Raw genomic sequence first — 51,725 nt, 5'->3', positions numbered from 1 at the left:
TTCTTTGGGTTATCTTATCGGTCTCCATCCACGGCATCAAAAAGTGTTAACCATGTCTCTTAACACCTGTTAACCATGTATCTTGACCAGACACGGCGGGCCCGCCCTACCTTTTACATGGAGAGGGGTTGGAAGAGTTCGCTGATCATGCCATCGGAGTCGCCGAAGGACTCGATTGGGACTCCGACCTTGTCGAGCAGGGTGAGGTGGAGGTTGGCGAGCGGGGTCGGCTTGTCGTAGGTGATGTGTCGATTGCCTTGCATGCCACCTGCGGCGCCGCCGGCGACGATGGTTGGAAGATTGGTATGGTCGTGGTTGTTGGGGTTGCCCATGCCGGATCCGTAGAGGATGAGAACGTTGTCGAGCAGGCTGCCTGAGCCTTCAGGAGTGGCAGCGAGCTTTTCGAGGTATTCGGCGAAGAGGGAGACGTGGAAGGCGTTGATCTTGGCCATCTGAGCGATTTTTTCCGCGTTTCCTCCGTGGTGGGAAAGAGGATGGTGCGGAGTGGCGACTCCGACTTCTGGATACGAACGGTTACTCGTTTCGCGAGCGAGTTGGAATGTGGAGATGCGAGTGATGTCACCCTGGTAGGCGAGCAGCTGCAGGTCGAACATGAGTCGAGCGTGGTCAGCGTAGGCTGCAGGGACTCCGGTCGGACGATCGAGATCTGGAAGTGGATTGTCTTTGGTGTCGGACTCCGCCTTTTGGATACGACGTTCGACTTCGCGGATGGAATCGAGGTACTCGGTGAGCTTTTCGCGGTCGTTGGCACCGAGTTCTCGTTTGAGGCGTCGCATGTCCTCGGTCACTGAATCGAGCAGGCTGGCCCGTTTGCGAAGGGCGGCTTGGCGTTGCGCAGGCGTGCCACCTTCGCCGAATAGATTTTCGAATACGAGTCGCGGATGGGCTTCGGCGGGAAGGGGAGTTGTTGGGGAAGACCAGGACAGGTTGTTTTGATAAACGCAGGCGTAGCCGTTGTCGCATTGGCCGACGGTCTGGAGCAAGTCCATGGCGAGCTCTAGAGAGGGGAGCTGAGTTTGTTGACCGATGTGTTGGGCAGCGACTTGGTCGGCGGTGGTGCCGAGATAGTAGTCGGTACTTTCGGTTACTTTGGCTCGAGCAGCACTGAGAAAGGCTGAGTTGGAAGTAGCATGCGAGCCCGGGTAGGCGGGCTTGAGCTCCATATTGGTCAGGATGCTGATCTTGTCCTTAACCGGGGAAAGCGAGTCGAGAATGGGCGAGAGGGTATCGAGGTTTTTCTCGCTGCCTGGAGTCCAGCGAGTGATGTCGCAGCCCATCGGCATGTAGACGTACCCGAGACGCTTGACCGGGTTGGCGGCGGTCTTGGTCATGGCGGTGGCCGCTGGGATCATGGCCTCAAGCAGGGGAAGGCTGAGACTGGCACCGACGCCTTTGAGAAACGTTCTACGCGGGATGGATTTCTTGGTGATGAATTTCATAGGGGCGTTTGTTTTTGCCCACGAAGGGCACGAAGGATTTTCGGGGTGCTAGTGAAAGTTGTAACGTAGTGGGATTGGGATGTGTGATGGTGGGCTGTGCGGCGTGCCCGGCGGTCACGCCCTACCTTTGGGACAGGTAGTGGGATTCGGTGGCTCGGTTTTGGAAGGGGGTGCTGTTGACGATGCCGATGATGAGACTTGAGAAACGATAGTCGTCTTTGGCGGCATCGCGAACGATTTGGCGGATTGCGGGGGCGTCGAAGGGCTCGACGCCACGGCCAATGCCGAAGGTGAGAAGCTTCTCGCTGAGAGTGCGGGCGAAGAGTTCTGGCTTCGCGAGCAGGCCGTTTTCGAGTTCACCGATGCCGTCTGCTAGGTGGCCATCCGGGAGACCGCCGGTGGAGTCGATGGGGTGCCCGTGTTCGAAGTCGCGCCAGCGGCCCACAGCGTCATAGTTTTCAAGTACGAAGCCGACGGGGTCCATAACGTCGTGGCAGCTTGCGCATTGCGGGTTGGCTCGGTGCTCGGCGAGGCGTTCGCGCATGGGTAGGCTGAAGTCGACTTCGTTGTCCTCGAGATCGGGCACGTCCGGTGGTGGTGGGGGAGGTGGGGTGCCGATTATGTTCTCAAGGATCCAATTGCCGCGGATAGTGGGAGAGGTGCGGGTGGCGTAGGAGGTGACGGTGAGCACGCTGCCATGACGGAGGATGCCGCCGCGGTGGTGGTGGGGCTCAAGCTCGACGCGGCGGAAGCGGCTGCCGAGTACGCCGGGAATTTCATAGTGACGTGCGAGGCGCTCGTTGAGGTAGGTGTAATCGGATTGGAGGAGGTCGGTGACGGGGCGATCTTCGCGGAAAACGGAGTCTACAAAGAGTTCGGTTTCGGTGCGGAAGGCTTGGCGAAGATTGTCATCGAAATCCGGATACTCGCGTAGGTCGGGAGTCGTGGACTCGAGATTGCGGAGGTAGAGCCATTGGCTGGCGAAGTTGTTGGTCAGGCTCTTGGATCGCGGATCGGCGAGCATGCGGCGTATTTGATGTTCAAGTACGTCTGGTTCACGGAGGTTGCCGGCGATTGCATGGTCGAGCAGTTCGCCGTCCGGAATACTGCTCCATAGAAAGAAAGAGATTCGGGAGGCGAGCTCGAGGTCGCTGATGGCGTAGTAACCATCTTTGGGGAGGCGTTTGGGATCTCGTTCGATGCGGAAGAGAAATTCTGGGCTGACGAGGATGGCGTTGAGGGCCATCTCGATGCCGGCTTCGAACCCTGCGTCCACGGCTGCTTCGTGGTAGAAGCGCATGGGCTTCTTGAGGTCCTGCTTTGTCACGGGGCGGCGATAGGCTCTCTTCATGAAGCTGGAGAGGATTCCGCGAGCGGTTGCAACTTCGTCGTTCGGTCCGCTTGGGTAGCGGGAGAAAATCTTCTGGCGACTAGGAGTGTCGCTGGCGCCTTGGCCATTGTAAGGCCCGGTTATGGATACTTGGTAGACAGCGGGTGAGAGGCGCGGGTGGCGGTGGAGATTGAAGTGGGAATTGTGCGGTTTGCGTTTGTTTTCGAGAAGGGAGTAGGACTGTTGCACGAAGGTGACTCCGAGTTCGCGCGGGCCGGCTTTGATATGGGTGCGGAGGCGGAGGTGTTCGTCCACAAGAGCGTGGTCTTCGCGGCCATCGTCGAGACGCTTGATGATGAAGCGTTCGAGTAGTTCGCGGTCGAGCAGAATGTCCATCTCGTGCTCGCCACGGAGTCCCTCGACGTGCTCGTTGCGGTCGCGGGTGAGGCGGACCTTGATCTCGTATTCTCCGTCTTGCGGGAAGTTGTAAGAAATGAGAGTGCCTCCCCGGGTACCGAGGGGAAGCCCGTCCACGTGTTTTTCCTGGGTTTGGTCGGCGGGGACGCGGAAGACATCGCCTTGTACGCTGTCGCTTGGGGTGCCAATCGCGAGGCGCGTTATTTTCTGGGCGGCTGTGATGTAGCGGTCGAGCAGGGTTGGCGAGAGATTGCCGACGGTGATGTTGTCGAAGCCGTGGCTGGATTCGTCTTTCGGAAGGAGAGCGGCGGCATCGATCTCCACTCCGAGTAGGTCGCGGATCGCGTTTTGGTACTCGGTGCGATTGAGACGACGGAAGGTGTCGGTGCGGCCCGGTTGGGGGTGGGCGGCGGCGTGGGCGTCCAGGGTGTCGACGAGCTGGTCGACTACGCGTAGGTAGGTGGCTTCGTCAGGACGCTTGCGATCGGCGGGTGGCATCTGACGGGCGTCGAGGCGGCGAACCACTTTTTCGAAGATTTCAGGAGCGGCGAGCGGGTCGTCTATATTGAGCCCTTCCAGGTTGAGATCTGCTTCGTGGTCCTCGGCGTTGTGACAATTGAGGCAGTTTTGCCCGATGAAGTCGGATTGGTTGGCCGATGGAGCGGAAGCGTCTTGCGCTGCGAATAGGGGCTGCAGAGCGGAGTCGAGATAGGTCGCAAGGGTGTCGTAGTCTGACTCTGAGGGACGAGGGAGCTTGGGTTCGCCCGGCTCATCTTCGGGCGGCATTTCGCGGTCTTCGATCATCCACTGGACTTCTTCCCACACTTCGAGGTGTTGCGCAGGATCCTGATCGAGAAGGGTTTGCAGGTCGAATTTGCCCTTCTTCTTGTCGGGATTGTGGCAGTCGACGCAGTAGGTGGCGGCGAACTCACGGAAGGATTCGTCAACAAGTGGAGTGGCCTCCGTCGTTGGAACGGAAGATGCGGCGATGACAGCGCTGGTGGCAGCTGCGAAAGCGAGCGGTCTGCTGGGCATTTGTGGGGTAAACGAGTTTGGACAGGGCGTCAGGAATGGGTAAGCCTAACTTATAGGATCCATAACGGAGCTTTGGTAGCAAGAGATCAATGAACTGTTGAGTTACACTTTTAAGTTGGAAGCTAGATGCCATCTAAAGCGGCAGGGTGGCCTATTTTAGTAAATCAGGGTCGAATATTTCGTCGCTTGCAAATTGCTCCTGCAGTGCGTGTGGCCGCTGGGGACAGCGGCCGCTACCTGTCGGGGCACTGTGTTTCAGAAATCTGGGTCGGCTTCTTCGGGTAACATCGCGGTAACACGCGGCTGCTAGATTCTGCATCATGAAAACGATGCTTAGAATCCTACTTGTTTTATCTGTCGCGTTAACAACCAGTCTATCCGCAGCTCTGCCGGAGGCGGGTTTGTGGAAGGGAAAAATCAATATTCCCGGAAGTGGCTTACCGATTGAAGTGACTTTGTCCGAGAGTGAATCCGGCGAATGGTCCGGGACGATTGATATTCCCGCTCAGAATTTGAGGGGCTTCACCTTGTCGGAAGTGAAGGTGAGCGATGAGGGAGTCGGATTCGCGATGCAAGGAGTGCCGGGGAAGCCTACTTTCTTTGGGAAGCTGGATGCTACGGGTAACTCTATTGAGGGAGACTTCAGTCAAGGGGGGCAAAAATTAACGTTTTCGCTGGCGAAAGCTGTAGAAGGCGAAACCGCAGCGATTCAAGCTGTACCCGAAAAAGGGATACCTGGAGAGGGTGTGACAGGCGATTGGTTAGGAGTACTTTCAGTACCTCCTGTTAGCTTACGGCTTGCGGTGCAGGTTTCCGGAAGTGCCTCGGAAGGATTTAGTGGTTCTTTGGTGAGCCTCGATCAGGGATCAACAAAACTGGACATGGACTCTGTGGCTGACTCCGATGGAGTATTCACTTTTACGATCAATCGCGTGGGCGGCAGCTTTACCGGCGAGCTATCTTCCGATGGTAGCGAAATCGTTGGGGAGTGGACTCAAGGAGGTCACACCCGTCCGTTGACGTTTTTGCGAGTTGCTGAACAGGTGACGTTGAAGCGCCCACAAGAACCCAAAGGTCCCTTTCCCTACGACGAGCGCGAAGTCGCTTTTCGCAACGAGGTCGCCGACATCTCGCTTGGCGGAACCTTTGTAATCCCTGAGGGGGATGGGCCCTTTCGTACTGTGATTTTCTTCACTGGCTCTGGCGCTCAGGATCGCGACGAGAGTTTGATGGAGCATCGTCCTTTCGCCGTTTTAGCCGATGCCTTGGCGCGTCGCGGAATCGCGTCATTGAGATTTGACGACCGAGGGGTTGGCAAATCGGAGGGAAATTTGATGGAAGCTTCAGTTGAGGATTTGGCGTACGACGCTATCGCGGCGGTGCGTTTTCTGGAGGGGCAACGCGAGGTCGATCAGGACGCGATCGGGATGATCGGTCATAGTGAAGGAGGCCTTGTGGGGCCGGTTGCCTCGACCCTCGAGGAGCAGTTGGACTTTCTTGTTCTCTTGGCTCCACCTGCGGAAGCGCTGGATAAGCTGCTGACGCGTCAGGGCAGCGCGGCTTTGCGTTTGAAAGGGGTTAGCGAGGAGATCATAGCTCGAGTGGAAGTTGCAAGCGCTCTGGATATGACGCTAATCAAGGATCGGTCTCTTGATCGTGAGGCGCTGCTTGCGGTTTTGGAGGATCGCAAGAACGATTTTCTGGAGGATTTTTCTGAAACGGAATTGGCGGCGATCGGTTATACTCACGAGCTCTACGAGCAGAATATCAAAGTGGTGACGACTCGTTGGTTTCGTGAGTTGATGCGGGTCGATCCAGCGGCCTATCTAGAGAAATTGAAAGTCCCTACCTTTGCCTTGTTTGCGGAAAAGGACTTTCAGGTAGATGCGCAGGTGAATGCTGAGATTATGCGTACTTCGCTTGAGAAAGCAGGATTGATTGAGGCGAAGGTGCTTGTTCGCTCGGGCTTGAATCACTTGTTCCAGAACTGTGAGACGGGGGTACTGGAGGAATATGGATTGATCGAGGAGACCTTTGATCCAGCGACGATTGTAATGATTGGGGACTGGGTTTTGGAGCGTTGAGAGATTGTGGTATTGCGGTGCGTTGCGAGCGACGACCCGATAGGATTGAACTCTTGCTTATGACTTGATTTCTCCTTGCGGAGGGGACGGGGAGAGAGGAGAACGGTGGCACGCTTATGTGCCGCCGTTTTTTTATGCGTTTACCCCTCTTTTGTTTCGTTTTGTGTCTTGCTTCGAGTTCCTCGGTGTACGGGGAAATTGTGGATAGCGTTGATCTTAGATCCGTCGAGTCCTCTGAATCGGCTGGGCCCCTGTTTCGTACGATTTCAGCGAAGGAATCAGGATTGGTGAGTGTGAACGAGTACAGCCATCCGGAGGCTTGGGGGAAGTATTGGCACCAGTACTACAATGGAAGCATTGGAACGAGTGCCATCGTTGGCGATGTTGATGGTGATGATTTGCCAGATGTTTTTCTAGTGAACAAAGATTCTCCGAACGCTCTGTATTTGAATACTGGCGACTTCAGGTTCGAGGAGGTGACCGACCAGGCTGGTGTTGCAGGCAAAACAGGGTTCGGTTCGGGAGCGAGTTTCGTGGATGTCGATAATGACGGAGACCTCGATTTGTATGTGGGTTATGTGGGTTCTGAGAACGAGTTGTTTATCAATGATGGCAATGGTGTCTTCAGCGAAGAAGGGGAAGCGTGGGGGCTGAACATAAATACGGGGACCAACGCACCTTCGTTTGCGGATATGGATCGTGACGGGGATCTTGATCTTTACTTGCAGTGCAACTTTCTTGAGGCGGCTGAGAAGCCGGAGGGAATGCCGGATTTGCTTTTTGAAAATCGGGGCGATTATTTCGTCGAAATCACGGCAGAGGCGGGAATCAAAGGGCGCGGTCAGGGACATGCCGCGATCTGGTGGGACTACAATGAAGATGGCTGGCCGGATATCTATGTGGCGAACGATTTTGCTCCAACGGATAAGCTGTATCTAAACAACAAGGACAATACCTTTAAGGATGTGATCAAGGAGACTCTGGTGGCTGCTCCTTATTTCGGGATGGGAGCGGATCTCGGGGACATCAACAACGATGGGCATGTCGATTTCATGGTCGCTGATATGGCGTCGCCGGATCATGTGAAGCATCATGTCTCGGTTGGTACGCAAGGCTCGTACTTGCTGGATATCTCCAAGTCGAAGGTGAGCCAATACATGTACAATATGGTGTCGCTCAAGATTGGGCCGAATCAGTTTGCGGAAGTGGGGCATTTGACGGGGTTGGAGGCGACCGGATGGACTTGGGCGGTTCGCTTAGTGGACATGGACAACGATGGCTGGCTGGATGCGTATTTCACCAATGGGATGATTCGGGAATTTCACAATAGCGACTTGGCGATGCGTATGGGAAGGGCTCGGAGCGTGATGCATCGTATAAAAGGGTATGAGAATAGTCCGGCGTTGAACGAAGCAAATCTGGTGTTTCGGAATGAGGGAGGTCTTTCGTTTCGGGATCTGAGCAAGGAGTGGGGCTTGGATGATGTTGGGATTAGTTTCGCGGCGAGCTATGCGGATTTAGATCAGGACGGGGATTTGGACTTGTTGATCAATAATCTGAATACGCCGCCGACCTTGTACGAAAACACGAGCGTGGATGGAAGGCGCGTTATTCTTCGATTGGAAGGGGTGGAGAGTAATCGCTTCGGCTATGGCGCGAAGGTGACGGCTCGAGTAGGTGAAACGGTACAGGTTCGGGAGTTGAGCTCGACCCGTGGATATATGTCGCAAGATGAACCGGTGGTTCACTTCGCGTTCGCTGAAGCGGAGGCGATTGACGAGTTGAGGATCGAATGGCCAAGCGGGAAGGTGCAGCGTTTGGAGAGTGTGCAACTTGGGAAACGTTACCGTATACGGGAAGAGGATACGGTTGGGAGTAAGGTCAGGGAGGAAACCGAGACATTGTTTGTTCGCTCCGAAATAGAGGTGTCGGATGATACGGAGAGCGAAGAGGAGTTTTACGACCCGTTTAGTCGCCAACCTCTGCTGCCTTTTGACGAGACGTGGAGTGGTCCGCTGGTTCGGGTGGGCGATCTAGATGGCGATGGTTGGAGCGATGTCGTGATGGGCGGGGCGACTGGCTTGGAGACACGGGTTTTTAGGAACGAAGAGGGTGAGGCTCTCGAGTTGGTGGAGTCGGATGTCTTTTTTGACGACTATGACTCGGAGGACTCCGGTTTGGCTTTGTTCGACTTCGACGGAGATGCTGACTTGGACTTGTTGGCGCTTGCGGGAAGCATGGAACTCGATGGGGGCAGCGAGTTTTATCAGGACCGCATCTACCTAAACGTGGGCGATCTCGAGTTTGAGCGTCTCGATGGTAAGTCCTTCGATGCGCCTGCCACTGCATCTCGCGGACGGGCTTTGATCGATTTGGATGCGGATGGAGATTTTGATGTGGTTATTGGAGGAGCGACTAAGAAGGATCAGTATCCGTTTACTGAGGACAATCAGGTTTGGGTACGGGATGGAGAGCGTTTTGTGCGGAATGTTGAGAGCTCTTTCGCGGTAGCCTTCGGAAAAAGCGGTAAGGTGATGGAGCTGCTTGCGGTTGATTTAGATGCGGATGGCAGGACCGACTTGTTGCAAGCGACTGAATGGGGCGAAGCTGTGTTTTGGCGAATGACGGACTCAGGGCTGGTGCGTGATGGTGGCGGCTTTTCTGCGGAAGCCGGGAGTGGTCTTTGGCGTTCTGTGGAGGTGGGAGATTTTAATGGAGATGGGTTGAGGGATGTTTTTCTGGGGAACGTGGGGGGCAACTCGCGGTACCGGCCGAGTGTGGATGCTCCGGTGGCTTTGTTCTCGCAGATACGCGACGGGGTGGGCGCTCATTTGCAGGCTCGGACGGTGGACGGGAAGTTGTTGCTTACGGAAACGCGAAACATCGCGAGCAAGCAGTTTAGTCGGGAGATTTCGGCTACCACGAGGACTTACGAGGAGTATGCCACGACGCCGGTGGAGGTTGTGTTCCCCGATTTGGGGACCGCGTTTCGGCGTGACGAGATCACGGAGAGTCGCACTGTCATACTGTTGCAAGAAAAGTCGGGCGGCTTTCGTAAGGTGGCGCTTCCAGCTCTGGCTCAGACGGGGATGGCGATCGATGCGGTGGTGCTGGATTGTGATGGAGATGGCCTGGACGATCTGGTGCTCAGCTTGGAGCCGGTCCCACCGAACTCATGGGCGGGGCGTCGTTTGAAGGGGCATCTCGTGGTGATCGAAGGATCTGGCGATGAGCGGTTCGAGGCGTTGATGCCTTGGCGATCTGGGCTGGAAGTGAATGGATATCCGAAGCATTTGGCGACGGCCGATTTGGATCGGGATGGGAAATCGGAGGTTTTGGTCGGCTTAAATGAAGGGCCCCTGCTGGTTTTCGAGTTGAACTAGATAAACCGCGAGCGAGCGCTTGCCTCATGCTGAGGGTTCGCTGCAGACTTTCGAAATCGTGAAATCTCCCTTTTTGCCTCAATTCTCTCTGCTCCTGAAAACCTGTTTCTGCCTCGGCGCGTTTACTTTTGTCGCCAGTGGATACTCGCAGGAATCGGACGGTGGTTTGGAGGCCGAACTGGCTTTGCTCGAAAGCGAAGGGGAGAGTTTGGAGCGACTGGTTTCGATTGCCCGATTGCACCAGGAAGCGGGAGATCTGGAGTCTGCGGCACGCTACTGGCATCTTGCGAGCAAGCGGGACGACGCGACGCCGGAGACGGTGGGAGGGCTGGTTGCGATCTATCTGATGGCGGGAAAAGCGGAGGGGGCGGCCTTGATCGTCAAGGAATCCCTGGGGCGTTTTCCAGATTCGGCGGAGCTCCTGTACGTGCAGGCGAGCGTCTACGTGGCTCAGAAGAAGGTGCCGGCCGCGACTTACGCTTTGCAGAAGGCGATCAAGCTCGAGCCAGAGAATCCAAAATACAACTACAAGCTGGCTGAGATGATGTTTCTTCGTGGGAACGTCGATCGTGCGGAGCTGATCTTGGAGCCGTTCCTGGAAGCGGACGAGGTGATGGACGACATGGTGTTTCTGAACGCTCAGATTCTGTTCGTGACGGAGAGGGAGCGGCAAGGGATGCGTCAGATCGAGAAGATTCTGAAGAAGGATCCGGACAACCTTAAGGCGAAGGAGGCGCTGCTGGCGATGTTGTTGCAGCATTCCATGAAGGAAGCGAAGGCGGGACGTGTGAGTCGAGCCGTGAGAATGCTGGAGGATGCCGACGAGATCGTGCCTGGGGAAAAGAAGATTTTGATGGGGCTGGCCCTGCTTGAGGACGAGCAAGGAAATGGGGCGGAAGCGATGGCCTATTGCGAGCGGATTTTGGAGGCTGATCCCGAGGATATTAAGACCCTGCTCTTGCTAGGGCGTATGCAGCGAAAGGAAGGCCTGGCCGACGAGGCGGAGGTGACGTTTCGCGAGGGGCTGGCTTTGGCGGAGGAGAAGGGGGATCGAGAGTTGGTCGCCGCCTTCGAGAAGTCGCTCAATCCTTTCGAGTAGAGAACGGAGTCTTTTCCTTGATGCGGAGATCGCGTATTTTTTAGGGAATTAAATACCTTTTACTAATAGATACTTATCGGCTTTAGCGCGTGGGCTTATACTTGGGTCCGCAAAGTAAAGGCGTTGGGGAGGGGGCCGATGAAACTAGGTAAACCCCCGTATTTCAAAACGGCCAACCCTAAGAGCATCACATGGCCAACATACTTTTAGTAGACTCAGACGAAGTGGCGAAGCTTGCATTGCGAGGCATCGTGAGCCGCGGCGATCACCGTTTTTGCGCGGTGGATTCGGTGGCGGAAGCGTGGAAGCTGATCCGTGACAGCGTGAAGGTGGATTTGGTGTTCTTGGAGCTGAAGCTCAAGGGAGAGGGCGGTTTGATGCTGATTCAGCAGCTGAAGGCGGACTGTATTTTGAGATCGATCCCAGTGGTGGTCTACACCGGGCACCCGGATCGTGACAGCGTACGGAAGGTTTTGGAGCTGAAGGTGCAGAACTTTTTGGTGAAGCCTTATCGGGAGGATGCGATTTTCGCGGAGATTTCCAAGGCGTGTTCCGAGCCTTGGCGGGAGCATTATTTCGAGGAAGGCAACCCGGAGTGGGAGCCGGAGCGTTTGAACGCGATGCTCGAGAAACTGGAGAAAGCGCTGGCTGGCGGACAGGAGTCGCTGGCGTGTCGCAAGGCTCAGGAGGGCCAGCCGCAGAAGCCGATCGTGGATTGGCTGAAGCAAGTTTCTTTAGTCGCAGGCAAGGGGGGCGCGGAGGGGGTGGTCCGCTGTCTGGACGAGTTGGTTTTTAAGGCGGGCGAAGGGAGTTGGCCTAACGGAGACGTGAACAACGATCCGCTTGGGTTGGCCTCGCGGTTGATTCACGCGTATCTGCATTGTGACGAAATTCCCGAAGTGTTCATGACCGAAGAGGAGATCAATTCGGAGGCAGAGGCGCGTGACCGGAAGTTCTGGCTGGACGCCAACTTGGAAAACCGCTGCCCAGTGATCAGCATCGATCAGATCAAGCGGGAGTTCGACAAGCTCACTTCCTGCCCGATCGTGGAGTCGATTTCCGCTTCTTATCAAATGGCTGCGACAGGGCGTCCGACTTCGCTGGCGCCTTTGCTTGATTTGGTGCACAAAGACCCCGGCTTGTCCGCGGAGGTGTTGATCGCCGCCAACCGGTTGAAGAAGGACAAGGAGGACAAGGCGTCGGCCATTGAGGAGACGCGCATGGCGGTCGGCTACTTGGGCGAGAATCGTCTGGCTTCGATCGGCACGGCTTTGGATGCGGTGCCGGAGCGTATGTTTGAGGCGGGGCCGCAATCGAACTGGTCGTCCTTCCGCATGTTTCAGGTGGCGACGGGACGTATGGCTCAGTTTGTGTGCGAGTATCTGGAGATGCCCAGCTTGGCTCCCGTGGCGTACACGGCGGGTTTGATGCATGATTTGGGCAAGGTCCTGCTGACGCGGCTTCACCCGTTTGCCCTTCCTGCAATTCAGAAGTATGCCCTCGACACTGGTATCGGGCTGGCGGCGGCGGAGCGGCATTTCATTGGCTGTACGACGCATGAGATCGCGGAAGCGTACGCGGAGAAGCAGGGGATGCCATTGCGGTTTGTGAGCGTTTTTCGCTGGATCAACGACCCGGAGAACGCTTCGCGTGATCGGGATCTGGTAGCGGCGGTGTCGTTGGCTCGCGATTTGTGCCGCCATAATCACGTTGGCTGTAATGGCGATACGCCTATGGACGATCCCGCCTCCTTGGAGGCGACTCCGGAGTGGCAAGTCTTGAAGCAGCGCGTGTATTTGGGCTTCGATTTGGCGAAGTTCGAGCGATTGGCCAACGGGGAATGTCGGGCGTTGAAGCTTGAGCTCGCGGGTGCTTTGCCTCGTCGGGAGGTGGCGTAAGGGGAATCTTGAGCGTATTGCTGGTAAGGCATGAGTTTTGCTAACGGTAGACATGCCGATTTTTCGCCTTTTCAAGATCTGTTTGTTCGCGTGTTGCGTATCGAATGTTTGCCACGGGCAGGACGCATCGTCCGAATTTGTGCTCGACTACATGCCGCCTAAGGATGCGGAGCGGGTCGCCGAAATCTTGCCGGATGCTCGCTTGCTTAAGGGGGGTATTCGCTTCGTGGAGACGAAGGCTGGAAGCGGGCCGAAGTTTAAGAAGGGGGATACGGTGACGGCTCTCTATGTCGGCAAGTTTTTGGATGGGCGGATCTTTAACCAGAAGCAGAGTCGCTATCACAATTTCAGATTCGAGGTGGGCGCCGATCCGCGTGAGATCATCGAGGGCTGGGAGATCGCGATGCCTTTGATGCAAAATGGCGGGGAGTACACGGTGGCGGTTCCGTCCCAGTTCGCCTACAAGGACAAGGGGCGTGCCGGGCAAGTGCCGCCGTACACGACGGTGATGTTCGATATCCAGATCATCGACTGGGAGGCGGCCCGCTGAGAGCTGCTGCGTCTAGGCATGTGTCGTAGCGCGGCGCTTTAGCCCGCGTGACCTAGGAATTGATCCTGCAAGGACGACGCGGGCTGAAGCACCGCGCTACGGAGCGTTATTCGGGGTCGACCTCGGCGGCGGAGGCGCTCAAGTTGGGAGAATGTTGTTTCGCCCCATTGTTTCCCTCGTTTTATCAATCGTATTCGTTTCCGGATTACTGGCGAATGCGAACAAGGTGCTTTTTATCGCTGGCGAGCCGAGCCACGGCTGGAACAAGCATGAGTTCCCTGCGGGATGCGAGGTGTTGGCCGGTTCCTTAAATGAGAGCGGACTGGGGGTCGAGGCGTCTGTTTCGCTGGGTTGGCCAGAGGAGGAAGGTGCCTTTGAGGGAGTGGGAACAGTTGTCGTCTACTGCGATGGGGCTGAGCTTCATGTGGCCAATGAGAAGGTCGATCAACTGGACGCGCTTTATTCAGCAGGAGTGAATTTCGTCTTTCTGCACTTCGCGGTTGAGCCGGGGACTGAGGAGTTGGCCGCGTTTATGACGAAGTCGATCGGTGGCTACTTCGATCTGGATTGGTCGGTTAATCCGGTTTGGACTTTGAAGAACGCGACCTTGTCTGATTCGACCATTTCCAATGGCGTTTCCTCATTCGAGCTAGAGGACGAGTGGTACTACCATATGCGTTTCCGTGACGACGGTGGCTACACGCCAGTGCTCTCTGCTGTGCCTCCTGCTGATACCATAGGCGAGGATGGCCCGCGGTCCGGGAATCCGGTCTTGCGTGAAGAATTGGCTGCTGGAAAAGAGCAACATCTCGCTTGGTCGAGAGTCGGCGAAAAGGGGCAGCGTGGCTTCGGGTTTACCGGCGGGCATTTCCATTCCAATTGGAACGATGACGACTTCCGGAGACTCGTTCTAAATGGAATCGCTTGGACGGCGGGAATGGAGATTCCAGATCATGGAGTCGTATCCGATTTTCCAAGTATCGTTAAGTACAAGACGGTTGAGGAGTCGATCGCTCGCGGTGATGTGGCGGATATGGCGTCGCATCTTGAAATCGATCCCAGCTTGCTGAACAAGCCGGGTCGGGGAAATATGACGCTGCTGCAGCAAGCCATCATGCGGAAGAAGAGTGAAGCAGCAGCTTTCCTGCTGGGGCGAGGGGCGGATCCGAACGCTCTTACCAAGAGTAAGCAGACCAGCTTGCATCTAGCCGTGGTGCGAAACTTGCCGGAGATGTGTCGCGAGCTAGGGAATTACGATGTAGACTTGTCGGTCCGCGATAAACAGGGCTGGACAGCTCTGCACCTCGCGGCGGCCAAGAACCAGGCTGAAACGGTGCGGGCTTTGATCGAGATAGGCTGCGATGTGAATGCGCTCAGCGATGCGGGCGGAACGCCTTTGCACGAGGCTGGAGCAAGCGGCGGGGAGGATGTGCTGAAGCAACTGCTGGAGGCGGGAGTGGATCCGAAGGTGGTTTCGAGTCACGGAGTGACGGCGCTGGATTTGGCGAGAGAATACAAGAACGAAGCCGCTATTTTGCTTCTGAAGGATTTGTAGAGAGGGGGCTGTTCGAGGCGTGGGGCGGTGCCCACGCCCTACCTTTTAGTTTAGGGTGAAGGTCTTTGTGCGGCCGTAGTGCTCTGCGGTGATGCTTAGTTGCTCGATGGCGGTGATGCGCGCTCCTTCGATGGTGTCGCCCACTCCTAGGATGCGTCCGTTTACTTGGGCTTTCGCTCCTGAACTACGGTGAAAAATGGCGCCGAGCTGGATTTCTGGAAAGGGCGGCGGGGGCGGAGGTGGCGGCTCTGAGGGTGGCGTTTCGACGATTACCTCGGTGAGGATGGAGGGGGCTGCTTTGGGAGTGGCGTCAGTCTTCGAGGGCGCGTCGGATGACATGATTTCGTCGAGGATGTCTTGGCGGGAGCCGTAGTTTGCTCCTTGTGAGGGAGCGATGGATTCGGGCTCTTGGGCGGGGGCGTCTTCGATTGTGCTAAGAAAGTAGATACAGCTCAGGCAGCATACGATGCCTGCGGCGAAGGCGAGGTAGACGTTGTTGGTGTGCCGGTGGGCGGAAAGGCGTTCCTCCCGTTGCTCTTTTTTTTGTTGGGCGTCTTCGATCGCGCGGGAGAGCGCGTCGTGGGCGACTCGAGTTGTTGTTATGGGGGGTGGGGGGGCGTCGGTGGGGGCTTCCCGTTTTATGCTGAGCTTGGGTTTCGTTGGGAGGGGTTGTCCTCTGGCTACCAGTTCCCATTCGTCCCGCTTTTCGCTTAGGCCGATCTCGTGGAGGTAGGCTTGGTCTGCGATTGCATCTGCGTGTGAGGCTTGCTTGCGTTTGCGTACGACGGTATTGGCGGCGTGGACCGCGGTGAGGATGCTGAACTCGGATTGGCAGGCGTTTGCGGGGCGATGGTGCAGGGCGGTGGTTTGGCAGATGACGGAGGGCAGGTTCCAATTGGCCAAGAGGCGGGCTCCGACTTCCGCGTGGTCGCAGCCGAAGGCCTCGAGTTCGCTTCGCCAGGTGGAGCGGGAGTTTTCGTAGGCGCGGCGTTGGGCCTCGATGAACTGGTCTGGGATGACTTCGAGCAGGATCAGTTTGCCGATGTCGTGTAGCAGTCCGGCGGAGTAGGCGAGTTCCGCTTCTTGAGGGTTATCTGTAGTGTGAAGCGTGATACGGCGAGCTGCAGCGGCGACGTCGATGCTGTGGTTCCAGATCTCGCTCACGAGGGCGCAGTGGGTGGTCGATTGGCCTATGTAGTCGAAGACTTTGATGGCGAGCACGATGCTCTGCAGGGAACCGAGTCCGAGGAGATTGATCGCTTGTGAAAGGTCGCTAATCTCCTTGCCGAATCCGTAGAAGGGTGAGTTTACGGTTTCGAGGACTTTGGCGGAGAGGGCGAGGTCGAGGGAGATGAGTTCTGCTACATCGCTAATCGAAGCGTTCGGAGACTGGATGGCGCGAGCGATCTGGAGATAGCTGTCCGGCAGGCTCTGGAATTGGGAGCATGCTTCGAGGACTTGTTCGACTTGGGGGCTGGTTTGCCAGGAGCGTTCGCTGAGGCAGGTTTTGAGTTCTTCGAGCAACTCGTTGCTGGAGAGTTCTGTGGAGAGGAAGTGGCAGCCGCCTTCCAGGGCTCGGGAGAGGCTTGGCTTTTGATCTTCGCCGGCTCGGATGTAGGCGTGGGCTAGCGGCGCCCGGTCGATAAGTTTGGAAAGGAGGGCTAGTCCGTCGCCTTGGTTTGCGGCGAGGGAGGTGACGACGATGTCTGGAGTGGTATCCTCTACGGCTGCGAGAGCATCGGTTTCGTTTTGCGCCGTGACGAGTGTCCACGACGCGGCTTTAGGCTCCAAGGCGTTTTGGAGTGCCTCGATGGCGTTTGGATCTGGATCGATCACGAGGATTCGTGCACTCATCGGTCGGTTTGTTTGAGTAGGAGTATCGGTTGGATTGGGCGTTTTTTAAGTATTTGCTTCTGTATCCAGTTCGTGTGGGCGAAGGGGGGATTGGTCTGAACGTTTGACGAATAGCCGCAGCGGTCTAGTCTAGTGGAATGAGTACCCCCCTGACTGAGATTGCTGGCATTGGACCGGCGATGGCCGGCGTTCTTTCTGAGAATGGTTATTCGAGCGTGGAAGATATAGCGGCGAGTGATTTGGAGTCGCTTTGCTCGGTACCTGGCGTTGGACCAGTCAGCGGGGCGAGGATTCTTGCGGGAGCCCGGGAACTTGCCGAGGTGGACAAGATGCACGCGGTGCCGGTCGCTAAGAAAAAACCGAAGCCGGCGGTCAAAAAGAAACCAGCTCCTAAGGCGAAAAAGCAGAAGTCCAAAAAGTCGAAAAAGGGGAAGAAGGGAAAAAAGGCCGACAAGAAGGAAAAGAAGCCCGCCAAGTCTAAAAAGGCTAAGTCTTCGAAGAAGAAGTCGGGGAAGAAGAAATCCAAGAAGAAGAAGTAGGGCTTTCTTCATTTTGGTTCGTTCCGGTGTCGGTGACGTCGAAATGAGCTCGTCCCTTGACCCTTGGGCTCGGACTCATCATGTTTTGAAGCGTGAGCTCGAGTACTACCCCACTGAGTCGCCGCGGCTTTGTCAGTAAGGCATCGCTAGCGGTATCTGCCTTAAGCTTGAGCGCGTCTTCTTGGGGACGCGTGGTTGGAGCGAATGATCGGGTTCGCTTCGCGTTGATCGGTTGTGGAGGCCGAGGGGGGATCGTGGCTCTCAACATGGTGCAAATGGGCGGAGAGCTGGTAGCTCTCTGTGATTTGAACGAGCGCAAGTTCGACCGGGTGCTGGAGTTGATCGCGGAGGTGCAAACATCGAAGCCTCGTTTGATGAAGAGAATGGAAGAAGTCTTTGCGGCTTCGGATATCGATGCGGTGATCATTGCGACTCCTGACCACTGGCACGCTCCGGCGACGATTCTAGCCTGCCAGGCGGGGAAGGATGTCTATGTGGAGAAGCCGCACTGCCATAATCTTTGGGAGAGCCAGCAGATGTTGACGGTGGAGGCGGAGACGAAGCGTATTGTGCAAGTGGGTACGCAGAGTCGCAGCGCCCCGTACGTGCATGCTGCGATCGACTATATAAAATCGGGCAAGCTTGGTAAGGTGCATCTGGTCAAGGTCTATAACTTGAAGCCGGGAAAGCCCTTCTATCTTCCGGATTCGGGTGAGCAGCCTCGCGACCTGGATTGGAGCCAGTGGTTGGGGGCTGCCGCTGATCGAGATTGGCACAGTGGAATCTATCGGTACGGGTGGCACTTCTTTTGGGATTTTTGCGGAGGGGACATCTTGAACGACGCCTCGCATCAGGTGGACTTGGCTTGTCTCTTGATGGGAGATCCGGGGTTGCCTAACAGCGTATCCGCTTCAGGAGGACGGATTGCTCACAAGGGGGATGATGGGGAGACGCCGGACTTGTTGGAAGTGGTTTGCGAATACCCGGATTTCTTGATGACGGTGGAGCACTCGAATTACCCGAAGTATATGAGGAAGACGACGACAACGATTCGGCGTAAGGACGAGTTTCCTTATTGGACGCAGAACGCTACGCGCATCGAACTCTACGGGTCTGAGCTGATGATGACGATGGGCCGTCATGGTGGCGGTTGGATCGTGACTGACTCAGGCGGCAAAATCGTCGAGAAGATGTATGGTCGTCCACCTGACCAAGAGCACTGTACTGACTTTTTGAATGCGGTGAAGTCGCGGAAGAAGGCGTCGGCTCATCTTGACGCTTTGCATGCGAGCACCGGACTCATCCACATGGCCAATATCGCTCACCGAATCGGAAACCAGAAGATCTGGTGGGACGCCGGGAAAAAGCGTTTTAAGGACAACGCGGCTGCGAATGGGATGATGAAACGCAGCTACCGAAAGGGTTTCGAGATCAAGGTGTAGGGGAGCTCATCTCCCTGCTACAGATAGGGCGTAGACGGCGAAGGAGGCGAGCCAGTGTTCGCCTTCGTATCCGCCGCTGGCGATGTTTGGCAGGGTGACTTGGATGTGGGTGGCAGCGACTTGGCGCAGGTGCTTCTTGTGGGGGGAGTCTGGGGGCAGCTTTTGCGCGATGGCGGCAAGGCACCAGGCTCGGCTTAGATTGAGGCCGTCGAGGTGCACGAGTTGCCCGTCCATCCGGTCAGTGACTGTGGCGGGTTCCTCTAGGATTTGGGGAAGCTGGGGGAGGAATTCTGAGTACCAGTCTGCGAACTTTTCGGGACTGAGAATTCTCTGCATGAGATTGGCCTCTTCGAGGCAGGCGGAGAGGAAGTCGGATCCGCTGGGTTCGTAGTGGGCGGGGCAGTTCTTGTCGTTGGAGTAGTAGCGAAGGGCGGCTTCTTCGATGGCGGCTTTGAGTTCGGTGCGGTTGAGGGTGTGTGCGTAGTCCCAGGCGAATGACAGGCCGAAAGCGGTGTTGGGGTGGACTCCGGTTCGGATGGGGTAGGTTTGCTTGGGCAGGAACTCGATGTAGAGGGCTTCGATGTGATCGACCAGAGGCTGAAGGGCGGTCGCCCACTCGCGGGCTTGCGGATCTTCCCAAGTTTTTAGCTCTTCCGCGAGTTTCAGAAGCCAGGTCCAGCCGTAGGTGCGTTGGAAGCTTTTGCGCGTGCGGGGCGTCATGTAGTCGACCTCGCCTTGGATCTTGTGGGGCTGCAGGTTTTGAGAGATGGCGGCGCGGATCTTGTCTGCTTCGGGGAGTTCCGGAAACTCTTTTAGCAGGCGAATCAGCATCCAGTGCCCGTGGACAGAGGAGTGCCAATCGTAGCAGCCGTAGAATGCTGGGTGAAGTTCGCGAGGTGGCGCTTGGTCGGCATCGCTCTCCATGACGTGCCCGATTTTGTTGGGGTACTCGCGGCCGATGCAGTGGAGGGCGAGGGAAGCGAGGTGCGAGGCTCCTGCTTCGGTGAGGCGAGGAAGATCGTTCTGGTCGAAGCGAAGGTAATCGGTCTCGCTGCTCATCGATAGTGAAAAGGTGGATACAAAGCTGATGAAGGCGAGGGCGAGACGAGCGAGCATGGCGTATCAGCGGAACTGGTTGGCGGCTTCTATATACTCGTAGTCTTCTGCTGCCAGTTGTTGGCAGAGGGCGTCTTTGTCGACGGCATGCGAGAGGCAGAGGTCGTCGAGTGATTCGAAGTGATTTCTCAATGCGGTATTGACGATGCCTACGAGCAGGTTGGGGTCCATGTTGTGTATGTTGTTCCAGTCCACAGGGTGAGTGTTTTGGCAGCGTTCTCGGGCGCTTTCAAGAGTCTTGTTGTTCACTCCTTTTTCCTCACTCGGAGACGACGATTTTGCCAGGTTCGTAGAGGAGGCGGAAGCCGAAGCGAAAGGAGAGCATGCTCAGAATTTCCGCGAGGGTTTGTTCGCCCTCGAAGGTTTCGAAAATAACATGGGTGTCGTGGCCTTCTCGTTGGTGGATGTCGAAGGTGACGAGGAACGAATCGGAGGCTGTTTGGGCTAGGAAGTCAGCGATCTCCTTGAATGTTTTCCCGGCGATGTCGGGACCATGGACCGGGATGGTCTTGGCGAGAGCTTGAATCTCCTCGATGTCCTTCAGGTAGCTGGGGTCGAGATCGTTTCGCAGCTCTTTCCAGACGGAATTGATAATCACGCCTGAGGCGGAGTCGGGGTGCATCCAGCGAGAGCCGCACGAGCTTAGCAGTTTCTTGTTTCCTGCCCAGAGTCCAAAGCGGTTGCGGATACCCATGCCCCAGCCCATGTGGAACATTATGAGATCGTCTTGGGCTCGAGTGGCTACGAATGTTTTGTCGTCCTCGGACATTTCAGAGATGAGAAGGTCGGTGGCTTCCTTGAGGGTGCTCGGCATTTCTGGTAGCGCCAACAGGGCTTCCGACGTTTGGTCGGAGCGGACGAAGTCTAGGGATTGTCCACCGTCCGAGAGGGAGAGTCGAGAATCTGCTATTTTGAAGCTGATCGCCCAAGGTTCGCGATGGTCTGAAAAGTCGAAGATGACGTTGTCTCCATCGATCTGATACTTTCCGGTTTGTCTGGTCTGTATGCTCATCCCTCCGTCGGAGAATTTCTCGAAGCGACCGTTTTCCTTGAACGTGAGCTCGCAGGCGACTTCGTCGAAGAATAGAGAGTCGGAGAGGGGGCCGACCGTTTGCCATTTCCCAACGATCTCGTGATCCACTTTTTGGCACCCGAACAGAAGGCTCAGCGCGATGATCGGGAGGGAGTAATATTTTGTATTCTTCATAGTTCCTACAAGTGTAGGAATTGGGCGAAATAGCAAATCCGAGACGGTCTTTTTTTTGGTTCTCAATTGGTGGTCGAGAGTTAGGCTTTGCCATTCTAGTCGTAACCGACCGACTTCCAGTACTCTTTCGAAGACATATGAACTGCCGTTTTTTTCTTGGGACTTATACTTCAACGCTTGGCCATGTGGATGGCTGTGGTCCGGGGATTGTCCCGTGTGAAGTGGACTCCCGATCTGGAATTATGACTACAGTAGGAGAAGCTGTCGCCGTCGAAAATCCCTCTTATCTCTGGCTCAACGAAAAAGGTGATCGTCTGTACTCGATCTCTGAGATTTGCGATTTTGAGGGGCGTGACGATGGAGCGTTGAATTGTTTCGAGGTAGCTGAAGACGGGGGCTTGCGTTTGTTGCAACAGCGCAGCTCTAACGGGCCCGGGCCAGCCTATTGTCGGGGCGAGGAGACGGGGAGTCGTCTGCTGGTTGCGAACTACGTGGGGAGCAATGTGAACGTTTATCCCATTGCGGAGGACGGGCTGTTGGGAGAACCGGTTTCTAGCTTCAAGCATGAAGGGACGGGGCCAAACGAGTTGCGCCAGGAAGCCCCGCATCCGCATAGCATTGCGGTGATGCCTGGAAATGAAATCGTTTTCGTAGGCGACTTGGGAATCGACCAGCTGGTTGGCTATCGATTGGATGGATTAACGAAGTGTATCCAGAAAGAGGATGCATTGAGCGTGCGGTTGAGAGGTGGAACTGGTCCGAGACACTTCGTTGTTCAGGGGGCGTTGCGTGTCCTATACGTTGCATTGGAGCTTTCTTCGGAGATCGCGTGTATCCGTTTCGACGGAGATTGGAGGCAAGTGGGAGAGATTGAATACATCTCGTCGCATCGAAAAGGTGATGAGGCGACTTCTCATCCTTCCGAGATTTTGTTGAGTCCGGACGGGCGACACCTCTACATCGCGAATCGTGGGATCGACTGTATCTCTGGGTTCGAAATCGGAGAGGGTGGATCGCTTGAATGGTTGGGTGACTTTTCTTGCGTTGGGAAAACGCCGCGCCACATGGCTCTCTCCCCAGACGGGCTCTTGTTGCTTGTGGCACATCAGGACTCGAGCTCTCTTGATAGCTATTTTCGTGATGTGGAGAGTGGAGCGCTTAAGCCGACGGGTGAGTCGATGGCGGCCGGAACGCCGTCGTATATCGAGTTTTGCTAGTGACTTTTTTAATATGGCTAGTCGCACGAGGTAGATGACTGGCCCAGTCAGCCGCAATGCAGGATCAAGGCTCCACGGCGGCCTTCCCCCTTCGCCAAGGCTCCACGGCGGCCTGCGGCGAGGCCGCCCTACCTTTCACGTCCAATGAGAACGTGCCTATTCATCAGATAAACACTCTGGTGGTGTTAGACGTAGCTGAGTTTTTTGCTCACGCCTCCGTCTACCACAAAATCTTGGCCTGTGATGAACTCCGCTTTGTCGCTTACGAGGTAGGCTACCATTTGCGCGACATCCTCGGCTTTGCCGACACGGCCTGACCAGTGCTGGGAGTGATCTTCGGGGGTTGGCGTGTAGTCGTCACCGGTAAGTATCCAGCCAGGAGATACGCTATTCACTCTGATGGAAGGACCAAGACTCGCTGCGAGAGAATGTGTGAGGGAGATAAGGCCGCCTTTGCTGGCGGTATAGGCGAACGTATTTGCTTCGGATCTGATTCCACGGATCGACGCGATGTTTACGATGCTCCCTTTGGCTTGTCTGAGGTACGGTGTTGCCGCTTTGGCGCAGTAGAATGGGCCTCCAAGGTTCACTTCGATCACTCTCTTCCAGTCTTCGGGAGAGCAAAAATCTATTTCCTTTGTGCCTGGATCGGCGATGCCAGCATTGCATATGAGGGCGTCTAGGCGACTTGTTTTTGAGCAAATATTGTCGATGGCCTTTTCTACCGCATCAAATTGGCTGACATCGCATTGAATGAAATCGACCGAGGGAGGAAGTTCTTTTGCGAGCTCCAAGTCGAGTCCGAGGACGCTGACGTGAAATCCTTTTGTTTCCAAAAGTCCGACGATGGCTTTTCCAATTCCCCGTTCGCCTCCGGTTACGATTGCAGATTTGGCTGTATTCATTTTTTTGATTTAGTGGCGGCGAAGGAGGAGATGGAGTGTTTGTCTGGCAGTCCTAACTTTCCCTCCGTGGCGAGTAGATTGCTTCGATTAGGTCTGGTTTGGATTCGTCTCTAACCAATTCTAGATAGCGCAAGCCGCCGTCGTATTTGACTGTGAGGGTGCGGAATCGGTCGCCGTCTTCTACGAGAAATCTCACTTCTCCGTGCATGACTGTATCGGCGATGGCGTCGCGGAAACGGTTGAGGGAGAACTTACGGTCGTTGACGCCGATGATGATCATGCCCGGGGCAATGCCGGCGAGGTCGGCCGGCATGCCTGTGACGACGTTGCTGCTGACTTTACCGCTACTGCTGACGTTCATGCCGAGGGAGTCGTGGGCGTTGGCGTAGTTGTAAGTATTTTCAAAGTACTTTTGGGAGTCGGAACGTTCGTCGCTGTAGCGGAGCTTGTATCCAAGAAGCTCTACAAAATCGACTGTGAGTTTTTCTTGTGGTTTGCGGATGCGTTCGTCGACCAGCTTGTCCCAGTCGTAGTCGTGGAGGCTCTTGAGGGTTTCGATCACTTCTTCCTCCGAGAAGGGGAGACGTGTTCCGCCGGGGTAGTTGGCTCCGAGGAATTTTTGGGTAAAGTCGTCGAGCGTTACCGCGTTGTCGGTTTCGGTGCGAAGAATGGCGTCGATCTCCAGCCAGAAGAGAAGGCCTTCGTTGTAGTAGTCTTGGTTGCGGCGTAAGCTGCTCCAGTGTTTGCTGCCGCCTCGGAGCTGGTAGGCCGCGGCGGCTGTGTCTTCGAGGCTTCGCCATTGGCGGCCTGTAGTGGCTCGGCGGCTTCGGATGTTGTGGGCGAGGGTGCTTTTGAGATGGTCGATATCCCAGATCCCGCTTCGGGTGGTGAGGACTTCGCCGAGGTGTTGGGTCAGGCCTTCGTAGACCCAGAGGAGTCGGGAGTCTTTGGGGGTGTGGAAGTCGTGTGTGTGCATGCCGTCCGGGCAGCGGAACTTGCCGCACCAGGAGTGGACGAACTCGTGAGGGAGCAGACTGCCTTCCCAGCCGAGCAGTTTCTTTTCGTCGACGAGGGCGCGTTCGCTGATGCCGTTGAGGCTGCTCTTGAGGTGTTCGAGTCCGATGTTGGGAATCTCGTCGCTGCACATCACGAGAAAACTGTATTCTTCGAAGTGGGCTCCGCCGAAGAGGAGGCTGGATTCTAGGACGAGGTTGCGGAATTTCTCGAGCGTCTCGTCGGGGACGATCAGGGCGGCGGATGACTCGGAGGTGGCGAGGAGTTTGCAGCTTGGGAAGCCTTCGGTGGTGAGGTCGAAGCTACGAAGGTGTTCGCCCATGATGGCGGGGCTGTCGACGAGTTCGAGGAGTGTAACAGGGGCGAGTCTCCAAACGTCGTCTGTTTTTTCAGCGGGGATGGCGCTGCCTAGTTTCCATTTGTGAGGTAGGGTGAGCTTGGTGCTCACTTCAATGTCTGTGTGCTGGTGTTCTTCGGGGTAAACGACGAGTGTATTCCAATTTATGATACCGACGTAGGTGTTGCCGTAGGTGTCGACGCTCGAGGAGTTGGTGGAGGGTTGGCTGCAGATGTAGTCGAGCTCGATGGTGAGCTCCTTGTTTCCCTTTGGCACGTCGACGAGGAAGCGGAATCGGTCTATGGGGTCGCGGGTCCAGTGGAGGCGTTCTCCTTTCTCGTCGAAGATACGGAGCCCGCCCATGTTTTCGATGGGGCCGCGCGGGGCATGGATGCCGGGAATCCATTCGGGGTAGCGGATAGCGAGCTCGCCAGGTGTGGTGGCGAAGGTCATGCGGGCGTGCACCAGTTTGCGGGAGATCTCGGAGGCGTCGACTTCGAGACTCATGCTGAAAGGTTTGGCGGAGAGCGCGGCGGTGAACGCGGAAAGAAGCAGGGTTGCCAGAGCGAGGGGCAAGAGTTGGGATCTCATGGCTGAAAACGGTGGATGAAGCGGGGGCGTTGAGCAATGGTTGATTCTGCCCAAATTTTGTGAAGTAGATTGAAGGGCTTGTTCGTGGGATAGCGGCAAGCATCGCTAAACGCTAAATCGATTTTCGAAATGAACGTACTTTTAGAACCGGTAAAAATTGGAGCTTGGGAGCTCTCGAACCGAGTCGTGATGGCTCCTTTGACCCGCTGTCGTGCTGGAGAGGGGCGGGTGCCGACTGCTCTGATGGCGGAGTACTACGCGCAGCGAGCGAGCGTAGGCCTGATCATCAGCGAAGCCTGTTCGGTGACTCCGATGGGGGTGGGCTATCCTGATACGCCGGGGATTTGGTCGCGTGAGCAGGTTGAGGGGTGGCGCAAGGTGACCGATGCGGTCCATGCGGCAGGCGGGAAGATCCTCTTGCAGCTTTGGCATGTGGGGCGGGTTTCGGATCCGTCCTATTTGGATGGGGCGCGACCGGTGGCGCCTTCGGCGATCGCGCCAGCGGGGCATGTAAGCTTGATTCGCCCGGAGAAGGCGTTTGTGACGCCGCGAGCCTTGGAGGAGGACGAGATTCCCGGAATCGTGGAGGCTTACCGCAAGGGGGCAGAGAATGCGAAAGCGGCCGGTTTCGACGGGGTGGAAATTCATGGGGCGAACGGCTATTTGATCGACCAGTTTTTACAGGCTTCAACCAACAAGCGTGAGGACAGCTACGGTGGATCGCTCGAGAATCGGGCTCGTTTTCTTTTGGAGGTGACGGATGCTGTGCTCTCGGTTTGGGGCGCGGATCGCGTGGGGATGCATCTCTCGCCGCGCTGCGACGCGCACGATATGGGCACCCCTGAAAAGGAGGAGACCTTCGAGTACGTCGCTCGCGAGTTGGGCGAGCGCAAGCTTGCGTTTATCTGCGCTCGGGAAGCGAAAGGACCGGATAGCCAAGGGCCGAAGCTGAAGAAGATTTTTGGTGGCAGCTACATCGTGAACGAAGGTTTTGATGCGGCCTCGGGCAAGGCGGCGATCGAAGCTGGAGAAGCGGACGCGGTCGCGTTTGGCAAACTCTTGATTGCGAACTCGGATCTGGTGGATCGGATCGCAAAGGATGAGGGCTTCAACGAGTGGGATGAAGGTAGCTTCTACGGCGGCGCGGAAGTCGGGTACACGGATTATCCGCTGCTTGGCTAATGCGCAAATGGGGCCGTTGCAGCGCGTTGCAGGCGACGGCCCGATTGGTGTGACTTTCTGAGTAACCAATTCTGAGGGGCGGGGTAGTCAGTGGTGTTATGACCAATCCAAGATCCATACCCCTCTTTGCTTTTCTCGCTGCTTTTTTGACGTTGTTCGCCGGTTGCTCGGTGGCGACGAATCACTATGTCAAGGAGGGGGCTGACGAGAATCGGAGCTTCTCGACGGTGGCTGGCAATATCCGGGTGGGAGCCAATGCGAGCATTCGCGACGCCAAGACGGTGGCGGGAAACATAGATGTGAGAAGCGGTAGTCGGACTGGAAGCCTGAACACGGTAGCGGGTGAGATCTGGGTCGGCGAAGGCGCTCAGGTCCGTGGCTCGGTGAAAACGGTCGCCGGGAATGTCGAGGTTGCCCCGGGGGCGACGATTTCTGGCAGCGTGAATACGGTTGCGGGTAACGTGACTTTAAAAGAGAGCGAAGTTTCGGGTGACGTGAAGATCGTTGCCGGTGAGCTGAGGGTACTCGCCTCGAAGGTGCGGGGGGACGTTGTCGTGAGCAAGAGCTCCAAGAATTCGGGGGAGGCTCTCGTCGATATCGGAGAAGGATCGCAGGTAGGCGGTATCGTCGTGAAGCGATCTGCGAACGTGAGGCTTCGTATTCACAGTTCCGCTACTGTCGGGATGATTGAGGGCGTCGAGGCCGAATATTATTGAGGTCGAGTTCTTTTGGGATTGTGGCCGTTGGGGACAACGGCCGCTACCTTTTTGATGGTTGAAGGCTATCCTAGTTTGCTTTGGATAGGTTGACTTGGTCGATGTAGTACCAATCGCCCGCTCTGGCATCGTCGGCGAACCAGAAGTAGAGTCTTCCGTCTTTTACCGACGAGGTGAAGTTCTTGGTCGTGAATTTCACGGTGAAGGTCTTCCATTCGGTTGTGAGATCCACAGATGTAATTTTGAGGCCGTAGTTGCTGTACGGTGACACGTGCTTGGTGAGGGCGACTTCCAGGTCGCGTCCGGAATTCGAGTAGGCTGCAAAGGTGAGCACGTATTCTGTGTTCGGTTCGAGAGGAACGCCGGATTGCAGTAGTTGAATGTTGGTTCCTAGGGAATTGAGAGCGATCAACGCTGCGTTGCCGGTGCCATTGTAGCTCGAGAAGGTAGTCTTGGCATATCCTGATCCGTTGGTGTAGAAGCTCCAAGAGGAGAGGTCGTTTTCGAAGTCGCCGTTCTTCAGGACGTTTGAGTTTGGCTGAGGTTGGATGACTGGATCTTGCTCGGGAGCTGGATCCTCTTCCTTTTCGTTGTCCGGCTCTGTTGCTGGATCTGGATCCGATCCGGAATCAGGTTCGGCTTCTTGCTCCTGGTTGGGCTCGAAGAGCTGGACGTTGTCTATGAGGTATCGGTCTCCGTTTTTCGCGTCGTCTGCAAACCAGAAGACGAGACGTCCGTCTGATATCTCCGAGCTGAAGCCTCTCGTGGTGAAGGTCAGCGTGTGTACGTCCCAGCTGCTTGTGATGTCTACCCGCTCTAGGTTTAAGCCATAGTTTGTGTATGGTGTTCCGTGTTTGCTGAGAGAGACGCGGAGATTGTTTCCGGAGTTGGATGAAGCGGAGAAGGCCAGCTTGTATTCAGTATTTGGTTTGAGGCGGATGCCTGATTGGAAGAGCTGGGTGTTCGATCCGATTGAGACGATGGAAACCTCGGCCGCTGCGCCAGTGCTGGAGTCTGCGACCTCTGTAGTATTCGCGCTGCCAGCTCCATTTGTGTAGAACTTCCAGTCTGTTAGTCCGTCGTTGAACGTGCCGTTTTTCAGAGCGTTTGTTACGGGGAGAGGCGTTTCTGGGGCTGGCTCCGGCTCAGGTTGGGGCTCCGTTTCTGGTTCCGATCCCGCTTCGACGATCTGGATGTTGTCCAGGTAGTATCGATCGCCGTTTCTCGCGTCGTTGGCCAGCCAGAAGGCGAGACGTCCGTCTGTTACGTTTGAGCTGAATCCCTTGGTTGTGAAAGTCAGGGTGTGCGTCTTCCAGTCGGTTGTGAGGTTTACGATTTCCCGGTTCAGTCCATAGTTCGTGTAAGGAGTGCTGTGCTTGCTAAGGGAGAGGCGAAGGTCGTGTCCGGTGCTGGAGTAGGCGTCGAAGGATACCTTGTATTCAGTATTTGGTTTGAGGGGAATGTCTGATTGGAAGAGCTGCGTGTTGGTTCCGACTGAATTGATGGAGATCTGGACTGCGTTTCGCGATTCAACGATTTCTGCGCTGCCTGATCCGTTTGTATAGAATTTCCAATACGATAGACCTTCGTCGAAACTGCCGTTTTGCAGGGCGTTGATGCTTGGCTTGGAATCTTGGATCTCGATTGTTTGCTCCAGCGTGACTGGCTCCGAGGAAACGTGGACGTAGGCTACTATTTTCAGGTTGGCGGTACCCGCTTGATCAATGAGAAGCAGTCCATCGAATGGGGCTTCGGTAGCGGTGGCTTCGAGTTGGCCGTCGATGTAGTAGTCCACGTAACTCACTCCTTCCGTATCGCTGATGTCGAGGGAAACGAGGAAAGGCTCTCCGGTGAAAAGAGAATCTGAATCGGCGGAGGAGATGAAGTCGATGCTGATGCTGGGGGGGAGATCGTGAATCTCGTGGGTCGCTACGTTCGTGTAGTCTGTTGTCCCGAACGCGTTGTAGGCGCAGACGCGGTAGCTGTAGTGGGTGTCGGTCTCGATCGTCTCGTCGCGGAAAGTGGTGTCGTTTGCGGAGGTTTCGCCGATGATTTCGAAGGCTTCCCCGTTGATGGAGCGTTCTACAAGAAAGCCGATCTCGTTGTCCGAGTTGTCGGTCCAGTCGAGGCCTACGCTATGACCCATGGCGTAGGTTTGCCAAGAGAGTAGGAGAGTGAGGATTGTGTATCTGAATAGCAGATACGTTTGCGTTGCTTTTCTTGAATAACTCATTTCCCGTGGAAGTTGAATTTCCTGAGTGGGGTGGGAGTTATTAATTCGATTTCAGATGTGGCTTCTGGAGCTGGGAGCGAATAGCTGGGAAGAATGATGATTGGCGGCTATCGTTTTCCCTTCGGGGTTTTTAGGAAACTACCCCAGCTTGCCTTAGCGGCTCTTTGCTAAGTCGTTGATTCCCAGTCGGAGGGCGAATCCCCGTTTTATCGAGGACAGGTAAAAGCGATAGAGTGGAACCGCGTATTGTCCGTAGAGGCCGAAGGTTGGACTGCAGAAATAGCGGATATAAGAAACGGTGTTTGCTGATGGGTTGCCACAATTTGAATACAACGACGAGGTTGTTTGCTCTTGCTCTACTCTCACGCACTGAGGCGTTTAGGGAGAAAAGGATTGAGATCGGGCGTCGCTTTTCCGATTGCTGATTTTCGTGGAACGACGGAACTGTACTTTCAGCAGCGCGATCCTGAGCGGGTTGCGGGACCTCCCTTTGCTGGTGGGAGATCTGGAAGAGGCGAAGGTTTGGAAGCGCGCGTTCCGAACCCCGGATGACGTCGCCGTTTTAAATTTTGATCAAAAGCTGGGGCATCTTTACGAGGACGCGTTTGAACGTCTGATTCAGATGGATGCGGGATTGGAGCTGCTCGCTCGCAATCTGCAGGTTCCTCGCGCCGACGGATCGACCCTTGGCGAAATCGATTTTCTGATTCGCGATCGCGCGAGCGGATTGGTGACTCATGTCGAACTGGCGGTTAAGTTCTATCTCTCCTTTGTGGATGGAAGCTGTGTTGAGCGGTTTCCTGGGCCGGACCCGAGGGATAATTGGTTGAACAAGTTGGATCGGCTGCGGAGCAGGCAGTTGCGCTTGGGGAGGCTTGAGGAAACGAAGGCGCTGTTGAAGGAGAGGTTTGGGGTTGAGGAAGTCGCCGTTGGCCAACGGATCTATGGAGCTCTTTTTGATCGGTTTGACCGGGAGGGGCATTCGCGGCCGCCGAGCGTTCGCGCGGGATGCGTGCGTGGGTGTTGGCTGTATTTTGAGGAGTTGGACCGCTGCTTCGGCGGGCGAACGGAGTTCTTCGTTTTGCCAAAGTGTTTGTGGGGAGCGAAGATCGACGAGCGTGTGCTTGCGGAGCTGGATCGGGTTTCGGTGGAGGAGTTGGGGGAGCTTGCGACGGAGCGATGTGTGATGCTATGGGACGAGGTTTGCGCTCGTCCTGTGTTCGTTGCGCCGAGAAGTTGGCCTGGTGTAGGGGCGTAAAAAAGGCAGAGCGCCTTGGGGCTGCTCTGCCTTGAAAGTGGATGGTTCGAATGATCGCGTTCGCTTACTCGATCGTGAGGACGACGGTTTGAGATGCGAGGCCTTTTGAAGTGGCGGTGATGCGTGCGGAGCCGGCGTCGCGGTAGGACTGGACGATGAGCAGGGCTCGGCCTTGGTCCGTTACGATGCGGTTGGACTGGAAGTCCTGCACGTTGGTTTGGGCTCCTGTATCCACTCCGAGGAGACGGACGTCACCTTCGATTTCGAATACGACTTCGCGGTCGTCGGTTTTGACGGGCAATCCGTTCTCGTCGACCAGTTGGACCACGAGGTGGGAGACGTCGTAGCCGTCTGCGGCGAGAGTGGTTTTGTCCGCGGTGAGGCTGGCTTTGACGGGCGTGGATGCGGTGCTGAGCTGGGCTTCGACTGCTGTGCCTGCGAGACTGGCTTTGGCGGTGAGGGTGCCTTCCTCGAATGGGAGAGCCCAGCGGAAGAGGCGGTCAGGGCTTTCCGACATGCTACGGCTGCCGAGGGAGCGTCCATTGATGAAGAGCTCTACGATGCTGTAGTTGGAGCAGACTTCCACGATGATCTGTTCGCCTGGCTGGTAGTTCCAGTGTGTATTCGGAACTGAGGTTTCCCATTTGTAGGCGTTTCTGCTCTTGGCGACGGGTTGGCCGCTGTGTTCATCGAGTTTGAAGGGGGAGCCTTTTACCGGCTTGGTGGCGATGGAGATGTGGGGCTCGTCTACCCAGATGCTTTTGAAGTAGTTCCAGCCTGGGTTGCGGAAGCCGGCGAGGTTGAGCATGTCGCCGTACCAGTGCTTTTGTGGCCACTTCTGGTAGGATTCGCCCATGTAGGCGATGGCGGTCCACATGTACATGGAGAAGACGCCTGGGTTTTCGAGGACGTGCTTCCAGTCGTCCCAGGTGCCGGGGCACTCGTTGATGGTGACTTGCTTGTGGGGGAAGTGGTGCTCCGACCAGCTGAGCTCCATGTTGCGGTAGGAGAAGCCGACGATGTCGACGGCGTCCGCGTAGCCGCTGACCATGCTGACGTGAGGGACGACGAGGTTGGCGGTGGTGGGGCGTGTGGTATCGAATTTCTTGACCCAGTCGTTCAGCTTTTTGGCGGTTTCGGCTAGGATGTATTCACCCTTTGGCGACGCGTCGTAGCGTTTCTTTAATTCTTCCGGGGAGAAGATCGGCTTGCTGCCCCAGTACTTGCCTGAGTTTTGCGGATCGTTGGGGTCTTTCCAGAAGCCGGTGACGTAGCGGTAGTGCAGGTAGGTCCACTCGATCTCGTTGCCGATGGACCACTGGAAGACGGATGGGTGGTTGCGGTCGCGCAGCATGGTGCGCTCGAGATCGCTGTAGGCCCACTCCTGGAAGTGCTCGACGTAGCCTCGGGTAATGTAGTCGTCGTGGCGGTCGTGGTAGTTCTGGCGCTTGTCTTTGGCGTAGTCCCACTCGTCGAAGAGTTCGTTTTGGACGAGCAGGCCGAGCTCGTCGCAGAGGTCGAGGAACTCTTGTGAGAAGGGGTTGTGGGAGAGGCGGATGGCGTTGACGCCGCCTGCTTTGAGTTCCTCGAGTCGGCGTCTCCAAACGCCTTCAGGGACAGCGGCGCCGACGAGTCCGCCGTCGTGATGGAGGCAGACGCCTTTGACGAGGGTGGGCTTGCCGTTGAGGAAGAATCCTTCTTTGGCGGCGAAGCGGAGGCTGCGGATGCCGAAGGGGGTGGTGTATTTGTCGATCGTCTTGCCGTTCTGGCTAAGGGTGGAAACGGCGGTGTAGAGGTTTGGGTTTTCTGTATCCCAGAGGGCTGGCTGGGCGACGGCGAGGGATTGGGTGAAGGCTTCTTGGGCGCCGCGTTCGAGCTTAAGGCGCTCGCTGGTTTCGGCCACGATCTGGCCGTTCGCGTCCACGATGGAGGTGGAGAGAGTGAAGGCGGCTTTCTTGGTGGAGGTGTTGGCGACCTTGGTCTCGATTTGGACGGTGGCTTCTTGGTCGCTGATTCTCGGAGTGGTGACGTAGGTGCCCCAGATTGGGATGTGGAGCTCGTTTACGGTGATGAGCTTTACTTTGCGATAGATGCCGGAGCCGGTGTACCAGCGGGCGTCGGCGTAGCGCGAGTGGTCGACGTGCACGGTGAGAATGTTCTCTTGGCCTGGCTTGGCGAGAAGGTCGGTGAGGTCGAAGTAGACGGGAGAGTAGCCGTATGGGTTTTCGCCCAGCTCGACGCCGTTGAGCCAGAACTTGGCGTTGTTGTAGACGCCGTCGAACAGGACGAAGGTACGTTTGCCGTCGTTGTTAGTCGGGGTTGGGAAGTGTTTTTGGTACCAGCCGATGCCGCCGGGGAGGTAGCCGGTGTTGCCTTCCCATTCTTCGCTGAAGGAGTGTTCGACGCTCCAGTCGTGGGGGAGACGGACGTCGCGCCAGTCGCCGTCGTCGAGCGGCATTTTCGGGCCGAGCTTCTCGGATTCGCCTTGCAGGTGGAATTTCCATCCGAAGTTGAAATCCGCTTCGCGGGTTAGCTGGGAGCTCGCGTGAGCGGCGACAGTGGCGGCGAAGGCGAGCAGGGCTAGTTTAAGAGCTTTCATGTTTCGATCGGTTCGACAGAGGGCGAAAAGGCACACATTGTGCGCAATATCCAATCAAAGTACAGTGGAGATCTCTGCTAGGCCAGCGCCTAATTCGCAGCGGGCGCTGAACCATTTTAACGGGCGCCTGCTGGGGTGGCTGTGTTTCACACGAAGAGCGGCAGGAGGTAGCCGGTAGCGATTGCCATCGTGAAGACGACGACGAGGAAGGCGATGATGATGGGCTGCTTGAAGATGGATTTGAGAAGGATGACTTCGGTGATGCTGGCTCCGGCGCTGCCGATGATGAATGCCATGGCGGCTCCGAGGCTCATGCCTTTCTCGACGAGTCCGAGGCTGATGGGGATGACCGCTTCGGCCCGGACGTAGAGAGGGACTCCGATGATGGCCGAGAAGGGGATGGCTAGGGGATTGTCGGCGGAGGCGTAGCGGCTAATGAAGGTGTCGGGCACGAAGCCGTAGATGATGGCTCCGATGGCGGTTCCGATGAGCATATAGGGGAGGGCTTGGCGGAAGTCTTGGAAAGCTTGCTGGAGGGCCGGCTTAGAGGCGCTTGCGATAGTGGGGCGCTGGCTGGCGGTCTTTTCCTCGCTGCAGCATGAGCTGGATGGCGAGGCTGTGACCGGTTTGGGGGTGCAGCAAGGTGAGCTGGAGGGAGCGAGTGAAGGCTTGGGGCTGCAGCAGGAATCAGCGGGAGATAGGGAGGGGGCGCTGGCGAGGGAGAAGGTCGCTTTGCGCGGGGTGGGGGAGGTGTGCGGCTGCAGGTATTTTCCGAAGCCTAGCTTGTCGAGGGCCAGTCCCGCCAGGATAGAGAAGAGCATGGCGGAGGCGAAGTAGTAGATGGCGGCCTTTAGTCCGAAGCTGACGAAGAAGAGGCCGATGATGATCGGGTTGAGCAGGGGGCTGGCGAGCAGGAAGACGATGATGGCTCCGAAGTTGGTGCCAGCGCGGATCAGTCCTTTGAGGAAGGGGATGGTGGAGCAGGAGCAAAAGGGTGTGATGGCTCCCAGCAAGGCGGCGATGGCGTAGCTTCGTTTGTTGCTAAGGAGGGTGCGGATTTTTTCCGGGGGGATGAAGCTTTGGATCATCCCGATCAGGTAGCTGATTGAGATGAAGAGCAGGGTGAGCTCGGCGAAGATGAACAGGAAAGTGCCGCCCGCTTGGGAGAGGGAGTCAAGCGTGTCGGAGCCGATGGAGGGCTCGAGGCCGGAGAGGATCTGCCGGATGCCTTGGCCGAGCCATTCGCTGATGCTGAGAGATTCGTTGCTTGCTGTGGATTGCATGGCGCTGGGGCTCCTGGCGTTGCGTTTCCGCGTCCGAGGCCTGGGAGCTCGTGTTGAATATTTATAATTCTAGTATTGTCGAAATATAGGCAGCTGAAATGAGGTCTTGTCAAAGTAAAATTCTAGAAATATGGAAATGACAATTTGAGAGGATTGGCTTATGGATACTGAAATTGCAGCGAAGCAACTGGCGGAGCTGGGTCATGTGACTCGGCTGGAAGTTTTCCGGTATCTGGTTCGAGGGGGCCTGAAGGGGGTGCCGGTCGGCGAGTTGCAGGAGGCCTTGGGCGTGCCGGCTTCGACTTTGTCGCATCACATATCGCGACTGGTGTCGGTGGATTTGGTGAAGCAGCGTCGGGAGGGGCGTACACTTTATTGCACGCCTGAGTTTCAGGTGCTGGAGGCCTTGCTGGCGTTTATGCAGGAAGAGTGTTGTTCGAACGAGGAGTAGGCGGGCGGGACCGAGTTTTATGAAGAGGAAGGCGTTGATCGAACTGCTGGAGGGGTACGCAGCCAGGTGGCCGGGTGAGAGCGAGACTTGCGAGCGGTTTCTGGAGTTTGTGAGGAGGAACGAGGACTGTTTTGAGCGAAGCCTGCAGGAGGGGCATGTGACCGGTTCGGCTTGGCTGGTGAATCGGGCGGGAACGCATGTGCTGCTGACGCATCATCGGAAGCTAGGGGCTTGGTTTCAGCTTGGCGGGCATGCGGATGGGGAGTCAGACGTGTCGCGTGTGGCGTTGCAGGAGGCGCTGGAGGAGTCGGGGCTGAGCGAGCTCAGTTTGTTGGACGAAGCGATTTTCGACATTGATATCCATCTGATTCCGGCCCGGAAGGCGGATCCTGACCATTACCATTTCGATGTCCGTTTCGTCGTGCAGGCGACGGGGTCGGAGGCTTTCCAGGTGAGCGAGGAGTCGCTTGATCTGGCGTGGGTGGAAATCGATTCGATAAGCGATTTTACGGAGGAAGTTTCGATGCTTCGCATGGCTGGGAAATGGAAGGGACGATTGAAGCTCGAGTCCGTTTAGACGGGGTTGGGGCTGTTTTGCGGGGAGGCGGTTTTGTGTCCGTTGGGGACAGCGGGCGCTACCGTTCGGGGGAGGAATGCCACAAACTGGGGATACGGTTTGCGGTTTTGGAGATCTTTGGTAGATTAATAGGTTCAAGAATTAACCCTAATCTTATTACATGCCTATGAATACTCCAGTTTCCTCTTTGCTAACTAAGAAGTCTATCGAACTCCTTTCGGTCGCTCCAGACACCACCGTTCAAAAAGCCGTCGAGCTGATGAATCGCGTGCGCGTGGGCAGCGTCTTGGTCATGGATTCGAAGTCTCTCGTTGGAATCTTTACCGAAAGAGACGTGCTTCGAAAGATAGTGGCTGAGGGAAGGGATGCGACAAAGGTCGCGGTATCCGAGGTGATGTCGAGCCAGCTGGTGACCATTTCGCCGGATACGGAAGTGGGGCAGGCGATGGATATCGTGAGTGAGAACAAGGTTCGCCACCTTCCGGTTCTGGAGGATGGTCTGGTTGTCGGATTGATATCTGCGGGTGACCTTAACCGCCATGCGACGGAGACGTTCCGCGCGGAGGCTGGCACTTTGATGAGCTATCTGTCGGACTCCGGCGGTATCGGCTACTGAGTTGTCCAGGGGACGGTTTCTTAGCCGCTCCGAGCTTCAGATTTTATTTTTTCGATTCGGTCGATCTGCTTTTTTGGCGGATCGACCGAATTTCGTTTTCAGCGATGCCTATTGACTCCAGGAAGTCTTGATGGGCTTCGGGGGATTTCTCTTCGAAGGTTTGGTGCCATCGCATCATGTCTTCGTCACTGAGGCCCGATTCTCTCAAGAGCTCGACCCAGCGGTTCTTGTCCATGTATCGAGATCTGCGGAATGCCAGCGAGTTTTTAAGCATCGAAACGACACGGGATTGTTGTTGGCGAAGGGCTTGGATCTCGCGATTGATTTCGGAGAGTCTTTGATTGAGAGCCTTGGTGACTCGGCTTTTGGGTTTGTTGATGAGGGTTGCGATTATCTCTAGTGGGAGGCCAGCTTCGCGATAGGCGCGGATGAGCGTTAGCTGTGAATTGGCTTGTTCATCGTATAGTCGGTAGTTTGCTCCGGTGCGGGTCGTGGGAGGGAGGAGCCCGATGTCATCGTAGTAGAGGAGCGTGCTTCTTGATAGTCCGTGGCGTCGCGCGAGTTCGCGTATGGTGAGCATGGCTAAAAGCTTCTGGAGTTGTTGGACTTGAGGAAGGGGTGCCTCGCAGGCTGTACGAGGCATCCCATGTGTTTGGTGGGGCTTGTTTCAGCTCTGGCGGATAGCCGCGATCTCGTCGTCGCCGATCTGGAGAAACTCCAGAAAGCGCTGGTGAGATTCTGGGAAGCGTTTTTCCATGAGTTGGTGGAGCTTAGTCATTTGCGCGTCCGAAAGCCCGCAATCACGGAGAATCTGGACGAACGTGTCTTTGTTGAGTTCGTTTTTCATAGTGTTTTTTGAATGAGCGTTTGGTTTTTGCCGACGTCGATTTGGACAGTGTGCACTATGAGGCTGTAGTCAGGTCTAGCGATTATTTGGCTCAAGAGTATCTGTCCTTTATGAGAGTCGCCACGAGGGCGGTCCAGCCGGTTTGATGGCTGGCACCGTGACCTTTGCCGGTTTCGGGATTGAAGAACTCGTAGAACTGTTGGAGGCCTTGGTCGTGGTGGCTCATGTTTGCTCGCGCATCGCCTCCTTGCCAAGGGCGGGCCCCGTTCTTGTCGGTTTTGAAGATGCTGATTAGGCGCGTTCGGATGTCGTTGGCGGAGGCCTTGAGCGTTTGGAAGTTTCCTGAGCGGGCGGGGTACTCCACGGTTAGCGAATCGCCGTAGAAATTGTGGTATCGGTCGAGGGCGTCGATAATCAGGTAGTTCATAGGGAACCAAATGGGACCTCGCCAATTGGAGTTGCCCCCCGAAGAGGTAGGTATCCGAATCTCCAGCACAGTAGCGGAGTTCGTGGGTTTCGCCGTTTATGTTGAGGAAGCAGGGCTTCTCTTCGTGTACTTTGGAGAGAGAGCGGATTCCGTAGGGCGAGAGGAACTCGTCTTCGTCGAAGAGGTAGGAGAGTAGCCGGAGGAGACGTTCTTTGGTGGGGAGGGCGAGGAGGCGGTCGTTGCAAGACTCGGAGCTGGAGAGAGCGGTGATGCCGCTGGTGATGTCTTGTCTGTTATTTAGGTACCACTCCATGCGTTTTTGGAATCCGGGTAGCTCGTCGAGCGTGGACTTGTGAAGAGGGAGCGCTGCTATGAGAGGAAGGAGTCCTACGAGGGAGCGTATGCGAAGGGGTTGGGAGTTACCGTTTGGATACACGATCTCGTCGTAGTAGAAGCCGTCTTCTTCGTCCCACAGGCCGCGGCCGGCGAAGTGGTTGGTCGCCTCGGCGATGCTCATGAAGTGCTCGAAGAATTTTGAAGCGACGTCGGAATAGGTTTTGTCGACCGCGGCGAGCTCCAAGGAGATGGAGAGCATCTTGGAGCAGTAGAACGCCATCCAAGCCGTGCCGTCTGCTTGATGGAGTTGCGCCCCGCCAGGTAGCGGTTTGGAGCGGTCGAAGAGTCCTATGTTGTCCAGTCCGAGAAAGCCGCCTCCAAAGAGGTTGTTTCCGTTTGGATCCTTGCGGTTTACCCACCAGGTGAAGTTTAGTAGCAGTTTGCTGAATACGCGTTTTAGGAAATCGATGTCGGGGCTGCCGTTTTGCTTTCCCATCTTGTAGACTTCCCAGCAGGCCCAAGCGTGGGTTGGCGGATTCACGTCGTCCAGAGCCCATTCGTAGGCGGGTACTTGGCCGTTGGGGTGCATGTACCATTCCCTGAGGAAGAGGATGAGTTGTTTCTTGGCGAAGTCGGGATCGATCTCCGCGAAGGGGACCATGTGGAAGGCGAGGTCCCAAGCCGCGTACCAAGGGTACTCCCATTTGTCCGGCATAGAGATGACGTCGCGATTGAAGAGGTGAGTCCAGTTGTGGTTTCTGCCCTGCTTTCGGGATTCTGGAGGTTGGGCGACCGCGGGATCGCCCTTTAGCCAATCGTGAACGGAATAGTGATAGAATTGTTTGGACCAAAGAAGTCCGGCGTAAGCCTGGCGTTGGATGTCTTGTTCTTCGCGATCGGCGGAAGAGGTGAGCGAGGTATCCCAGAACGTGTCGGCTTGTTTTTTTGCTTTGTTGAACTGGGTGGTGAAGGAGCGTCCGAAGCTTTGTTTGGGCGCTTCCTTTTCCGAGTAGAGGCGGAAGTTTAGGGTGATCTCTTCGCCGGGCCGGAACGCTAGGTCATAGCGGGCCATGGCGATCGTGCCGGTTCCTTCGTGTCGAACTGCGGATGGGTCGTTGTCGATGATCCAGCGATGGAACGCATCTTTCGTGTAGGGAGTGTAGTTTTCCTCTCCATACAGCGCTCGGGTGCTGGTCTCGTTTTCGGCGAGAGCGAAGTGAGGGGCGACTCCGCTGGAGGATGGCTCTGCCTCGAAGTAAAAGGTTCCGAGCGTATCGCGTTCAAGACGAAGCTTGTTGGGGCTTTCGAGGCGAATGCTTGGTTTGAGGGAGCAACCCTCGTGTTCGCAGCCCCAGAACCAAGTGTTGCGAAACCAGAGCTTGGGTAGGGCGCTTAGTTTGGCAGGAGTCGCGGCGAGATTCTTAAAGGTGAAGGTTATGAGAATGTCGTTGGGCCCGCCTTTCGCGTATTCGATTTGGATATCAAAGCTTTTTCCGTTGTCGAAGATGCCTGTATCCAAAATTTCGTATTCCGAATCCTGGAGACCTCTTTGTCGGTTTTTCGCAATTAGATCTTGGTATGGGTAACCGGCTTGTGGGTACTTGTAGAGGGCTCTCGAATAGGAGTGGGTTGGAGTGGAATCGAGGTAGTAGTAGAGCTCTTTGTTGTCTTCGCCGTGGTTTCCTTGTTCGCCAGTGAGACCGAAGAGCCTCTCTTTTATGATCGGATCCTCGCCGTTCCAGAAGGCGGGAGTGAAGCAGAGGCGTCCTTGGCGGTCGCAAAAGCCCAGGAGTCCGTCCTCGCCCCAACGGTAGGCGCGAAGGTGGGCGTGTTCGAAGGGGAAGTGTTTCCAGGCGTCGCCGTTGGGAGAGTAGTCTTCCCGTACGGTGCCCCACTGTCGTTCTGACAGGTAGGGTCCCCATCGTTTCCAGTTTCGCTTGCGCTCTCGGTCTTCGGCCAGTCGTTGGATTTCGCTCTCTCCGATCATTTCCGGACGCTAGCCGGGAATGACTGGAAGGCAAAGCGGAATCGTGCTTTCCCGTTGTTGTGGAAAAGCTGATACTTTTTTGAGTGGGAAGATTTGGCTTACTTGACTGCTTTTGCTTCGAAGAGTTCGCGTTCGAAGAGCGCTCTGATCTCGTCCAAAACGTGGGGGTCGTCGATGGTGGCTACGGAAGGGAGTTCTTTGCCGTTGGCGATCGCTCTCAAGGCGCTACGCAGTACCTTGCCCGATCTCGTTTTGGGGAGGTGTTCGGTTATTAGGACATGCTTGAGGGAGGCGACTGCTCCGAAGGCTTCTCGAACCTTGGCCACAAGCTCTTTCTCAAGTTCGTCTGGTCCGGCGGTGAGGCCGGTCTTTGTGACGACGAGGGCAATGGGGACTTGACCCTTTAGGGCGTCGTCGATGCCGATCACCGCGCACTCCGCGACGGAGGGATTGCTGGAGATCGCTTCTTCTAGGCTGGCTGTAGACAGTCTGTGGCCAGCCACGTTTATGACGTCGTCGATGCGACCGACGATGTAGAAGTACCCGTTCTCGTCGCGGTAGGCTCCGTCTCCTGTGAGATAGTATCCCGGGTAGGAGTCGAAGTAGGACTTCTGGAAGCGTTCGCTATCTTGCCATAGGTCGATCAGGGTGCCGGGTGGAAGCGGGCAGCGGACTAGGAGGGTTCCTTCGACTTTTGGCGGGCATTCTGCCCCGTATTCGTCGACGACTTTCATCTCGTATCCACAAACTGGTTTTCCTGCTGATCCGGGTTTGATTGGCAGTAGTTCGATGCCGGTCATGTTGGCCAGCATCGGCCAGCCCGACTCCGTTTGCCACCAGTGGTCGATGACGGGGACTCCGAGGTTGCAGGAGAGCCACTCGAGGGTGGAGACGTCGCAACGTTCACCGGCGAGGAACATGTTCCTGAGAGAAGAGAGATCGTAGCGCTTCATGAGGGCGGCTTCTGGGTCTTCCTTGCGCATGGCTCTGATGGCGGTGGGGGCAGTGAAGAGAGCGTTGACATGGTGCTCTTCAACCACACGCCAGAAGGCGCCGGCATCGGGTGTTTTGACGGGTTTGCCTTCATAGAGCACGGTGGTGCATCCGCGAATGAGCGGGGCGTAGACGATGTAGGAGTGTCCGACTACCCAGCCAACGTCGGAAGCGGCCCAGAAAACGTCGCCGGGGCTCATGTCGTAGATCGTTCGCATTGAGAATTCCATGGCGACCGCGTGTCCGCCGTTGTCACGCAGGACTCCCTTGGGTTTTCCTGTGGTGCCTGATGTGTAGATGATGTAGAGCGGATCGGTTGCTTGTAGCGGGAGGCATTCCGCGGGCATCGACTTTGCGATCACGTGTTGCCAATCATGGTCACGAGACTGATTTAGGTCTGCTTTGACTTGATGTCGTTGCAAGACCACTACGCTATCTACTTCGTGCGATGCGAGTTCCAGGGCTCGGTCGACGATTGGCTTGTAGGGTATGACTCGATTGACCTCGATACCACATGAGGCGGTGAGCAGCGCTTTAGGCTTTGCGTCGTCGATCCGTTTCTGCAGTTCGTGGGCGGCGAAACCGCCAAATACTACGGAGTGTATGGCCCCGATTCGAGCGCAGGCAAGCATGGCGAAGATCGTCTCTGGAATCATGGGGAGGTAGAGGATGACTCGATCCCCTCGCTTCACGCCCAAGGCCCGAAGTGCTCCGGCAAGGCGAGAGACTTCGTATTTTAGCTCTCGATACGAGTATCTTCTTTTGGTGTCGGTTACTGGTGAATCGTAAATGATCGCGGTTTCACCTCCCCGCCCCCGATCGATGTGTCGATCGATGGCGAGGTAGGATGTATTGAGGGTGCCTCCCTCGAACCACTTCCAGTTTCCCTCCTGAGAGTACGAAAGGATTTCATCTGGTGAGGTAAACCAATCGATGTGTTTTGATTGTTCCTTCCAAAACGTCTCCGGATCGTCGAGAGACGCCGCGTAGAGAGAGTCGTATCCCTGTGTCATTGCTTGGGTTTCTTTCGTCTGTTGTTTTATGGGTAATAGCTACCAGCGAACGGGTAGTCTGGGTAGGGTGGCGTTACGACTGTGTAGTGAGATTGCAGATACTCGGTTACGTCGATCATCTGGCGAACGGTCATGGCTTTGGTTAAGTCAGGCATTAGAGTCTGACCTTGCTCGTCTTTGAATTTCGCTGAGTCTCCCTCTTTGATGGCGTGTGATGGGTAGATGATGGAGGTGACCAGCTCGGCGTAGGTTTCTACGTCTGTCACTCCACCTCCCAATTTGACGGTCATGAGTGGTTCTCCACCTGGGCGATCGAGCTTATCGGCTGCTACAGTGTGGCACTGGGTGCACCCCAGCTCGACGAAGGCGACGCGTCCTTGATCGACATTGCCGGGTGGGAGTCTAAACCCATGTGGAGAGTTCACGGTTTTCGTGCATGCGGCGAGCAACAAGACCGCGCACAGCACAACGGTTTGGCTTCGGTTCCTGTTCATATTTCCTCCTTTGCTGAACAGGGAAACTTATCCTCGTATTCGGAGAATCGCAACGTTTCCGGCGGTGTTCTAGAGCGCCGATCGAAGGATTGAAGGAGGGCTGATATCGGTATTTGAAACGCTTATATGTGTTTCGTTTGCACGCGGTCGCAGGGAGGCGTGACGCGGCGGTCCCGCCCTCCTTTGGGGATCGGTAGCGGTATGCAGATGAGCGCTACTTTGGAATCATAGTCAAAAGCAGTGGATAGCTGTTTGAGGCGAAATTGTTGGAGTTCCCACTTCAGCGGGTTTAGCGGTTGCCGCTGTTTAGGGTTGCCGCCTAAAGGCGGGACTCCAACGGTTGGGTTCTCCTCCGCTGCATTGGCTGATGAACGCTATTTTTTCACGTCGAATCGGTCTTGGTTCATGACTTTGACCCAAGCGCTTGCGAAGTCGCATACGAACTTACCTTTCGCGTCGCTGGAACCGTAGACCTCTGCTAGAGCTCTTAGCTCCGAGTTTGATCCGAACACGAGATCGACGCGTGTGGCGGTGCGTTTGATTTCGCCTGTTTTGCGGTCGCGACCGTCGAATACTTCTTCTTCGTCCGACTGTGGGAACCAGGCGACGCTCATGTCGAGCAAGTTGATGAAGAAGTCGTTGCTGAGGGTACCGGGCGAGTCCGTGAATACGCCGTGTTGCGATCCGTCCCAATTGGTATCCAGCACGCGCATGCCTCCGACCAGAACGGTCATTTCGGGAGCGGTGAGGCCGAGGAGCTGAGCTTTGTCGACGAGTAGTTCCTCGGCGGATACTGAGAATTTCTTGCGTTGGTAGTTTCGGAATCCGTCAGCGGCGGGTTCGAGCACAGCGAAGGAATCTACATCAGTTTGCTCTTGTGAGGCGTCCATGCGGCCTGGGGTGAAGGGGACGGAGAGGTCTATGCCTGCTTTATGGGCGGCTTGCTCTACCCCGGCGCAGCCTGCGAGCACGATGAGGTCGGCAAGCGAGACGTCTTTTTTGAAGTTCCGTTTTATCTCTTCCAAGGTTTCGAGTACTTTGGCGAGTTGGCTCGGCTGGTTGACTTGCCAGTCCTTTTGCGGAGCGAGTCGAATGCGGGCTCCGTTGGCACCGCCACGCATGTCTGATCCACGGTAGGTCGAAGCTGATGCCCAAGCAGTGGATACAAGCTCGGAAACGCTCAACCCGGACTCGAGAATTCTAGCCTTCAGGTCCGCGGCGTCCTTCTCGTCGATCAGCTCATGATCGACTGCGGGGATGGGGTCTTGCCAGATGAGTTCTTCTGCCGGGACTTCGGGCCCGAGGTAGCGGGATCTGGGCCCCATGTCACGGTGCGTGAGCTTGAACCAGGCGCGGGCGAAGGCTTCGGCGAACTGGTCTGGGTTTTCGTGGAAGCGGCGTGAGATCTTTTCGTATTCAGGATCGAAGCGCAGGGAGAGATCGGTGGTTAGCATGGAGGGGGCGTGGCGCTTGGAAGAGTCGTGGGCGTCGGGAACCGAGTTCGCTCCAGCTCCGTTTTTGGGAGTCCATTGATGGGCTCCGGCCGGGCTTTTGGTGAGTTCCCAATCGTAGCCGAAGAGGTTCCAGAAGAAGTTGTTGCTCCATTTGGTAGGGGTGGAGGTCCAGGTGACTTCCAGGCCGCTGGTGATGGCGTCGCCGGCTTTTCCGGAGCCGTGGGAGCTTGTCCATCCGAGTCCCTGCTCCTGTAGAGCTGCAGCCTCAGGATCGGGTCCGACTGCGGAGGCGTCTCCGGCTCCGTGGGTTTTGCCGAAGGTGTGGCCGCCAGCGATGAGGGCTACGGTTTCCTCGTCGTTCATGGCCATGCGAGCGAAGGTTTCGCGGATGTCGCGGGCGGCGGCGACGGGGTCGGGCTCGCCGTTGGGACCTTCCGGGTTGACGTAGATCAATCCCATTTGGACGGCGGCGAGAGGGTCCTCGAGATCTCGGTCGCCTGAGTAGCGTTCGTCGTCGAGCCAAGTGGTTTCCTTGCCCCAGAAGATGTCTGTCTCTGGCTCCCAGATGTCTGCTCGTCCTCCGGCGAAGCCGAAGGTCTTGAAGCCCATGGACTCGAGGGCGACGTTGCCGGTGAGGATCATGAGGTCGGCCCAGGAGATTTTGCGGCCGTACTTTTGTTTGATTGGCCAGAGGAGGCGTCGGGCCTTGTCGAGGTTGACGTTGTCCGGCCAACTGTTGAGCGGGGCGAAGCGCTGGTTGCCCGTGCCGCCTCCGCCTCTTCCGTCGCCGGTCCGGTAGGTGCCGGCGCTGTGCCATGCCATGCGGATGAAGAGCGGACCGTAGTGGCCGAAATCGGCGGGCCACCAATCTTGGGAGTCGGTCATCAAGGCATGGAGGTCTTTTTTCACCGCTTCGAGATCGAGGGATTCGAACTCTTGGGCGTAGTCGAAATCTTCGCCCATGGGGTCGGATTGTTCCGAGTGTTGGCGGAGGATGTGGAGCTTAAGCTGATTGGGCCACCAGTCGTTGTTGGTGGTTCCGGTTCCGGCGGTATGGTGAAATGGGCATTTGCTTTCTGAGGTCATAGCTAAGGTAGGTGGGTTTAGTTCTGTGGAGGAAAGACGAGCGAGCCGTTTCCGCACGTGCAAGCTAGGTGCGGATTTTCCAAATCTCGAATCGGGAGGCCGGTTTTTTCCGATTTTGTTAGAGGAACTACTTCAGTCTCTTAGCTAGGCTCGCGATCAGGCTTCCATTTCGGGAGTCGCGTGGTTGTCGGCGAATGCGATGATCTTCGCGGCGTTTCCGTTCGAGTCTTTCTCGATGACCTGGAAGGTCGCGGTGAGAAGCTTGCTACGGGTCTCCTCCGGGAAGCTCAAGCTCTTGAGATGGGCGTAGCATCCGATGGCCCGGAAGAGGGCTCGGTTGCGGCGTAGGTACTTGAAGAGGTCGAAGTGTTTGTGGACTTCGTTTTCGAAGTCTTTTCTGTCTTCGTATTCCTCTGTATCCACATGAAGGAGACGGGCGAACTCCTGAAGGCCTTTCAGGTTTTTGAAGAGGTCCTTCCGCTTTAAGCAAAGGGGGATTAGCAGGCTGTCGCGTAGGGCGGTCAGGGAGTACTTGTAGTTCTGGATCACGATCCGCTTGGAGGCTTGCCTTCCGCTCTTGGTTTTCAGGGCGCGGAGCTCGTACTTGGCGAGCATTTCGTGGCCTTGCTCTTGGAGGTCCTCGACGAGGGCTGATTTGATTTTGCTTAGCTCGGAATTGCTGAGATCTTCGGATTCGAAGGCGATGCGGGCTGCGTCTGAGTAGGCGGCCTTTCGTTTATCCAGATCGTACAGTTCTTCGCTCCAGTGGTAGGCATGGAGGGAGAGGGCGAGGGCGTCGCCCCAGAGTTCGGAGTCGTTTGGAGTGGTGGCGCCGAGCAGTTTCTCGACTCCTTCGTTGCTGAGGTGGAGCTTGCTGTTGAAGCTTAGGATTTTGCCGGCGTCTTGCTTCGCCATTAGTTTGGCGACGGCGGATTCGAGGGAAAGGAGGTCTTGCGGGAACGCGTTCCAGATACGCGCTGTATCCAGATAGTCGATAATCTCGTCGGTATCGATGACTTCGTCGTGGTTGCTTTGGTTGAGTGTGAGATCGAAGTTTAGGTTCGATATGCGTAGCTCGTCTTCGGCCTGATAGCTGTTGCCCATGGCTGTCGCTCCGGCGAAGAGGGTTTCGGCTTCCTTGCCGAAGCTGAGCTTGCGGTCGGTGTTGATGAGGAAACTGGGGAGGAGTTGTCCGGCTCGATTTTCCATCCAGGAGAAGCTTCTGCTGGTGGTGGTCGCGTTTCCGATGGCGAAGTCGCCAAAGGAGATGCCCAGGCTGAACTTGCTGATGGTCTCGGTGCTTAGCGTCTTGAGGAAGTAGCTCTCGTTTCCGTCTTTTTGCGATTTCGCGAGCGACTGGAGCCGGCTGAGTTTTCCTTTTCTTAGTTCCTTGTGGAGGGTGGTGAACTTTTCGGATGCGAGGTAGTCGCTGGGGATGGCGACGCGAATGAGCGCTTCGTTTGTCTTCACCTTTCGGTAGCTCCACTGCAGGCTGAGCTCGAATTCTTGGCGGGCGGTTTCTTCGACGTTTTTCTCGAGCGCCTTGCACCAGGTGTCGAGCGTTTGCCTGAGGTGTGCTCTTTGCTCTTGAAGGAGGTCTTCTGGGGGCTTCCCGAAAATACGGTCGCTCGCGTTGGCGAGTGCTTCCTGGAGCTCTTCCGGCAGGGATTGGGCGCTGGCGGCCCAGGATTCTAGCCGTTCGAATAGGGGGCTGGAGAGGCCGAGGATCTGGGCCCCGATTTGGGTTTTCAGATGCTTGAGCTTGGAGTTGCTTTTAGCGGACAGGGTGGACTTCGCGGATACAAGGAAGCCGGCGGCAGCGCTTAACGCGTTTCGGTGGTCTTTGCGCACCTCTACCACGAGCTGGTTGGTTTTTTCTGACTTGGAGAAGACGAGGAGGAAGCTGTCCTCGAGGGCGAAGTCCAGGTTTGAGAATATCTCAGCGTCGATCTCTACGTCGACCAGTCCGTAAGAGAGATTAAGTGCTGAAACTTTGGATACGATGGCGGAGGCGAGGGAGGTCCAGTCGACTTTTGCTTTCAGGTCGATGCTCCCGTTCCACTTCATGGCGAGGGCGTTGCCAGCTTCGATTTTGCGAATGCTTTGGGCTCGGAGAGGGGTGCGCAGCTTGGTGGCGTCGGCGATTATGGCTTGGCCTAGTTGTTTCGAGCTGTTGTGTTGGCGGTAGGCGTAGAACCCAAGCTCGAAGTCCGCTTTGGAGGAGAGGGTGGTGGGCAAGGTGGATCCCAGACTTATCGTCCCGTTGAGGCTGCCTCCTGCTTCGATGCCGTATTTGAGGTAGGGCTTTCGGTCGTCTGCCTGAAGGAGTGGGGAGGCGAGGTTTTCTGTGGCTTTGCTGGCCCAAATGCGAAGGGGATCGGGATCTCTTTTCTTTTGGTTTAGGATGGAGAGGCTCGCTTTGGCGTCCGCGGCGAAGGAGAAGCTCTCGGTGGCGTTTTCCCATTTCTTGCCGAGCGCCTTTTGGTGCTGGGTGGGGTGGGAATTGTTGCCTATGGGGAGGGCGAGGTTTGAGGGAATCGAATCGACGAGTTGCTCTATGTTTGCCCAGTTGGGGCTTGTGTCGGTGGTAGCAGGCAGGGTGGTGGGGTCAGACATGGCGAGTTGCGGTTGGAGTTCACGGTGAATAGGTGGAGCGCTTTTGCTGTCTGGGGGAGTTGGGAACCGGGTGTCTTGAGATGCGAGTTCCGTGGAGAGGGGGCCGAAGTTAAGGCAAGAGCGGGCTTTGGTCAATTTTGGCGAGCATCGGAAATCCCCTAGGCGTTGCGTGGAAAGGGAGGGAGGGTTGGAGTGGCTGTTGGCTGGGGACTGGGCTGGACAGAATCGGTGGGGCGAAGCACCCAGTTGCCTAGCGGAGGGCTGTTTTGAGGAGGGCGTGAGCGATCGGAGCTCAATTTTGACGGGTCGACTTTTTTGGCTCGGAATAAGCTTTGTATTTAGGGGACGAATACTGGAATGAAACGCTCTCTGCTGACTCTTTTTACGTTTTTCTGTTTGGCGAAGCAATTTCTCGCGCTCGCAGCCGTTGCGGAGGAGGCGAGCGAGAAGGAGTTGGGGATTGTTTTGGAGGTGTTGGACCGGTTTATGGTGGCTGGCAGGGAGGGGGATGCGGCGAGGGGGGCTCGGTTGCTGGATATGTACGAGAGCAGCCCAAAGAAGACGGTGCGGGATATTGAGGCCTATTTCAAAAGTGAGCGTGAGACCTTTTCGCGCTACGTTTCGATCGACTCGGATGTGTACGGCTTCGAATATCGCGAGAAAGGGTACCGTGGGCCGAATCTCGTTGTAGAAGGGGGAGTGGAGACGACGGGCGGTTTTACGGCTGAGTTTTCGTCTCGTCTGGTTTTGCGGGAAGGACGGTGGCGGATTTTGAACCTGGAGATCGACTAGGGGACTGAGGGCGGAATGGGGGCTTTGAAGGGTGGCTCTATATGGCGGCCTGCTCTTGCGATGTGGGTTTTCTCGGATAGGGTTGGGTGTGGCGAGGACGAAGAGTGTAGGAAGTCGTGATCGCTTGGACCGGCTTTACAAGGACTGTTGCGAGCAGTCCGATACGTTTGCTGGGTACCCTTGTAATACGGATTTCGATTATTCGGAGCTTTTCCGGTTTCTAGACTTTCCTCTGAACAATGTGGGGGATCCGTTCAATCCCTGCAGTTACCATTTGCACACTCGAGAGATTGAACGCGAGGTATTGCAGTGGTTCGCGGACTTGCTTCACGCTCCGGAGGGCGACTGGTGGGGCTATGTCACAAACGGAGGTACGGAGGGTAATCTTTATGGGCTCTATCTTGCCCGGGAGCTTCATCCGCGTGGCATGGTATATTTCTCTCAGGACACGCATTACAGTGTGAGCAAGAACCTTCGCCTGCTGCGTATGCCGCACATCATGATCAAGTCTCAACTGTCAGGGGAAATCGACTACGAAGATTTGAGGGAGACTTTGAGGATACACCGAGATGTTCCGCCCATCGTGTTTGCAAATATTGGTACCACGATGAAGGAGGGAGTTGACCGTGTGGACCTGATCCAGGAGATGCTAGATGGGCTCGCGATTCCGTCGTACTACATTCATTGCGACATGGCGTTGTGCGGCATGACTCTTCCTTTTATCGACGGGGCACCGTTTTTCGACTTTGCGGATGGGATCCACAGCTTGTCGATTAGCGGTCACAAGTTTATCGGATCGCCGGTGCCTTGCGGCGTCGCTTTGGCCTTGAAGCGCAATGTGGACTTGATTGCCAGAAGTATCGAATATGTGGGTACGCTAGACACTACGATAAGTGGCTCGCGGAACGGGTTTTCTCCTTTGATCTTATGGCATGCCATAAAGATGAAAGGGAAACGGGGATTTCGCTCTGAGGTGGCTCGGTGCATCGGGAATGCTCGCTACGCGGTGGAGCGGTTCGAGTCCGTGGGCTGGAAGGCTTGGAGGAACCCGCACTCGATAACAGTCGTTTTGGAGCGGCCTCCTGCTCGGATTTTGGACAAGTGGCAGCTCGCGGTTCAGGAGAGTACGGCGCATGTGATCGTGATGCCGCATATCGATCGGGAGAAGATCGATGCGCTCGCGGAGGATTTAGAAAGGTGCAGAAATGAAGCAAATTAGGATCGTGACTCGGTCGAGGATGGGGTTGACCGCTGAGATTGCGGAGATTCTTGGGGACAAGGGGATCAATATCGAATCGATGGATGCTGAGGAGGTGTCCGGGATGGATGTGGTGAGCTTGGAGGTGGATCGCTACAACCAGGCCTTGCATGCCTTGCGGGACGCGGGCTTCCCGGCGGTGACGGAGGATGCCCTGCTTTTGCGGGTGAAGGACGAGCCGGGGGCTTTGGCCATGGTCGCGAATCGTTTTAAGGAAGCGGATGTGCATTTGAGAAGCATCCGGATTATTCGGCACGAGCGGAATTTCGGGATCGTGGCGGTTTCCTCGGAGGATTCGGAAAAGGCGAGGCTGATCGTGAAGGACTGTTTGCTCGAGTGATCGTGTTTCAGCTCTGTGAATACGCGGCGTGGGATAGGCTTGCCCATGCCACGGCGTTGCGGTGAGCTTGGGAATGAGCTTTATCACCAAAGAGGAATTCGTGGAGCGGCTGGACTATGTGAAGGCAGCTCCCAAGGAAGAGGGATCGCTCAAGCTGATCGTGGTGCGACCCGTGTCGAACGAGCGGGAGATGCCTGCGAGTTGCTCCTTGAGCGTGGAGGAAGGGGTGGCTGGCGACCATTGGGCGAAAGGTTGCTGGAAATCGCTCCCCGATGGAAGTCCGGATCCTGCGGTGCAGATTGCGATGATGAATTATCGCGTGCTCGAGTTGATTGCCGATTCTGATGAGCGCCGCGCTCTGGCGGGAGATGCGTTGTGCGTGGATTTCGACCTATGTGATGAGAATTTGAGTACAGGTGATCGATTGCGAATCGGGGAAACAGAAGTGGAAGTGACTGACGTTCCGCATAACGGTTGTGCGAAGTTTGCGGAACGCTTCGGAAAAGAGGCTCTTGCCTACATCAATTCCGCCGAGGGTAAAGCTCTTCACCTGAGGGGGATCTATGTCAAGGTCGTATCGGATGGAGTGGTTTCTGTGGGAGACGCTGTAAAGAGGCTGGGCTAGCAGCTCTCGTGCGGAGAGGTGGGAGATAGAGGGAGCCTTTGTGTTTTTTTTTTTTTTTGGGGGGGGGGCTGCTCGATAATGTAACGAAGAAACGGATACTGTACCTGGCTCTTGTTCTCTTTTCTGCGGAGGAGGGTGGGTCGTCTGGGTTCGGTTCGTATTTGCCGTCGCTATCGCGGCTTTGATATGCGTTGTCGTTTCGTTAGAGGTAAGTCTGCTTTAGCAATCAAGATTGCTTTTTCGGTTTAAGGATGTGGCCATCCATGAGGACGACGATATCTGCGGGGGTGCCGAAGGCTGGGTAGTTGCCAAAGACGGAGCAATTCACGGAGTAGAACCATAGGGTTTTGGCTTCGGGAAATTCCAGGTCGTCGCTGTCTATTTTGAAGTTAGAAAGCGTGATGGATGTTTCCTCCCAGAATTCATCCTCGTCGATTCCGATTTGGGAGTAGTGTTCGCTGAACGCTATTCCCATGGCTTCAACTGCGGAAAGCGTGGAGCCGTCGGTTTTGAGATCGATATCCGCCCCCTCGATCGCTTCTGTTTTGGGTAGAGTGTAAACGAGCTGCTGCATGCTTCCGCTTTGAAATTCTGTTGCGGTATGTATCACGATTTCACTGTTTTCTTCTTCCGCTTTGAATTCCGGGAAGAGGTTCTCGACCTCCAGTTCGAGTTCCTTGGCTCTCTTCGTGATCATGATGTTGAGCTCCGGCTGGTGTCTCGCGGCAACGAGTTCTGAGAATCTCATAACTTCGAGGACAATCTGGTCTGACTTCTCCAGTTGCTTCTGCCCGATGGGAGTCTTGTAGAATTCGATCAGCGAACGAATTTCCTCCTCGGAGTAGGCCTCGCAAATAATCTCGACATACTTTTCCTCGAACACGTCCCAGGTGAGGTAGGTGTCTTGCCATTTGCTGAAGACGCCTTTGAAAGATTGCATCTGTGGCACTGACTCGATCTGAAGGTCGAGCGCCTCTTTTATCCCTTCGATGTAGCTCTTCTCGGCTTCCGTCTCTTTGAGGAACTGGCGTGCCAGTTCGCAGTGATCGTCCGAAAACGAAGATGCCTCGATAGAGGCTGATGACCAGGTGAGTCCGATTGCCAGAATTGCGCGTAGTACGGTATTCATAATTTAGTGGTTGGTGAAAGTATTCCTTTTCGTAAAGACCATTTCCTCTTCCCATGTGAAGGTCCAACAGCATCCAGCGTTTCCGCATAAGCTTGGCTCGGAGTAGGCGACGTCAACAATACCGTCTTCGTTGAAATCGGCAACGATTCTGGAATAGACCTTCTCTTCCGCCGAAAATACTGAATACGCCGAAAAAAAAGTATTAGAAATGAGAATACGAAGATTTTCATTTTTCTGGCTAACGCAAAGCTCAGGCGGCGGCGAGAATCGCCGTTGCCTGAAGCACCTTGATATGTGTTATTCTTTTCATCTTCTGGCTCCGGTCTCCCATAGGTGGTCAATGCAGTAAGCAACTCCATTTACGGCCTGCTTCGAGCAGT

At 56.0% G+C, this 51,725-nt stretch carries 39 protein-coding genes; 19 read left to right on the top strand and 20 right to left on the bottom strand.

Annotated features, from left to right (window positions below):
- Positions 1-113: 113 nt before the first annotated feature.
- Positions 114-1,451, bottom strand: coding sequence for a DUF1552 domain-containing protein (locus tag JIN87_RS22320; protein ID WP_345780808.1), 1,338 nt, complete (start codon positions 1,449-1,451; stop codon positions 114-116).
- A gap of 130 nt (positions 1,452-1,581) precedes the next feature.
- Positions 1,582-4,242: a DUF1592 domain-containing protein gene (locus JIN87_RS22315; protein WP_200357847.1), complete on the bottom strand. Its 2,661-nt coding sequence runs from the start codon at positions 4,240-4,242 to the stop codon at positions 1,582-1,584.
- A 320-nt stretch (positions 4,243-4,562) separates the two neighbouring features.
- Between JIN87_RS22315 and JIN87_RS22310 the strand changes: the two genes are divergently transcribed.
- The 6 genes from JIN87_RS22310 (at position 4,563) to JIN87_RS22285 (ending at position 14,811) form a co-directional block, all read left to right on the top strand.
- Complete coding sequence (locus JIN87_RS22310; protein ID WP_200357846.1) at positions 4,563-6,326, top strand: alpha/beta hydrolase family protein; 1,764 nt, start codon at positions 4,563-4,565, stop codon at positions 6,324-6,326.
- Between the two features lie 287 nt (positions 6,327-6,613).
- Positions 6,614-9,709, top strand: coding sequence for a VCBS repeat-containing protein (locus tag JIN87_RS22305; RefSeq protein ID WP_325176404.1), 3,096 nt, complete (start codon positions 6,614-6,616; stop codon positions 9,707-9,709).
- 58 nt (positions 9,710-9,767) lie between these two features.
- Positions 9,768-10,808, top strand: a complete 1,041-nt coding sequence (locus JIN87_RS22300; protein ID WP_200357844.1) for a tetratricopeptide repeat protein — start codon at positions 9,768-9,770, stop codon at positions 10,806-10,808.
- 191 nt (positions 10,809-10,999) lie between these two features.
- On the top strand, positions 11,000-12,706 hold the full coding sequence (locus tag JIN87_RS22295; RefSeq protein ID WP_200357843.1) for an HDOD domain-containing protein: 1,707 nt from the start codon (positions 11,000-11,002) through the stop codon (positions 12,704-12,706).
- A gap of 52 nt (positions 12,707-12,758) precedes the next feature.
- Positions 12,759-13,256, top strand: a complete 498-nt coding sequence (locus JIN87_RS22290; protein WP_200357842.1) for an FKBP-type peptidyl-prolyl cis-trans isomerase — start codon at positions 12,759-12,761, stop codon at positions 13,254-13,256.
- Positions 13,257-13,407: 151 nt separating this feature from the next.
- On the top strand, positions 13,408-14,811 hold the full coding sequence (locus JIN87_RS22285; RefSeq protein ID WP_200357841.1) for an ankyrin repeat domain-containing protein: 1,404 nt from the start codon (positions 13,408-13,410) through the stop codon (positions 14,809-14,811).
- A gap of 45 nt (positions 14,812-14,856) precedes the next feature.
- Here JIN87_RS22285 and JIN87_RS22280 read toward each other — a convergent pair whose 3' ends face one another.
- Positions 14,857-16,665, bottom strand: coding sequence for an HDOD domain-containing protein (locus JIN87_RS22280; protein WP_200357840.1), 1,809 nt, complete (start codon positions 16,663-16,665; stop codon positions 14,857-14,859).
- Between the two features lie 137 nt (positions 16,666-16,802).
- Between JIN87_RS22280 and JIN87_RS22275 the strand changes: the two genes are divergently transcribed.
- Together JIN87_RS22275 and JIN87_RS22270 are read left to right on the top strand one after the other, a co-directional pair.
- Positions 16,803-17,204, top strand: coding sequence for a helix-hairpin-helix domain-containing protein (locus tag JIN87_RS22275; protein WP_200357839.1), 402 nt, complete (start codon positions 16,803-16,805; stop codon positions 17,202-17,204).
- A gap of 92 nt (positions 17,205-17,296) precedes the next feature.
- Entirely contained in the window at positions 17,297-18,646 is a 1,350-nt protein-coding gene (locus JIN87_RS22270; protein ID WP_200357838.1) for a Gfo/Idh/MocA family protein, read from the top strand.
- Between the two features lie 6 nt (positions 18,647-18,652).
- Here the strand turns inward: JIN87_RS22270 and JIN87_RS22265 are convergent, their stop codons facing one another.
- From JIN87_RS22265 to JIN87_RS22255, 3 genes are read right to left on the bottom strand one after another with little or no spacing between them, the layout of a single operon-like run.
- Positions 18,653-19,762 carry a DUF2891 domain-containing protein gene (locus JIN87_RS22265; RefSeq protein WP_200357837.1) on the bottom strand — a complete coding sequence of 370 codons (1,110 nt, stop codon included), beginning with the start codon at positions 19,760-19,762 and terminating at the stop codon, positions 18,653-18,655.
- 6 nt (positions 19,763-19,768) lie between these two features.
- The gene (locus tag JIN87_RS22260; protein ID WP_325176403.1) at positions 19,769-20,011 is read right to left on the bottom strand and encodes a DUF4250 domain-containing protein; all 243 of its coding nucleotides are present in this window, start codon (positions 20,009-20,011) and stop codon (positions 19,769-19,771) included.
- A 10-nt stretch (positions 20,012-20,021) separates the two neighbouring features.
- Positions 20,022-20,969 carry a lipocalin-like domain-containing protein gene (locus tag JIN87_RS22255; RefSeq protein WP_200357836.1) on the bottom strand — a complete coding sequence of 316 codons (948 nt, stop codon included), beginning with the start codon at positions 20,967-20,969 and terminating at the stop codon, positions 20,022-20,024.
- Positions 20,970-21,106: 137 nt separating this feature from the next.
- On the opposite strand from JIN87_RS22255, the gene JIN87_RS22250 reads away from it, so the two are divergent.
- Positions 21,107-22,186, top strand: a complete 1,080-nt coding sequence (locus JIN87_RS22250) for a lactonase family protein (RefSeq protein ID WP_200357835.1) — start codon at positions 21,107-21,109, stop codon at positions 22,184-22,186.
- Between the two features lie 185 nt (positions 22,187-22,371).
- Here the strand turns inward: JIN87_RS22250 and JIN87_RS22245 are convergent, their stop codons facing one another.
- Positions 22,372-23,091 carry an SDR family oxidoreductase gene (locus JIN87_RS22245; RefSeq protein WP_200357834.1) on the bottom strand — a complete coding sequence of 240 codons (720 nt, stop codon included), beginning with the start codon at positions 23,089-23,091 and terminating at the stop codon, positions 22,372-22,374.
- Between the two features lie 52 nt (positions 23,092-23,143).
- Positions 23,144-25,033: a M61 family metallopeptidase gene (locus JIN87_RS22240; RefSeq protein ID WP_200357833.1), complete on the bottom strand. Its 1,890-nt coding sequence runs from the start codon at positions 25,031-25,033 to the stop codon at positions 23,144-23,146.
- Positions 25,034-25,162: 129 nt separating this feature from the next.
- On the opposite strand from JIN87_RS22240, the gene JIN87_RS22235 reads away from it, so the two are divergent.
- A complete protein-coding gene (locus JIN87_RS22235; RefSeq protein ID WP_200357832.1) occupies positions 25,163-26,215 on the top strand; it encodes an alkene reductase in 1,053 nt (350 codons plus the stop codon).
- Between the two features lie 98 nt (positions 26,216-26,313).
- Positions 26,314-26,931: a DUF4097 family beta strand repeat-containing protein gene (locus JIN87_RS22230; RefSeq protein ID WP_200357831.1), complete on the top strand. Its 618-nt coding sequence runs from the start codon at positions 26,314-26,316 to the stop codon at positions 26,929-26,931.
- Positions 26,932-27,001: 70 nt separating this feature from the next.
- Here JIN87_RS22230 and JIN87_RS22225 read toward each other — a convergent pair whose 3' ends face one another.
- The gene (locus JIN87_RS22225) at positions 27,002-29,164 is read right to left on the bottom strand and encodes a carbohydrate binding domain-containing protein (protein ID WP_200357830.1); all 2,163 of its coding nucleotides are present in this window, start codon (positions 29,162-29,164) and stop codon (positions 27,002-27,004) included.
- Between the two features lie 430 nt (positions 29,165-29,594).
- On the opposite strand from JIN87_RS22225, the gene JIN87_RS22220 reads away from it, so the two are divergent.
- Positions 29,595-30,422, top strand: a complete 828-nt coding sequence (locus JIN87_RS22220) for a DUF1853 family protein (protein ID WP_200357829.1) — start codon at positions 29,595-29,597, stop codon at positions 30,420-30,422.
- 64 nt (positions 30,423-30,486) lie between these two features.
- On the opposite strand, the gene JIN87_RS22215 is transcribed toward JIN87_RS22220, so the two are convergent.
- Positions 30,487-33,021, bottom strand: a complete 2,535-nt coding sequence (locus JIN87_RS22215; RefSeq protein WP_200357828.1) for a glycoside hydrolase family 2 TIM barrel-domain containing protein — start codon at positions 33,019-33,021, stop codon at positions 30,487-30,489.
- A 146-nt stretch (positions 33,022-33,167) separates the two neighbouring features.
- A complete protein-coding gene (locus JIN87_RS22210) occupies positions 33,168-34,214 on the bottom strand; it encodes a permease (RefSeq protein ID WP_378924263.1) in 1,047 nt (348 codons plus the stop codon).
- A 250-nt stretch (positions 34,215-34,464) separates the two neighbouring features.
- Between JIN87_RS22210 and JIN87_RS22205 the strand changes: the two genes are divergently transcribed.
- The 3 genes from JIN87_RS22205 (at position 34,465) to JIN87_RS22195 (ending at position 35,948) form a co-directional block, all read left to right on the top strand.
- The gene (locus tag JIN87_RS22205) at positions 34,465-34,755 is read left to right on the top strand and encodes an ArsR/SmtB family transcription factor (protein WP_200357826.1); all 291 of its coding nucleotides are present in this window, start codon (positions 34,465-34,467) and stop codon (positions 34,753-34,755) included.
- Positions 34,756-34,774: 19 nt separating this feature from the next.
- Positions 34,775-35,332 (top strand): NUDIX hydrolase, encoded by a 558-nt coding sequence (locus JIN87_RS22200; RefSeq protein WP_200357825.1) that lies wholly within the window; start codon positions 34,775-34,777, stop codon positions 35,330-35,332.
- A gap of 166 nt (positions 35,333-35,498) precedes the next feature.
- On the top strand, positions 35,499-35,948 hold the full coding sequence (locus JIN87_RS22195) for a CBS domain-containing protein (RefSeq protein ID WP_200357824.1): 450 nt from the start codon (positions 35,499-35,501) through the stop codon (positions 35,946-35,948).
- Between the two features lie 43 nt (positions 35,949-35,991).
- On the opposite strand, the gene JIN87_RS22190 is transcribed toward JIN87_RS22195, so the two are convergent.
- The 7 genes from JIN87_RS22190 to JIN87_RS22160 form a co-directional block, all read right to left on the bottom strand.
- A complete protein-coding gene (locus JIN87_RS22190) occupies positions 35,992-36,528 on the bottom strand; it encodes a MerR family transcriptional regulator (protein WP_200357823.1) in 537 nt (178 codons plus the stop codon).
- Between the two features lie 87 nt (positions 36,529-36,615).
- Positions 36,616-36,795, bottom strand: a complete 180-nt coding sequence (locus tag JIN87_RS22185) for a MerR family transcriptional regulator (protein WP_200357822.1) — start codon at positions 36,793-36,795, stop codon at positions 36,616-36,618.
- Positions 36,792-39,545, bottom strand: coding sequence for an MGH1-like glycoside hydrolase domain-containing protein (locus JIN87_RS29095; protein ID WP_234033562.1), 2,754 nt, complete (start codon positions 39,543-39,545; stop codon positions 36,792-36,794). Before JIN87_RS29095 ends, JIN87_RS22185 begins: the two co-directional genes overlap by 4 nt.
- A gap of 98 nt (positions 39,546-39,643) precedes the next feature.
- Complete coding sequence (locus JIN87_RS22175; RefSeq protein ID WP_325176405.1) at positions 39,644-41,581, bottom strand: propionyl-CoA synthetase; 1,938 nt, start codon at positions 41,579-41,581, stop codon at positions 39,644-39,646.
- Entirely contained in the window at positions 41,578-42,045 is a 468-nt protein-coding gene (locus JIN87_RS22170; RefSeq protein WP_200357820.1) for a c-type cytochrome, read from the bottom strand. The genes JIN87_RS22175 and JIN87_RS22170 overlap by 4 nt, the downstream gene beginning before the upstream one ends.
- A gap of 374 nt (positions 42,046-42,419) precedes the next feature.
- Positions 42,420-44,585, bottom strand: coding sequence for a catalase/peroxidase HPI (gene katG, locus JIN87_RS22165; protein WP_200357819.1), 2,166 nt, complete (start codon positions 44,583-44,585; stop codon positions 42,420-42,422).
- 156 nt (positions 44,586-44,741) lie between these two features.
- Positions 44,742-47,201: a hypothetical protein gene (locus JIN87_RS22160; RefSeq protein ID WP_200357818.1), complete on the bottom strand. Its 2,460-nt coding sequence runs from the start codon at positions 47,199-47,201 to the stop codon at positions 44,742-44,744.
- Positions 47,202-47,558: 357 nt separating this feature from the next.
- Here JIN87_RS22160 and JIN87_RS22155 point away from each other — a divergent pair, with 357 nt between their 5' ends.
- The 4 genes from JIN87_RS22155 (at position 47,559) to JIN87_RS22140 (ending at position 50,216) form a co-directional block, all read left to right on the top strand.
- Entirely contained in the window at positions 47,559-47,993 is a 435-nt protein-coding gene (locus tag JIN87_RS22155; protein ID WP_200357817.1) for a nuclear transport factor 2 family protein, read from the top strand.
- An 88-nt stretch (positions 47,994-48,081) separates the two neighbouring features.
- The gene (locus tag JIN87_RS22150; RefSeq protein ID WP_200357816.1) at positions 48,082-49,212 is read left to right on the top strand and encodes a histidine decarboxylase; all 1,131 of its coding nucleotides are present in this window, start codon (positions 48,082-48,084) and stop codon (positions 49,210-49,212) included.
- Positions 49,199-49,591, top strand: a complete 393-nt coding sequence (locus JIN87_RS22145) for a hypothetical protein (RefSeq protein WP_200357815.1) — start codon at positions 49,199-49,201, stop codon at positions 49,589-49,591. Before JIN87_RS22150 ends, JIN87_RS22145 begins: the two co-directional genes overlap by 14 nt.
- 73 nt (positions 49,592-49,664) lie before the next feature.
- On the top strand, positions 49,665-50,216 hold the full coding sequence (locus JIN87_RS22140) for an MOSC domain-containing protein (protein ID WP_200357814.1): 552 nt from the start codon (positions 49,665-49,667) through the stop codon (positions 50,214-50,216).
- A 226-nt stretch (positions 50,217-50,442) separates the two neighbouring features.
- Here the strand turns inward: JIN87_RS22140 and JIN87_RS22135 are convergent, their stop codons facing one another.
- Both JIN87_RS22135 and JIN87_RS22130 read right to left on the bottom strand, forming a co-directional pair.
- On the bottom strand, positions 50,443-51,345 hold the full coding sequence (locus JIN87_RS22135; RefSeq protein WP_200357813.1) for a DUF2059 domain-containing protein: 903 nt from the start codon (positions 51,343-51,345) through the stop codon (positions 50,443-50,445).
- Positions 51,342-51,704 carry a hypothetical protein gene (locus JIN87_RS22130; RefSeq protein ID WP_200357812.1) on the bottom strand — a complete coding sequence of 121 codons (363 nt, stop codon included), beginning with the start codon at positions 51,702-51,704 and terminating at the stop codon, positions 51,342-51,344. Before JIN87_RS22130 ends, JIN87_RS22135 begins: the two co-directional genes overlap by 4 nt.
- Positions 51,705-51,725: the final 21 nt, after the last annotated feature.

This window comes from Pelagicoccus mobilis (assembly GCF_016595505.1).
GTDB lineage: Bacteria > Verrucomicrobiota > Verrucomicrobiia > Opitutales > Opitutaceae > Pelagicoccus > Pelagicoccus mobilis.
Note: the sequence above shows the minus strand (reverse complement) of the source record. Positions and strands in the feature narration are given on the sequence as shown.

What these genes read in the sequence shown, in the direction of transcription:
- JIN87_RS22315 (WP_200357847.1), bottom strand. Translation starts at nt 4,242, where the DNA reads ATGCCCAGCAGACCGCTCGCTTTCGCAGCTGCCACCAGCGCTGTCATC.
- JIN87_RS22230 (WP_200357831.1), top strand. Translation starts at nt 26,314, where the DNA reads ATGACCAATCCAAGATCCATACCCCTCTTTGCTTTTCTCGCTGCTTTT.
- JIN87_RS22195 (WP_200357824.1), top strand. Translation starts at nt 35,499, where the DNA reads ATGAATACTCCAGTTTCCTCTTTGCTAACTAAGAAGTCTATCGAACTC.
- JIN87_RS22130 (WP_200357812.1), bottom strand. Translation starts at nt 51,704, where the DNA reads ATGGAGTTGCTTACTGCATTGACCACCTATGGGAGACCGGAGCCAGAA.
- JIN87_RS22250 (WP_200357835.1), top strand. Translation starts at nt 21,107, where the DNA reads ATGAACTGCCGTTTTTTTCTTGGGACTTATACTTCAACGCTTGGCCAT.
- JIN87_RS22200 (WP_200357825.1), top strand. Translation starts at nt 34,775, where the DNA reads ATGAAGAGGAAGGCGTTGATCGAACTGCTGGAGGGGTACGCAGCCAGG.
- JIN87_RS22190 (WP_200357823.1), bottom strand. Translation starts at nt 36,528, where the DNA reads ATGCTCACCATACGCGAACTCGCGCGACGCCACGGACTATCAAGAAGC.
- JIN87_RS22240 (WP_200357833.1), bottom strand. Translation starts at nt 25,033, where the DNA reads ATGAGATCCCAACTCTTGCCCCTCGCTCTGGCAACCCTGCTTCTTTCC.
- JIN87_RS22235 (WP_200357832.1), top strand. Translation starts at nt 25,163, where the DNA reads ATGAACGTACTTTTAGAACCGGTAAAAATTGGAGCTTGGGAGCTCTCG.
- JIN87_RS22225 (WP_200357830.1), bottom strand. Translation starts at nt 29,164, where the DNA reads ATGAGTTATTCAAGAAAAGCAACGCAAACGTATCTGCTATTCAGATAC.
- JIN87_RS29095 (WP_234033562.1), bottom strand. Translation starts at nt 39,545, where the DNA reads ATGATCGGAGAGAGCGAAATCCAACGACTGGCCGAAGACCGAGAGCGC.
- JIN87_RS22265 (WP_200357837.1), bottom strand. Translation starts at nt 19,762, where the DNA reads ATGCTCGCTCGTCTCGCCCTCGCCTTCATCAGCTTTGTATCCACCTTT.
- JIN87_RS22160 (WP_200357818.1), bottom strand. Translation starts at nt 47,201, where the DNA reads ATGTCTGACCCCACCACCCTGCCTGCTACCACCGACACAAGCCCCAAC.
- JIN87_RS22185 (WP_200357822.1), bottom strand. Translation starts at nt 36,795, where the DNA reads ATGAAAAACGAACTCAACAAAGACACGTTCGTCCAGATTCTCCGTGAT.
- JIN87_RS22205 (WP_200357826.1), top strand. Translation starts at nt 34,465, where the DNA reads ATGGATACTGAAATTGCAGCGAAGCAACTGGCGGAGCTGGGTCATGTG.
- JIN87_RS22280 (WP_200357840.1), bottom strand. Translation starts at nt 16,665, where the DNA reads ATGAGTGCACGAATCCTCGTGATCGATCCAGATCCAAACGCCATCGAG.
- JIN87_RS22285 (WP_200357841.1), top strand. Translation starts at nt 13,408, where the DNA reads ATGTTGTTTCGCCCCATTGTTTCCCTCGTTTTATCAATCGTATTCGTT.
- JIN87_RS22255 (WP_200357836.1), bottom strand. Translation starts at nt 20,969, where the DNA reads ATGAAGAATACAAAATATTACTCCCTCCCGATCATCGCGCTGAGCCTT.
- JIN87_RS22215 (WP_200357828.1), bottom strand. Translation starts at nt 33,021, where the DNA reads ATGAAAGCTCTTAAACTAGCCCTGCTCGCCTTCGCCGCCACTGTCGCC.
- JIN87_RS22155 (WP_200357817.1), top strand. Translation starts at nt 47,559, where the DNA reads ATGAAACGCTCTCTGCTGACTCTTTTTACGTTTTTCTGTTTGGCGAAG.
- katG (WP_200357819.1), bottom strand. Translation starts at nt 44,585, where the DNA reads ATGACCTCAGAAAGCAAATGCCCATTTCACCATACCGCCGGAACCGGA.
- JIN87_RS22145 (WP_200357815.1), top strand. Translation starts at nt 49,199, where the DNA reads ATGAAGCAAATTAGGATCGTGACTCGGTCGAGGATGGGGTTGACCGCT.
- JIN87_RS22290 (WP_200357842.1), top strand. Translation starts at nt 12,759, where the DNA reads ATGCCGATTTTTCGCCTTTTCAAGATCTGTTTGTTCGCGTGTTGCGTA.
- JIN87_RS22135 (WP_200357813.1), bottom strand. Translation starts at nt 51,345, where the DNA reads ATGAATACCGTACTACGCGCAATTCTGGCAATCGGACTCACCTGGTCA.
- JIN87_RS22245 (WP_200357834.1), bottom strand. Translation starts at nt 23,091, where the DNA reads ATGAATACAGCCAAATCTGCAATCGTAACCGGAGGCGAACGGGGAATT.
- JIN87_RS22275 (WP_200357839.1), top strand. Translation starts at nt 16,803, where the DNA reads ATGAGTACCCCCCTGACTGAGATTGCTGGCATTGGACCGGCGATGGCC.
- JIN87_RS22310 (WP_200357846.1), top strand. Translation starts at nt 4,563, where the DNA reads ATGAAAACGATGCTTAGAATCCTACTTGTTTTATCTGTCGCGTTAACA.
- JIN87_RS22170 (WP_200357820.1), bottom strand. Translation starts at nt 42,045, where the DNA reads ATGAACAGGAACCGAAGCCAAACCGTTGTGCTGTGCGCGGTCTTGTTG.
- JIN87_RS22140 (WP_200357814.1), top strand. Translation starts at nt 49,665, where the DNA reads ATGAGCTTTATCACCAAAGAGGAATTCGTGGAGCGGCTGGACTATGTG.
- JIN87_RS22295 (WP_200357843.1), top strand. Translation starts at nt 11,000, where the DNA reads ATGGCCAACATACTTTTAGTAGACTCAGACGAAGTGGCGAAGCTTGCA.